General features: G+C 54.3%; 53 protein-coding genes (2 of these 53 only partly in view). 31 read left to right on the forward strand and 22 right to left on the reverse strand.

The features are described from left to right. Positions 1 to 635: the 3' portion of a DNA alkylation repair protein gene (locus J7I43_RS16045; protein WP_209146862.1), read on the forward strand. 67 nt of this gene lie to the left of the window's left edge; only the last 635 of its 702 coding nucleotides appear in the window; the start codon falls outside the window, past its left edge; the stop codon is at positions 633 to 635. A 133-nt stretch (positions 636 to 768) separates the two neighbouring features. Here the strand turns inward: J7I43_RS16045 and J7I43_RS16050 are convergent, their stop codons facing one another. The 4 genes from J7I43_RS16050 to map form a co-directional block, all read right to left on the reverse strand. Beyond that, a complete protein-coding gene (locus J7I43_RS16050; protein ID WP_209146863.1) occupies positions 769 to 1,230 on the reverse strand; it encodes a hypothetical protein in 462 nt (153 codons plus the stop codon). Between the two features lie 241 nt (positions 1,231 to 1,471). Continuing rightward, the gene (locus J7I43_RS16055) at positions 1,472 to 2,341 is read right to left on the reverse strand and encodes an aldose 1-epimerase family protein (protein ID WP_209146864.1); all 870 of its coding nucleotides are present in this window, start codon (positions 2,339 to 2,341) and stop codon (positions 1,472 to 1,474) included. A gap of 9 nt (positions 2,342 to 2,350) precedes the next feature. Further along, positions 2,351 to 3,529: a DUF5009 domain-containing protein gene (locus J7I43_RS16060; protein ID WP_209146865.1), complete on the reverse strand. Its 1,179-nt coding sequence runs from the start codon at positions 3,527 to 3,529 to the stop codon at positions 2,351 to 2,353. Between the two features lie 139 nt (positions 3,530 to 3,668). Further along, positions 3,669 to 4,433, reverse strand: coding sequence for a type I methionyl aminopeptidase (map, locus tag J7I43_RS16065; RefSeq protein ID WP_209146866.1), 765 nt, complete (start codon positions 4,431 to 4,433; stop codon positions 3,669 to 3,671). An 87-nt stretch (positions 4,434 to 4,520) separates the two neighbouring features. On the opposite strand from map, the gene J7I43_RS16070 reads away from it, so the two are divergent. From J7I43_RS16070 to J7I43_RS16090, 5 genes are all read left to right on the forward strand, one after another. Further along, positions 4,521 to 5,276 (forward strand): LytR/AlgR family response regulator transcription factor, encoded by a 756-nt coding sequence (locus J7I43_RS16070; RefSeq protein ID WP_209146867.1) that lies wholly within the window; start codon positions 4,521 to 4,523, stop codon positions 5,274 to 5,276. Positions 5,277 to 5,284: 8 nt separating this feature from the next. After that, the gene (locus J7I43_RS16075) at positions 5,285 to 7,147 is read left to right on the forward strand and encodes a tetratricopeptide repeat-containing sensor histidine kinase (protein WP_209146868.1); all 1,863 of its coding nucleotides are present in this window, start codon (positions 5,285 to 5,287) and stop codon (positions 7,145 to 7,147) included. A 159-nt stretch (positions 7,148 to 7,306) separates the two neighbouring features. Further along, positions 7,307 to 8,158, forward strand: a complete 852-nt coding sequence (locus J7I43_RS16080; RefSeq protein WP_209146869.1) for a hypothetical protein — start codon at positions 7,307 to 7,309, stop codon at positions 8,156 to 8,158. A gap of 131 nt (positions 8,159 to 8,289) precedes the next feature. Next, positions 8,290 to 8,997: a dipeptidase PepE gene (gene pepE / locus J7I43_RS16085; RefSeq protein ID WP_209146870.1), complete on the forward strand. Its 708-nt coding sequence runs from the start codon at positions 8,290 to 8,292 to the stop codon at positions 8,995 to 8,997. A 238-nt stretch (positions 8,998 to 9,235) separates the two neighbouring features. Continuing rightward, positions 9,236 to 10,696 (forward strand): Gfo/Idh/MocA family protein, encoded by a 1,461-nt coding sequence (locus J7I43_RS16090; protein WP_209146871.1) that lies wholly within the window; start codon positions 9,236 to 9,238, stop codon positions 10,694 to 10,696. A 45-nt stretch (positions 10,697 to 10,741) separates the two neighbouring features. Here J7I43_RS16090 and J7I43_RS16095 read toward each other — a convergent pair whose 3' ends face one another. Continuing rightward, the gene (locus J7I43_RS16095; protein WP_209146872.1) at positions 10,742 to 11,335 is read right to left on the reverse strand and encodes an FISUMP domain-containing protein; all 594 of its coding nucleotides are present in this window, start codon (positions 11,333 to 11,335) and stop codon (positions 10,742 to 10,744) included. A gap of 12 nt (positions 11,336 to 11,347) precedes the next feature. Continuing rightward, positions 11,348 to 12,205, reverse strand: coding sequence for a helix-turn-helix domain-containing protein (locus tag J7I43_RS16100; protein WP_209146873.1), 858 nt, complete (start codon positions 12,203 to 12,205; stop codon positions 11,348 to 11,350). A gap of 129 nt (positions 12,206 to 12,334) precedes the next feature. Between J7I43_RS16100 and J7I43_RS16105 the strand changes: the two genes are divergently transcribed. The 5 genes from J7I43_RS16105 to J7I43_RS16125 are packed head-to-tail and all read left to right on the forward strand — an operon-like array spanning position 12,335 to position 18,752. Continuing rightward, positions 12,335 to 13,273, forward strand: a complete 939-nt coding sequence (locus tag J7I43_RS16105; RefSeq protein ID WP_209146874.1) for a dihydrodipicolinate synthase family protein — start codon at positions 12,335 to 12,337, stop codon at positions 13,271 to 13,273. Between the two features lie 7 nt (positions 13,274 to 13,280). After that, positions 13,281 to 14,711: an aldehyde dehydrogenase (NADP(+)) gene (locus J7I43_RS16110; RefSeq protein ID WP_209146875.1), complete on the forward strand. Its 1,431-nt coding sequence runs from the start codon at positions 13,281 to 13,283 to the stop codon at positions 14,709 to 14,711. 28 nt (positions 14,712 to 14,739) lie between these two features. Continuing rightward, positions 14,740 to 15,753: a 4-hydroxyproline epimerase gene (locus J7I43_RS16115; RefSeq protein ID WP_209146876.1), complete on the forward strand. Its 1,014-nt coding sequence runs from the start codon at positions 14,740 to 14,742 to the stop codon at positions 15,751 to 15,753. A gap of 23 nt (positions 15,754 to 15,776) precedes the next feature. After that, positions 15,777 to 17,024: an NAD(P)/FAD-dependent oxidoreductase gene (locus tag J7I43_RS16120; RefSeq protein ID WP_209146877.1), complete on the forward strand. Its 1,248-nt coding sequence runs from the start codon at positions 15,777 to 15,779 to the stop codon at positions 17,022 to 17,024. A 9-nt stretch (positions 17,025 to 17,033) separates the two neighbouring features. Next, complete coding sequence (locus J7I43_RS16125) at positions 17,034 to 18,752, forward strand: DUF885 family protein (RefSeq protein ID WP_209146878.1); 1,719 nt, start codon at positions 17,034 to 17,036, stop codon at positions 18,750 to 18,752. A gap of 38 nt (positions 18,753 to 18,790) precedes the next feature. On the opposite strand, the gene J7I43_RS16130 is transcribed toward J7I43_RS16125, so the two are convergent. After that, complete coding sequence (locus tag J7I43_RS16130; RefSeq protein ID WP_209146879.1) at positions 18,791 to 19,501, reverse strand: NUDIX hydrolase; 711 nt, start codon at positions 19,499 to 19,501, stop codon at positions 18,791 to 18,793. A 146-nt stretch (positions 19,502 to 19,647) separates the two neighbouring features. Between J7I43_RS16130 and J7I43_RS16135 the strand changes: the two genes are divergently transcribed. From J7I43_RS16135 to J7I43_RS16160, 6 genes are all read left to right on the forward strand, one after another. Next, positions 19,648 to 20,778: an aldose epimerase family protein gene (locus J7I43_RS16135; RefSeq protein ID WP_209146880.1), complete on the forward strand. Its 1,131-nt coding sequence runs from the start codon at positions 19,648 to 19,650 to the stop codon at positions 20,776 to 20,778. A gap of 206 nt (positions 20,779 to 20,984) precedes the next feature. Then, the gene (locus tag J7I43_RS16140) at positions 20,985 to 21,566 is read left to right on the forward strand and encodes an RNA polymerase sigma factor (protein ID WP_209146881.1); all 582 of its coding nucleotides are present in this window, start codon (positions 20,985 to 20,987) and stop codon (positions 21,564 to 21,566) included. 78 nt (positions 21,567 to 21,644) lie between these two features. Then, complete coding sequence (locus J7I43_RS16145) at positions 21,645 to 22,718, forward strand: FecR family protein (protein WP_209146882.1); 1,074 nt, start codon at positions 21,645 to 21,647, stop codon at positions 22,716 to 22,718. Positions 22,719 to 22,753: 35 nt separating this feature from the next. Further along, positions 22,754 to 26,473 (forward strand): SusC/RagA family TonB-linked outer membrane protein, encoded by a 3,720-nt coding sequence (locus tag J7I43_RS16150; protein ID WP_209146883.1) that lies wholly within the window; start codon positions 22,754 to 22,756, stop codon positions 26,471 to 26,473. 23 nt (positions 26,474 to 26,496) lie between these two features. After that, the gene (locus tag J7I43_RS16155; RefSeq protein WP_209146884.1) at positions 26,497 to 28,179 is read left to right on the forward strand and encodes a SusD/RagB family nutrient-binding outer membrane lipoprotein; all 1,683 of its coding nucleotides are present in this window, start codon (positions 26,497 to 26,499) and stop codon (positions 28,177 to 28,179) included. A gap of 114 nt (positions 28,180 to 28,293) precedes the next feature. Further along, positions 28,294 to 29,256: a YihY/virulence factor BrkB family protein gene (locus J7I43_RS16160; protein ID WP_209146885.1), complete on the forward strand. Its 963-nt coding sequence runs from the start codon at positions 28,294 to 28,296 to the stop codon at positions 29,254 to 29,256. Here J7I43_RS16160 and J7I43_RS16165 read toward each other — a convergent pair. After that, positions 29,251 to 29,997, reverse strand: coding sequence for a DeoR/GlpR family DNA-binding transcription regulator (locus J7I43_RS16165; protein ID WP_209146886.1), 747 nt, complete (start codon positions 29,995 to 29,997; stop codon positions 29,251 to 29,253). The genes J7I43_RS16160 and J7I43_RS16165 overlap by 6 nt on opposite strands. 95 nt (positions 29,998 to 30,092) lie before the next feature. Here J7I43_RS16165 and J7I43_RS16170 point away from each other — a divergent pair, with 95 nt between their 5' ends. The 4 genes from J7I43_RS16170 (at position 30,093) to J7I43_RS16185 (ending at position 34,748) form a co-directional block, all read left to right on the forward strand. After that, positions 30,093 to 30,641, forward strand: a complete 549-nt coding sequence (locus J7I43_RS16170) for a 5' nucleotidase, NT5C type (RefSeq protein ID WP_209146887.1) — start codon at positions 30,093 to 30,095, stop codon at positions 30,639 to 30,641. Between the two features lie 330 nt (positions 30,642 to 30,971). Next, entirely contained in the window at positions 30,972 to 32,132 is a 1,161-nt protein-coding gene (locus J7I43_RS16175) for a RidA family protein (RefSeq protein ID WP_209146888.1), read from the forward strand. Between the two features lie 45 nt (positions 32,133 to 32,177). After that, on the forward strand, positions 32,178 to 33,662 hold the full coding sequence (locus J7I43_RS16180) for a sodium:solute symporter family transporter (protein ID WP_209146889.1): 1,485 nt from the start codon (positions 32,178 to 32,180) through the stop codon (positions 33,660 to 33,662). Positions 33,663 to 33,692: 30 nt separating this feature from the next. Then, entirely contained in the window at positions 33,693 to 34,748 is a 1,056-nt protein-coding gene (locus tag J7I43_RS16185; protein WP_209146890.1) for a Gfo/Idh/MocA family protein, read from the forward strand. A gap of 64 nt (positions 34,749 to 34,812) precedes the next feature. Here the strand turns inward: J7I43_RS16185 and J7I43_RS16190 are convergent, their stop codons facing one another. The 5 genes from J7I43_RS16190 to J7I43_RS16210 form a co-directional block, all read right to left on the reverse strand. Then, on the reverse strand, positions 34,813 to 35,913 hold the full coding sequence (locus J7I43_RS16190) for an epoxide hydrolase family protein (RefSeq protein WP_209146891.1): 1,101 nt from the start codon (positions 35,911 to 35,913) through the stop codon (positions 34,813 to 34,815). Between the two features lie 32 nt (positions 35,914 to 35,945). Beyond that, positions 35,946 to 36,743, reverse strand: a complete 798-nt coding sequence (locus J7I43_RS16195) for a 3-keto-disaccharide hydrolase (protein ID WP_209146892.1) — start codon at positions 36,741 to 36,743, stop codon at positions 35,946 to 35,948. A gap of 33 nt (positions 36,744 to 36,776) precedes the next feature. Continuing rightward, a complete protein-coding gene (locus J7I43_RS16200) occupies positions 36,777 to 38,018 on the reverse strand; it encodes a DEAD/DEAH box helicase (protein ID WP_209146893.1) in 1,242 nt (413 codons plus the stop codon). Between the two features lie 75 nt (positions 38,019 to 38,093). Continuing rightward, positions 38,094 to 38,636 carry a class I SAM-dependent methyltransferase gene (locus tag J7I43_RS16205; RefSeq protein ID WP_209146894.1) on the reverse strand — a complete coding sequence of 181 codons (543 nt, stop codon included), beginning with the start codon at positions 38,634 to 38,636 and terminating at the stop codon, positions 38,094 to 38,096. Positions 38,637 to 38,814: 178 nt separating this feature from the next. Further along, complete coding sequence (locus J7I43_RS16210; protein ID WP_209146895.1) at positions 38,815 to 40,401, reverse strand: FMN-binding glutamate synthase family protein; 1,587 nt, start codon at positions 40,399 to 40,401, stop codon at positions 38,815 to 38,817. Between the two features lie 534 nt (positions 40,402 to 40,935). On the opposite strand from J7I43_RS16210, the gene J7I43_RS16215 reads away from it, so the two are divergent. Further along, a complete protein-coding gene (locus J7I43_RS16215; protein WP_209146896.1) occupies positions 40,936 to 41,517 on the forward strand; it encodes a hypothetical protein in 582 nt (193 codons plus the stop codon). Positions 41,518 to 41,619: 102 nt separating this feature from the next. Next, positions 41,620 to 42,783: an AGE family epimerase/isomerase gene (locus tag J7I43_RS16220; RefSeq protein WP_209146897.1), complete on the forward strand. Its 1,164-nt coding sequence runs from the start codon at positions 41,620 to 41,622 to the stop codon at positions 42,781 to 42,783. On the opposite strand, the gene J7I43_RS16225 is transcribed toward J7I43_RS16220, so the two are convergent. Beyond that, a complete protein-coding gene (locus J7I43_RS16225) occupies positions 42,778 to 43,413 on the reverse strand; it encodes a response regulator (RefSeq protein ID WP_209146898.1) in 636 nt (211 codons plus the stop codon). The two genes, J7I43_RS16220 and J7I43_RS16225, sit on opposite strands and share 6 nt — an antisense overlap. Positions 43,414 to 43,417: 4 nt before the next feature. After that, positions 43,418 to 45,235 carry a sensor histidine kinase gene (locus tag J7I43_RS16230; RefSeq protein ID WP_209146899.1) on the reverse strand — a complete coding sequence of 606 codons (1,818 nt, stop codon included), beginning with the start codon at positions 45,233 to 45,235 and terminating at the stop codon, positions 43,418 to 43,420. A 117-nt stretch (positions 45,236 to 45,352) separates the two neighbouring features. Between J7I43_RS16230 and J7I43_RS16235 the strand changes: the two genes are divergently transcribed. Continuing rightward, entirely contained in the window at positions 45,353 to 45,535 is a 183-nt protein-coding gene (locus J7I43_RS16235; protein ID WP_209146900.1) for a hypothetical protein, read from the forward strand. Beyond that, on the forward strand, positions 45,532 to 46,323 hold the full coding sequence (locus J7I43_RS16240) for a prohibitin family protein (protein WP_209146901.1): 792 nt from the start codon (positions 45,532 to 45,534) through the stop codon (positions 46,321 to 46,323). Before J7I43_RS16235 ends, J7I43_RS16240 begins: the two co-directional genes overlap by 4 nt. Positions 46,324 to 46,399: 76 nt before the next feature. Here J7I43_RS16240 and J7I43_RS16245 read toward each other — a convergent pair whose 3' ends face one another. After that, positions 46,400 to 47,215: a universal stress protein gene (locus tag J7I43_RS16245; RefSeq protein ID WP_209146902.1), complete on the reverse strand. Its 816-nt coding sequence runs from the start codon at positions 47,213 to 47,215 to the stop codon at positions 46,400 to 46,402. 132 nt (positions 47,216 to 47,347) lie between these two features. Here J7I43_RS16245 and J7I43_RS16250 point away from each other — a divergent pair, with 132 nt between their 5' ends. Then, the gene (locus J7I43_RS16250) at positions 47,348 to 48,469 is read left to right on the forward strand and encodes a glycosyltransferase (protein ID WP_209146903.1); all 1,122 of its coding nucleotides are present in this window, start codon (positions 47,348 to 47,350) and stop codon (positions 48,467 to 48,469) included. Here J7I43_RS16250 and J7I43_RS16255 read toward each other — a convergent pair. Both J7I43_RS16255 and J7I43_RS16260 read right to left on the reverse strand, forming a co-directional pair. Next, positions 48,454 to 49,254 (reverse strand): glycosyltransferase family 2 protein, encoded by an 801-nt coding sequence (locus tag J7I43_RS16255; RefSeq protein ID WP_209146904.1) that lies wholly within the window; start codon positions 49,252 to 49,254, stop codon positions 48,454 to 48,456. The genes J7I43_RS16250 and J7I43_RS16255 overlap by 16 nt on opposite strands. A 187-nt stretch (positions 49,255 to 49,441) precedes the next feature. Next, complete coding sequence (locus J7I43_RS16260; protein ID WP_209146905.1) at positions 49,442 to 51,277, reverse strand: ABC transporter ATP-binding protein; 1,836 nt, start codon at positions 51,275 to 51,277, stop codon at positions 49,442 to 49,444. Between the two features lie 179 nt (positions 51,278 to 51,456). On the opposite strand from J7I43_RS16260, the gene J7I43_RS16265 reads away from it, so the two are divergent. Then, positions 51,457 to 51,909 (forward strand): PA2169 family four-helix-bundle protein, encoded by a 453-nt coding sequence (locus J7I43_RS16265; RefSeq protein WP_209146906.1) that lies wholly within the window; start codon positions 51,457 to 51,459, stop codon positions 51,907 to 51,909. Between the two features lie 121 nt (positions 51,910 to 52,030). On the opposite strand, the gene J7I43_RS16270 is transcribed toward J7I43_RS16265, so the two are convergent. From J7I43_RS16270 to J7I43_RS16285, 4 genes are all read right to left on the reverse strand, one after another. Continuing rightward, the gene (locus J7I43_RS16270; protein ID WP_209146907.1) at positions 52,031 to 52,408 is read right to left on the reverse strand and encodes a DUF3037 domain-containing protein; all 378 of its coding nucleotides are present in this window, start codon (positions 52,406 to 52,408) and stop codon (positions 52,031 to 52,033) included. Further along, positions 52,386 to 53,174, reverse strand: coding sequence for a HipA family kinase (locus J7I43_RS16275; protein ID WP_209146908.1), 789 nt, complete (start codon positions 53,172 to 53,174; stop codon positions 52,386 to 52,388). The genes J7I43_RS16270 and J7I43_RS16275 overlap by 23 nt, the downstream gene beginning before the upstream one ends. 128 nt (positions 53,175 to 53,302) lie before the next feature. Further along, complete coding sequence (locus J7I43_RS16280; RefSeq protein WP_209146909.1) at positions 53,303 to 53,941, reverse strand: Type 1 glutamine amidotransferase-like domain-containing protein; 639 nt, start codon at positions 53,939 to 53,941, stop codon at positions 53,303 to 53,305. Positions 53,942 to 54,085: 144 nt separating this feature from the next. Then, positions 54,086 to 55,078 carry a GlxA family transcriptional regulator gene (locus J7I43_RS16285; protein WP_209146910.1) on the reverse strand — a complete coding sequence of 331 codons (993 nt, stop codon included), beginning with the start codon at positions 55,076 to 55,078 and terminating at the stop codon, positions 54,086 to 54,088. A gap of 123 nt (positions 55,079 to 55,201) precedes the next feature. Here J7I43_RS16285 and J7I43_RS16290 point away from each other — a divergent pair, with 123 nt between their 5' ends. The 4 genes from J7I43_RS16290 to J7I43_RS16305 all read left to right on the forward strand — a co-directional run. Continuing rightward, positions 55,202 to 56,002 (forward strand): helix-turn-helix domain-containing protein, encoded by an 801-nt coding sequence (locus tag J7I43_RS16290; RefSeq protein ID WP_209146911.1) that lies wholly within the window; start codon positions 55,202 to 55,204, stop codon positions 56,000 to 56,002. A gap of 90 nt (positions 56,003 to 56,092) precedes the next feature. Next, positions 56,093 to 56,593, forward strand: coding sequence for an anthrone oxygenase family protein (locus J7I43_RS16295; RefSeq protein WP_209146912.1), 501 nt, complete (start codon positions 56,093 to 56,095; stop codon positions 56,591 to 56,593). Between the two features lie 102 nt (positions 56,594 to 56,695). Further along, positions 56,696 to 57,106 carry a DoxX family protein gene (locus tag J7I43_RS16300; RefSeq protein ID WP_209146913.1) on the forward strand — a complete coding sequence of 137 codons (411 nt, stop codon included), beginning with the start codon at positions 56,696 to 56,698 and terminating at the stop codon, positions 57,104 to 57,106. Further along, positions 57,103 to 57,340 carry the beginning of an SRPBCC family protein gene (locus J7I43_RS16305; protein ID WP_209146914.1) on the forward strand. Its footprint extends 302 nt past the window's final position, so the window shows 238 of its 540 coding nt (coding positions 1–238); it begins with the start codon at positions 57,103 to 57,105; the stop codon falls past the right edge of the window. Before J7I43_RS16300 ends, J7I43_RS16305 begins: the two co-directional genes overlap by 4 nt.

The following is a 57,340-nucleotide window of genomic DNA, read 5'->3' on the forward strand; positions in this document are numbered from 1 at the left end:
TGAACCATGGCGCAAAAGAGCCCGTTTACGGCGCGAAAGTGGCCGACCTGAAGGTGATCCTCAAAAAGATAAAAAACGACCAGCAACTGGCGATACAGCTTTATGAAACGGGCGGCTACGACGCGCAATACCTGGCCGGCCTGCTGGCCAACGGCGCGCTGATGACGCCGGCGCAGCTGGACAAATGGGCGAAAACCGCCAATTCCCACGGCATCAGCGAAAGCACCGTGGTATGGGTGGCCGCCGAACACCCTGACGCCTGGAAGCTGGGCCTGCAATGGATCGACGATAAAGACGAACAGGTGGCCAGCACTGGCTGGAATACCATCAGCGGCCTCACTTCGCTGAAACCCGACGCGGAGCTGGACATCCCGCAGCTGCGGAAACTGCTCAAAAAAGTGGAAAAAGAAATACACAAAGCGCCGAACCGCGTGCGGTACACGATGAACAATTTCGTGATACATCTCGGCACTTATGTAGACGCGCTGCGCGACGAAGCCGTGGAAGCCGCGCGGAAGATCGGGACGGTGAGCGTTTTTATGGGCGATACGGCCTGTAAAGTGCCGGCGGCGGAAGAATACATCAACAGTTCACGCAAACGCGGGGTCAAAAAGAAAAAGACGCTGAAATGCTGATGCATGCCTGTTTGTAGCTATGGCGACTTCTGTTAATACTATATTTTACTGGGCCAGAGATATGGCGCAAGTCAGCTAACGTGCATAATCCAACCAGCAAGACTTGCGTCAACGGGAGCCAGCGGGATAGTCCCTATTTCTTTCTAAATAGATTTTTCCACCTTAAAAAAAGATTACCCGTGTTTTTCTTTTTCTCATATAATTTTTGCGGAACACCAAACTCTTCTCTTACCGCCAGCCTTCTTATATATTCATAACTTTCTCCTGTAAAAGCCAACTCCCAAAGTTGTATAAAAAAAAGACGAACGTTATCAGAATAAATTACCGGCGCCATTATGGAATCCAGCACTCTCTCAAAGTTAATCTTATTTGAACAGAGATAATATGCCAGGCTATCTTTTGCATATCGTTTAATCTCTTCAGGTCGTGACCTAAAAGCAGGTAACAGAAATTTATGAATGAGTTCAGTTCTATCTTCCCTTTTATCTAAATTCAATTTGGACATTTGCATTACCTCTTCGTCATCTTCCCTGTCCTCACCTCCAACCATTGGGATTAGAAATTCCTCAATAAATGCAGCATTTACTACTATCATTAATTTAATCTTAATTTAAGAAATACTGTTATGAGTTCCTCCAGCTGGCGCAAGCCTTGTGCGCAGGCCCCTGTGTCTATCCGTAGCTATGGCGACTTCTGTTAATGCTATGTTTTACTGAGCCTGGCATATGGCACAAGTCAGCTAACGCGCATCATCCAACCCGCAAGGCTTGCGCCAGCCATGGAAAGCAGCGCTCGCCGAGGGATAACCGCTTTTTATTTTGTCGGGGAAAATTTAATCAGAAAAAGATCGCCGACCACTCTCTTTTGAAAATACCTTCCGGGGCCAGCTGGTGAATGCCTTCTTTTTCGTTCAGCTCCCCGCTCGCGTTCACATGGTCTGCAATGCCGCACCACGGTTCTATACACACAAAATCCGCATTTTTCGCGCTCCAGATGCCCATGTACGGGAAACCCGGGAAGCTCACTTCCAGGCCATGCGGCGTTTTGTCGCTGCGGATGGAAATAGTTTCGGAAGCGAGGTGTTTGAATACGAGCGCGTCTTTGTAAAACATCGGTTTTTCCAGCGGCAGGGCGGTGGTGTCTTCGAGATAGGGAACGGGCGTTGTTTGGATCAGTCCTTCGTCGGACAAAGGCCATACCGGCGCCTGCTCCGCCTCGCTGAAATGCAGGGAATAATCGTCGAAGGAGGTGCCTTCCGTCAGCGGCACTTTAAACGCGGGATGCGCGCCGATAGAGAAATACATCGGTTCATCGCCGGTGTTCTGCACGGAATAACCGACTTTCAGCGTCGCGTTCTGGATGGCGTAACGTACGGTGAGGGTAAAGGGGAAAGGGTATTTGTCCAGCGTCTGTTCGTTGTCTGAGAGGCTGAACGTAATGCTTGTGGGCGTGTGTTCGTTCACGTTAAACGCCATGTCTCTCGCGAAACCATGACGGCCCAGCTGGTACGTCTTCCCCTTGTACTGGTAGGCGTTGTTTTTCAGTCCGCCCACGATGGGGAACAGGACCGGGCTTTTTTTGCCCCAGAAGGCCGGGTCGCCGCTCCAGAGGTATTCCAGCTGGTTGTCTTTCCTTACGATGCTTTGCAGTTCAGCCCCCTGGGCACTTACCTGCACACGGATATATTCGTTGGCAATTTCCATCATGCGGCAAAGTTACAGTTTCAGGCGGATACCTGCTTTATTGAGCAAACCTGCGATCTGGATCATCAGTATGGAAAAAAGAAGGGACTTGAGGATGCCGACCCAGCCGGCCAGCGCTTCCATGGCGAACACGCCCGTCATGGTCAAAATGGTGTAAGCGAAATAAGGAATAAGGTAACAAAGCAGCGTATCGGTGCCGGCTGGTTTAATGACCCTGAACCAGCGGGCCTTTTGCTGAAGGTCCCCCAGCCAGTAAGTGATCAGGAACAGCCCGATGGTGAGCGCGCTGCAGATCATCACCCAGCTGGGCGTGGCGCGGATCTTCGATATTTCCCAGATGGGTCGGGTGAGCAGGCCCGCCGTGGCCAGTACAACGGCAATGCCCAGCAATAAAGGGATCACCTGTTTCCATTTGCCGGCGGAAGTATAACTTCTGAAGATCATCGCCACCAAAGTTCCACCCATTACCAGCGAAGGCATGGCCCCGTTATCCAGCGGGCTGAGCAGCGTGCTTAAGAAATTACCGCGCGGCAGAAGATGCGCATGCGTGGCTATGCTCAGCCCGCTGAACACCAGCCAGCCGCCCAGCACTGCGGCGAATTTTCCCTTGCCCAGCGCATAGATCAGCGCACTGGCGAAATAGGCCCAGCCGATCAGCCCCAGGATGCCCCACCAGTACGTGGAAAAACGCTGCGCTTCGTCGCCCCCGCGGCAGATCCAGGCCAGTGCCAGCAGTATCGCGATGCCCAGGCCTTTGAAAATGTTTTGCCTGGTTTTGGGCCATGTTGCGGGATATTGGTTCCATATCAAAATAAAACCGGTGCAGCAAAGCATGTTCCACACGCCGCGGCTGATGCCGGTGGCTTCCGCGTTGAGATTTTCGCCGTTGACGAGGAAAAGCCCCATCACCAGCAGGCCGATGGAACGTTCCACCACATGGCGGACCAGCTGAAAAATGCTGTCGCCTTTTTTGATGCGGTTGCTGATGGCGTAAGGAAGGCTCATGCCGACGATGAACAGGAACGCGGGAAACACCGCGTCCGCAACGCCCATGCCGTCTTCCTGTGCGGCGGTATGCTCCAGCCATCCGGGAATGTCTTTCAGGCTCCAGAGGTCGTTCACAAAAATCATCAGTAACATAGTAAGCGCCCGTGTAATGTCGATCGAAGCGACGCGTTGCGTGGAATTCATATATAGCCGGGGATTTAACGGTATATCAAGATATAAATTTTTTCAATGATTGTATGGGCCAAAGCCCGGCTTCACGGCAAAATAAAAAACGCTCCGCCGGGAGATCCCGCGGAGCGTTTCATTATCATCAAAAAGAAGATTAATTCCAGATACCGTTCTCCCCGGTCAGGATCACCGGCAGCCCGTCCGTTACCACGATCGTATGTTCATGCTGCGCCACGTAACTGCCGTCGCGGGCCGCAAGCGTCCAGCCGTCGCCGTTCTCATAAGCCCAGGTCGCTTTTGTGGAGATAAACGTTTCCACCGCCACCACCGAATTTTTCCTGAATTTGGTGCGGTTGAATTTGTCGTAATAGTTAGCGATGGAATGCGGCTCTTCGTGAAGACTGCGGCCGATGCCGTGCCCCGTCAGGTTTTTGATCACCCGGTAGCCGCGTTTGCGGGCTTCCGCTTCGATAATGCCGCCTACCTGCGCGATCTTCACCCCGTCGCGGATGTTGGCGATGGCTATACGAAGAATATCGCGCGATGCGTTCACCAGCTGCTGGTGTTGATGAATATCTTCTCCCAATACAAAAGACCCGCCATTGTCCGCCCAAAAGCCTTCCAGCTCCGCGCTTACGTCCACGTTCACCAAATCGCCTTCCTGCAGGATGGTTTTTTGCGTGGGGATGCCGTGCGCGATCTCGTGGTTCACGCTGATGCAGGTCCAGCCGGGAAAACCATATGTCAGCTTCGGCGCGGAACGCGCACCGAACGCCGCCAGCACCGACCGGCCGAACTCGTCCAGCTCCGCCGTGCTCATACCCGGTTTTGCGTATTCCCGCATTCTTCTGAGCGCCTGTGCTACCGCTTCGCTGGCCTTTTGCATGCCCAGCATTTCCGCCTGTGATGATATCGACATGTCTGATGTATTAGTGTAACCCCCAAGGTACGGATTTTCAGGCGTTTTTCAGTAGGCGTTCTTGCCTAAATACGATACTTTAGCGGTATGAAAAACGGACCATCCCCCCTCACGAGGGTGGTGATCATTGACGATGAACCCGCCATCCGGAAAGACCTGCAGGCGCTGATGCAGCAACAGCCCGGCTTTGTTGTGACAGGCATTTGCGGCAGCGTGCAGGAAGCAAAAACCATCATCCCCGCCACACAACCCGACCTTCTGCTGCTGGACATCTCGCTGGGCGACGGCACCGGCTTCGACATCCTCCGGGAACCTTCCGCCGCGGGCTGCAAGGTGATCTTCATTACCGCTCACCAGGACTATGCGATCAAAGCCATCAAGTTCGGCGCGCTCGATTACCTGCTCAAACCGGTAGACGAAGAAGAGCTGCAACAGGCGCTGGCACGGGTACACGCCGCAGGGCCCGCGGCGCCGGAACAACTGAGCCTGGCACAGCAGCAATTCAGGCAGGGCGGCCTGCAAAACCGCATCGTGCTGCGCTCGCAGCAATACCTGCAGGTGGTGGCTTTTGAAGAAATCCTGTATTGCCAGAGCGATGCGGGATATACCACGTTTTTTCTGACGGACGGGCGCAAGATCGTAGTATCGCGCTCCATCAAGGAATATGAAGAGCTGCTGCCGGAAACCTGGTTTATCAGGCCGCACCAGTCGTATCTTGTAAATCACCGGTTTATCGACCGTTATCATAAAGACGGATACCTTGTGCTCCGCAACAATGTGGAGATCCCGGTGTCTACCCGTCGGAAAGATTACGTAGTGGAATACCTTACCGGAAACAGATAACACCCGTTATGCGCTTCATCACATTCCTGCCGATCATTGTTGCGATAGCCGGCTGCACGCGCCCGCAGGCCGTTCGCAGTCCCGCGAAAGCCGATTCTGTGCTCGCTTTTATGAAGTCGGATATCAACCCGTATTTCCACGACCGGCAACCGGCAGAAGCGGGCCGCAAGCTGGACAGCCTGTACCCGGCTGTGCAGAAGCTCAACGACGTAGGGCTTACCTGTTCTTATTTCCGCTTCAAAGGCGTGCAGTTCATCATGGAAGAGAAGTACGACAGCGCGCGTATTTTCCTCAACGAATCGCTGCGGCTGGCAACGGAAAAAGACAGCACGGGCAAACACGTTATCGCCGCAAAAATACAATTGGCGGACCTTTGGAACGAAGAAGCGCATCCCGACAGCGCGCTGCACTATGCCCGCGAAGCGTATTATCTCGCGCATAAATCGGACACGAACGGCCTGCCGCTCATTTGCCTCCGGCTTTCGGAGATCTACAGCGAAATAGGGGATGAGCCCGCGCTTCGCAAATATCTTTTCGAAGGCTTTGAAAGAACGACGCAGCCCAAGCTGAAAACCGTTTTTGCCAACAACATCGCCAAATATTACACGGAACAAAAACAGCTGGATTCCGCCGTGCTGTTTTTTAAAGCGATGGAAAACGACACGCTGTTCTCCAATCCCTATTTCGACGCGGTGCGGTACGAAAATCTCGGCATCCTGCTGGACAAACAAGGGAAATATACGGAAGGCCTGCCCTACCAATTAAAGGCACTGGCGCTGAACCGCGAGCTGGGCGTGCTGGACGGGGAATCCGTTTTCGGCGTGGCCGACACTTATTTTTTGATGGGGCGTTTCACAGAATCGCAAACTTACCTCGATACGGCGTATGCGCTGGCGACCGAAGCCGGCGACCAGTCCGTGATCACCAAAATATGGGAAAAAAGAGCGAAGAACCATGCCGAGCGCGGGCAGTACCGGGAAGCGTACGCATCGATGGATTCCGCGATGGATGCGTATGAAACGGAAGTGGATTCGTCTATCGCCGTGCAGGCGCGCGAGCTGGAAACGCAGTATGCCGTAAAAGCGAAAGACGACGAGATCCAGCAGCTTTCTTTTGAAAATAAAGTGAACCGGCAGATCAGGCAGCAGCAGCAGCTGATCATTGCCGCGATGATCGTAGGCGTTGCGCTGGTGGCGGCCATCGGGTTTTTGTTGTACCGGAGGAGAAAGCTGGAGCAGCAGCTGCGGGAAACTTCGCTCCGGCAGCGATTGCTGCGCAGCCAGATGGAGCCGCATTTTATCTTCAACACGCTGAGCGTGCTGCAAAGTTTTATCCGCAACGACGACCGGGAGAAATCCATCCGTTACCTGAACAAATTCGCCAGGCTGGTGCGCATTAGTCTTGAAAACGCGCGCGAAAGTTTTGTGCCGCTGAAAGACGAGGTGACCGCCCTCGAAAGTTATCTCGCCCTGCAGCTGATGCGCTTCGAAGGCGCTTTTGATTACACGCTGGAAGTATACGAACAATACGAGGAAGACGGCCTGCTGATACCGCCCATGCTGCTACAGCCTTTCGTGGAAAACGCCATCCAGCACGGCCTGCGCCAGCTGGACAGGAAAGGCCTCATCAGCATCCATATCGGGCGCGGCCCGCATGTGCTGCATTGCGTGATAGAAGACAATGGCCGGGGCCTTCAGCCGGAAGCGGAAAAACAGGAAAAAACTTCACTTTCCACCGTCATCACGCAGGAAAGGCTGAACATGCTGGGTAAACAGACCAAACGGCCCGCCAGTCTTCGCATTATCGACAAACGTTCGGAAAACGGGCAGGGCATCCGCGTGGAGCTCGATGTGCCTTTCCGGCGTTCATAACCGCATTTTCTCCATAAAACGGATATCGGCCAGGAGCGCCCGGATTTAAGAAAGGTCCGGGCGCTTTTGTATTCCCTTCTTTTGGGCGGGGCGATTACCGGTATGTTTGCTCCGCGTTCAACATACGCTCCTGGCTACATCAACCTGAAAACCGGAAACATGGAAAAACTTTGTTTTGCGGCGCTCGCGGCCCTGGCATCGTGCCGGTTTTTCGGCGGCGGCCGCTCGCACGACAATGCCAAAGACATGCGGGGCCGGGATTTTATGTTCACGCTCGAACAGGTGCGGGACCTGCAAAAGATCCCGGGCCTGGTGAGATCTTCCATCGAAAAGGTGGAGAAAGAAAAGAAGTTCACGGACATGGTATGCAACACCGTATCGGTAGCCATGCCAAGCCGTATCGACAGCCCTGAAGACGATTTGAAGATCGCCGTATACGTATCCCCGAAAAACGGGGGCACGGCTTTACGCTGCTCTATCATCAAAAAGGGGAATTTCAGAAAATGTTGTACTGATCCAATTCAACCGGCAGGCATGCGCTTATCCCGCTTATTCCGGAAACCCGACCCAATCCGGCCTTTCATCGAACACACGTCCCTGATCAACCGGCAGGCGGAGGAGTTCATTGCCTTTTACGAAGAAAGATTCGGCCGCGGGTTGAATGGTGAACAGAACAGCCTGTTCATTTTGGATCTGGTACTGTCCGAGACGCGCAACAGCGCATTGCTGCGGCACAGGCGGCAATGGCTGGCCGTTCATGCGGGGGCTTATCTTTTTAAAGTGGCCTCGCAACGGTTCCGCGAATGGCCTTTGCAATACCGCTGGTATCACCCGTTGGGGCAGGCGGTGCTGGTGGTGGGCTTGCCCGCATTCCGGGTTTCGCTGCTGGCCGAGCAGGCCATTCAGCTGCGGCTGGACAATATGTCCGAAATCCCTGTACCTCTTCTTTTTAACCGTTTCGAAAAAGCGGTGCTGGCGGCGGAAAAAGGGAACGACGAACTGTTCATATAAAACGATTAGTGTTGCTACCTCAATAAATAGAACCCCGGAACCATGTTTATCAACATCACCGTCATTCTAAACGGATGTAACATGAGGATCAGAAACTCTCCCGTTCGGGGGAGTTTCTTTATTTTTGACAAATGCAAAAGAAGATCGTGCTTGCCAGTACGTCCACCCTGTACGGCGAAGAATACCTCGAATACCTGGCGCCTGTGATGGCTGACCTTTTCGCCAATATCAGCGAAATCGTGTTCATTCCTTTCGCCCGCCCGGGTGGTATCAGTCATGATGATTACACCCGGCGCGCGGCCGGCGTGTTCGAACAGAAAGGTATCCGCGTGAAAGGATTGCACACCTTCAGCGACCCGCTGCGGGCTATCCGCGACGCGCAGGCTTTTTTCACCGGCGGCGGCAATACGTTCCTGCTGGTGAAACAGCTGCACGACCTTGGCCTGATGGACGCGCTGGCCGAAGCGGTGAATGCCGGCAAACCTTATCTCGGCTGCAGCGCGGGCAGCAATATCGGCGGAGTGAACATGCAGACCACCAACGATATGCCGATCGTTTACCCGCCCGGTTTCAAAACCATGGGACTGGTGCCGTTCAACCTCAACCCGCATTATCTCGACCCGGTGCCCGGTCTTGAGCATATGGGCGAAACCAGGGAAACGCGCATCAGGGAATTTCATACGCAAAACAACATCCCGGTGGTGGGGCTGCGCGAGGGCAACTGGATCGCGGTGAACGGGGAAACTATCACGCTGGAAGGCAAACACAGCGCGCGGATCTTTTTACCCGGCCGGACGCCGTACGAACTGGCCACGGGAGCGCTGCTGAAATTTTCCTGACGCGATGTTAATTTCGTATCGCCGACGGTAAGAAAAGAACCAGCTGCGGGGATCGTGAAACTTGCGCAACCGTTTGCGCAGACGCCCGTCCCGCTTGTTTTAGCAGCCGTTGGGCGGTTTTCGTCGTGTTCCCTGTTAATTCTGTACCTGAATCCGTACGTTCATCAAAAAATGATGAATAAAGGTCAAAACTTTACTATTTTAACCACTTCATAGTCCACAACTCAACTGATAAATTATGAGTGCTACTCGACGTAATTTCCTCCGCCAGCTGGCGGTAGGCTCCGGCGCCCTTGCAATGGGGCTCCCTTCCTTTGCCGCTCCCGAAGCCCCGAGCGACCGGGAATTAAAAGCAGCGCTGGAACAATCCTCCAAACAGCAGCGTTTCAACATGAGCGGTTATGCCGCGCCGAAGATCGACAAGGTGCGTATCTGCTTCATCGGCCAGGGTATGCGCGGGCCGGGCGCGGTACAGCGAATGTCCTTCATCGACGGCGTGGAGATCGTCGGCATCTGCGACCTTCTTCCCGAACGCGCGGCCAAATCCAACGGCATCGTTACCAAATCCGGCCGTCCCGCGGCTAAGGAGTATTCCGGCGAAAACGGCTGGAAAGAAATGATCGACAAGGAAAAGCCGGACCTGGTGTACATCACCACGCCCTGGCACCTGCACACGCCCATGGCCCTTTACGCCATGGAAGCCGGTTGCCACGCCGCTTCCGAAGTGCCCATCGCACTGTCGCTGGAAGATTGCTGGAAGCTGGTAGATACCTCCGAGCGCACCAAAAAGCATTGTATGATGCTGGAGAACTGCTGCTACGATTTCTTTGAACTGCTTACACTCAATATGGCCCGCCAGGGCATGTTCGGCGAACTGGTACATGCCGAAGGCGCATACATCCACGATCTGCGCGACCTTAATTTTTCCAAAAAAGGTTACCAGAACATGTGGAGGCTCCGCCAGAACATCGCGCACAACGCGAACCTGTACCCGACGCACGGCCTTGGCCCCATCGCGCAGTGCATGAACATCAACCGCGGCGATAAAATGGACTACCTCGTGTCTATGGCCAGCAACGATTTTATGATGGCGGACATGGCGAAGGAAAAAGCGGCCACCGATCCGTTCTATAATGAATTCGTCGGCAAAAAATACCGTGGTAACATGAACACCACCACCATCCGCACCGCGAAAGGCAAAACCCTCATGCTGCAGCACGACGTAACCACGCCGCGCCCGTATTCACGCATCCACCTCATCAGCGGCACGAAAGGCATGGCCTCCAAATATCCCAGCCCCGAGCGTATCGCGTTCGGCCACGGATGGATCAAGGAAGATGAAATGAAAAAACTGCAGGAGGAATATACGCCCGAGATCATCCGCAAGATCGGCGAGCTGGCCAAAAAGGTAGGCGGCCACGGCGGTATGGACTTTATGATGGACTGGCGCCTGATCGACTGCCTGCGCAACGGCCTTCCGCTGGACCAGAACGTGTACGACGCCGCCGCATGGAGCTGCATCGTGCCGCTGAGCGAAAAGTCCCTTTCCAAACGCTCCGGCAGCGTGGATATCCCGGACTTCACCCGCGGCGCCTGGAAAACCAACGCCCCCGTGGAACTGACGCTGAAAGGCGGCGGCACCACCGGCGTGATCGGCGTGGAAAGAAAAACCGAATCCAAACAGCTGAACGTACATTAGGATTTGATATGCAATACGAAGGGCGCCCCGCAAAGGCGCCCTTTTTTAGTTTGCAACATTTTTGACGCACCGCGCGGAAAAACCCTCTTGTTTGTCCGCATCGCTGTGGCGGTTCACGATGCGGCCGCCTTTTCCGAAATTGTACAGCCAGGCGGTGCCGTCGCCGGTGGAGGTGGAAGTCCAGTAAAAACCGTGGCGGTTCATGCGCGCGTAACTTTTCCCGTCTGCTTCGCGGTTGCCGCCCAGTATGATGTCAAACCCCGATTTCCCGCCCGGCATGAGCGCCACGAAAGCTGCTTTGCCGCCATCCTGCGAATCGTCGCGCACGCCGCCGAAATGTTTCACCATGCGCTGCCATTCTTCATTCGATGGCAGGCGCCAGCCTTCGCCCAGCATGGCGCAGGCTTCCTGCGCCGCCTGCCAGGTGTACAGGCGGCCGTATTGCATGCAATAGGAAATGCTGTCGTTGAAACACCAGGAATCTTTTGTTTGAGTGGCGAGGTTGCGGGTCATCCACAACAGGTTGTCCGGCATTACTTTCAGCTGGTACACCGTGCCGTCGCGGTCTTTCAGCACGATCGGCTGCTGTGCGGACGCGATGTTTTGTGCGATGAGGAACATTAGAATAAAGTAGCGCATATCCCAGAGATTTTATTCTTCCATTTCCTTCACAAATTCCCTCGGTGCAAGCCCCGTAACGGTTTTGAACACCCTGTTAAACGAAGCGATGCTGTTGAACCCGCAGCGGTAAGCGATGGTGGCGATGTTTTCACCGGAATCGCCGGTGAGCAGCTTGCAGGCTTCGTGTACGCGCACCTCATGCAGGAACTCCACAAAGGTAAGCCTTGTATGTTTCTTGAAATACCTGCAAAAGGCGGGCGGCGTCATGTTCGCGTGGCGGGCGATATTTTCCAGCGGGATGTCCGCCTCGAAATGTTTCATGATATAATCGTAGATCGCGCTGATGCGCAGGCCTTCCTGTTCGTTCACCGCGGCGGGTTTTGCGCCGGTTACAAGCGGTTCCAGGCCGGTGATGCCGCGCACATGGCTCAGCAGGCGGATAAATTCGGCGAACTGCGCCGCGCCCCTCGACCGGCTGAGCTGCTGCATCAGCGCCGCCACGGCGGAAGCGGCCTGCTCCGGCACTTTGAAGCCGCGCGGGTATTTTTCGATGAAGGCCCGTATGGGTTTCATTTCCGCCAGCGAAAACACCGGGGCCAGTTTGCCCGCCGGGTCGAAAAAAAGGGTAAGGGCCTGCGCGCCGCCCGCGGGCCGCGTATCGTCGCTGCGGAACACGTGGGGCTGGTTGCCCGCGAGCCAGTATACATCCCCGGGGCGGAAGGCGTGCATGCTGTTGTCTGCCACCAGCGTGCCCGAGCCCTGCTGTATCCAGGTAAGCTGCACTTCGCCGTGGCGGTGAAGATGCGGGTAAAAGTAAGGCAGGCGCTCGTTTTGAAGGATGATGTTTTTATCCGGCGCTACGGGAATGGTGAACTGCAGAACTTTCATGTCCTAAATTATGCAAAATTTAACCAGAATGCGGATTATCGATTATCTGTTGGTTAAAAAATGAGCAATATTGATTAATAAGCGTAATGCCGCCCGCGGCGCTTTCTTTTATTTTTGAAAAAAAATCCCATGGCCGTACAATGGAAAGGAGTGTACCCCGCGCTCACCACCAAATTCACCGAAGAAGAAACGCTGGACCTCGACCTGTTCGGCAGGAACCTCGACGCGCAATTGTCTGCCGGTGTGGCCGGCGTGATCATCGGCGGTTCGCTGGGTGAGGCCAGCACGCTGGTTCTGGAAGAAAAAGCGGAACTGGTGCGGTTCGCGGTGGAAAGGCTGAAAGGCAGAATCCCCGTGATCCTTAACATCGCCGAAGGCGCTACGCGCGACGCGGTGAAACAGACCGCACTGGCGGCGCAATGGGGGGCGGAAGGGCTCATGCTGCTGCCGCCCATGCGGTACAAATCGGACGAACGCGAAACGGTGCAGTATTTCCGCAGCGTGGCGGAATCCACTGCGTTGCCCATCATGCTGTACAACAACCCCGTGGATTATAAAATTGAGATCACGCCCGCGATGTTCGAAGAACTGGCCGCCTGCGATAATATCAAAGCGGTGAAAGAATCCACGCGCGACGTGACGAACGTGATCCGCATGCGCAACCGTTTCGGCAACCGCTTCAGCATTCTTTGCGGGGTAGACACGCTTACGCTGGAAGAGCTGGTAACCGGCGCCGATGGCCTCGTAGCGGGACTGGTATGCGCTTTCCCCGAAGAAACGGTGGTGCTGTACAACCTCGTAAAAGCCGGACAGATCAAAGAAGCGCTGGAACTGTACCGTTGGTTCATGCCGCTGCTCGAGCTGGACATTCATCCCAAGCTGGTGCAATACATTAAGCTCGCTGAAACGTATACCGGTCTTGGTTCCGAGCATGTTCGCGCGCCGCGGCTCAAGCTGCAGGGAGAAGAAAGAAAACGCATCCGGCAAACGATCGAACAGGCGCTGGCCACGCGCCCCGATCTTGCAAAATTTGCGGCGCCAGGTATGAGCCGGGTGCTGGAAAAATAAAAGATAAATGACGATCCTATCACAAATAATGCAGCAGTCCGCAACAGCGTTTGCGGAATACCGTAAAACCGGCCCCGCGCAGCGCGCGTTGTTCCTGGAAACGGTCGCTGCCGCATTGGAAGCCCGGCGAGAAGCGCTTACAACAATTACACACCAGGAAACCCACCTGCCGCTGGCGCGGTTGAACGGGGAATTGTCCCGCACGACCGGCCAGCTGAAATTGTTTGCCAACCTGGTCAGGGAAGGCAGCTGGATCATGGCGGCCATCGACACGGCCGATGCGCAGCGTACGCCGCCAAAGCCGGATACCCGTAAAATGTCCGTGCCATTGGGGCCGGTAGTGGTGTTCGGCGCGTCCAACTTCCCTTATGCATTTTCCACCGCCGGCGGCGATACGGCCAGCGTGCTGGCCGCGGGCTGCACGGCGGTGGTGCGCGCGCATTTCGCGCATCCGCAAACGTCTGCGCTCGTGTTTGAAGCCATGCAGGAAGCGATTCGATCCTGCAACCTTCCGGAACATACCGTTCAGCATGTAACCGAACCAGGCAACGAAACGGGCAAAACGCTCGTGATGCACCCGCTTACCGCCGCGGTGGCCTTTACCGGCTCGCAGAAAGGCGGCATGGCGTTGTTAGGTTATGCGCGGGAAAGGCCCGATCCCATTCCCGTGTTCGCTGAAATGGGCAGCGTGAATCCCGTGTTGCTGCTGCCGGGAAAACTGGCGGAAGACGCGGCCGCGCTGGCGAAAAAAATGGCCGCTTCCATCACGCTCGGCATGGGGCAATTCTGTACCAATCCAGGTTTGATGATCGGCGTAGCAGGGGAACAACTGGATGAATTTCAGCGGCATCTCGCGGAAGAGATCGGCCGGTTCAGCCCGCATAGAATGTTGCATGAAGAAATAACGGCTCGTTACGATGAATCTGTCTCTGTAATAACGTCGAAACCGGAAGTACGCATTGTCGCGAATAACACGGCGGCATTCGCCACGATAACGGCCGCCGGCTTCCTGCGCGACGTTTCGCTGCGGGAAGAAATTTTCGGTCCGTATTCCTTACTGGTACAATGCCGCGGCGAAGCGGAAATGCTGCGGGTGATAGACAGCCTGGGCGGGCAACTCACCACTACGCTGATGGCGACGGATGAAGACCTGCGACAAAATGCCGCTTTGATCGAACGCTGCACCCGGATAGCGGGAAGGGTGATCATCAACGAAGTGCCTACCGGCGTGGAAGTATGCGCCAGCATGGTGCACGGCGGCCCGTTCCCGGCTACTACCGACCCGCGCTTCACGTCAGTGGGCGCTTCCGCGGTCCAGCGGTGGGTGAGGCCGGTGTGTTTTCAGAACTTCCCGGGCCACCTACTGCCGGAAGCCCTGCAAAACGCCAATCCGCTGGGTATCTGGCGCACGGTGAACAATGAATGGACGAATCGCTGATTCCTGTTAATTTTCTTATTTTGTATTGATGAAACAGGCCACCAAAAAGACTTTCTTCTGCATAGACGCGCACACCTGCGGCAATCCCGTGCGGCTGGTGGCGGGTGGAGGCCCTTCCCTGAAAGGGAACAACATGAGCGAAAAACGGGCGCACTTCCTCGGGGAATTCGACTGGATACGCAAAGGCCTGATGTTTGAACCGCGCGGTCACGATATGATGAGCGGCAGCATTTTGTACCCGCCAAACAACCCGGAAAACGACGTAGCCGTGCTGTTCATCGAAACCAGCGGCTGCCTGCCCATGTGCGGGCACGGCACTATCGGCACTATCACCATCGCCATCGAAGAAGGACTGCTGCTGCCCAAAACGCACGGCACTGTGAAAATGGAAGCGCCGGCCGGGCTGGTGGATATCAAATACACGACCATCGGCAATAAAGTGAAAACGGTGAAGCTCACCAACGTGCCGTCGTGGCTGGAGGCGAGCGGTCTTACCGCGGAATGCCCGGAACTGGGAGAGCTAACGTTCGACGTGGCTTACGGCGGCAACTTCTACGCCATCATCGACGTGCAGGACCATTTTGCGGGGCTGGAACATTACCCGGCGGACAAACTTATCTCCTGGGCGCGGGAATTACGGAACCGGATAAACGAAAAATACGAATTTGTGCACCCGGAAGACGCCACCATCAAAGGATGTTCGCATATCATGTGGACGGGCGCCGTGCTCGACCCCACGTCTACCGCGCGCAACGCCGTTTTTTACGGGGACAAGGCCATCGACCGTTCGCCCTGCGGCACCGGCACTTCCGCGCGAATGGCGCAATGGTATGCAAAAGGAAAATTGAAAAAAGGCGATACTTTCCTCCATGAAAGCATTATCGGCTCGCGGTTTACGGGTACGATAGAGGAGGAGGTGACCGTGGCCGGGAAACCCGCCATCAGGCCGGGTATTGAAGGCTGGGCGAGAGTGTACGGATACAACACGATCAGCATAGACCCGGAAGACGATCCCTACGCATACGGCTTCCAGGTATTATAGTCAACCAAAAAGCTACATACAGGATGAAATGTGTAATCATCGGCGGCGGCATTATCGGCCTCAGCAGCGCACTTTACCTGCGGCAAAGCGGCTGGGACGTTGCGGTGCTCGACAAAGGGGATTTTTCCGACAACTGTTCCTACGGTAACGCCGGGTATGTTTGTCCCAGTCATTTCGTGCCGCTGGCCACGCCCGGTATCGTAAAACAGGGTTTCAGATGGATGCTCGACCCCGAAAGCCCGTTTTATGTAAAACCCAGGCTGAGCCGCGAGCTGATAGACTGGGGCCTGAAATTCATCCGCAGCGCCAACGCCGCCCATGTGGAACGCAGCGCCATCCCTCTGCGCGACATTGCGATGCTCAGCAAACGTATGTACGAGGAATGGCTGCAACAGCCGGGTTTCGATTTCGCGTACGAACAAAAAGGATTGCTCGACCTGTTCCAGACGCAAAAGAATGCGGACCATGCACGCCATACCGTTGAAAAAGCGCACGCGCTGGGCCTTTCCGATACGGAATATCTCACTGCCGAAGAAGTACAGGCCATGGAACCGCAAACGCGGCTCAACATCCTTGGCGCCGTATATTTCAAATGCGACGCGCACCTGTATCCCAACAAACTGATGCACAACCTCCGTCAATATCTTCCGGCGCAGGGCGTGCAGCTGAAGCCGAACGAAGAAGTGACCGGCATAGAAAAAACAAACGGGAAAGTCACGAAAGTGATCACACGTACGGGAGCGTACGAAGCAGACCTGGTGGTGGTAGCCACCGGCTCCTGGAGCCGGGCGATGGCCGCCCGCCTGAACGTTAACCTGCCTATGGTGGCGGGCCGTGGCTATTCCGTTACCTACGAGAATACGCCGTATAAAATGAACCATCCCGCTATTCTTACCGAAGGAAGGGTGGCCGTAACGCCGATGGACGGCAACAAGATCCGCTTCGGCGGCACGATGGAGATCACTTCCCTCACCGCGCCGCCCAATATGAACCGCGTGAAAGGCATCCTGCGCACGGTGAAAAACTTTCTCCCGGAATACGACATTCCCATGCCCGCGAAAGAACAGGTATGGTTTGGATACCGGCCCTGCTCGGCAGACGGTCTTCCCTACATCGGCAGGATAAAACACCTGGAAAACTGTATACTTGCAACCGGGCATTCCATGCTGGGGCTCAGTCTTGGCGCGGGCACCGGCAAGCTGGTGAGCGAGCTGGCGAACGAACAGCCGGCGAGTATGGACATACAGCCTTTTGCGCCCGAACGTTTTTAAAACTTACTTATGAGAAAAATCCTGGGCAGCATCGCGCTACTCACGCTGCAGGCCGCCGCCTATGCACAATCCGCCGATACCGACCTTTACCGGCAGTCCAGCGAGGTGAACAATATCATGGTGCAATACAATGCAGACCGTGGCACGCTGGGCCGCTTCTATGCCATTCCCAACACGCCGGACCGCCGTGAAAGAATGGCGGTGCTGCAGGAAACGTATCTCAAACGCCTGGAGCAGCTCGATTTCGATAAACTCCCGGTAGGCTCGCGCGTGGAATACATTCTTTTCCGCCGCAACCTCAACGACGAACTGTTCCGGCTGCACGAAGAAAAAAAGGAATACGCCGCGGTGGAAAAATGGTTTCCTTTCGCAGAGCGTATTTACGCGATAGAACGCAACCGCCGCCGGGGAACCGCGCCCGATGCGGAAAAGCTGGCGGGCGAACTGAACACCATTGTTAAGGAACTGCTGGTAAAAAAGACGCAATTGCAGAAAGACAGCGCCATGCCACTGGAGCTGAGCCGCCGCGCGGCAGGCGTGGCGAGAGGTTTGCAGGCGTCCGTTAAAAGCGCCTACGATTTTTATAACGGCTACGACCCGCTGTTCAGCTGGTGGGTGCCCATGCCTTACAAATACCTGGACAGCCTGTTGAGCGCCTACGCCGGCGCATTCCAGGCGAAAGGGAAAAATGCCGGTTCGCAACAAGACGACGGCAGCGGCATCATCGGCAATCCCATCGGCACACAGGAGCTGATCCGCCAGCTGAAGGAGGAAATGATCCCTTACACGCCAGACGAGCTGATCGCGATCGCCAACAAGGAGTTTGCCTGGTGCGATGCGGAAATGCTGAAAGCCAGCCGCGAAATGGGCTTTGGCGACAACTGGAAAGCAGCCATGGAAAAGGTGAAAAACACCTATGTGCCCGCCGGCAAACAGCCCGAAGCGATGATGAAGCTCTACAACGAATCCCTTGATTTCATCAAAAAAAATAATCTGGTCACCATTCCCGAACTGGCCGAAGAAACGTGGCGGATGAGCATGATGAGCCCCGAAAGACAGCTGGTGGCGCCGTTTTTCCTGGGCGGCGAAGAATTTATCATTTCGTACCCGACCAATACCATGGCGCATGAAGATAAAATGATGAGCATGCGCGGCAACAACCCGCATTTTTCCCGCGCCACCGTCCATCACGAGCTTTTGGCAGGGCATGCCATGCAACAGTTCATGAACAGCCGCTACCGCACGTACCGCCGCTTCGGCACGCCCTTCTGGACGGAAGGCTGGTCCCTGTACTGGGAGCGCCTGCTGTGGGACAAAAAATTCCCGCAAAGCCCCGAAGACCGCATCGGCATGCTGTTTTGGAGAATGCATCGCTGCGCGCGCATCATATTTTCGCTCAGCTATCACACCCACAAATGGACGCCGCAACAATGTATCGGTTTCCTGGTAGACCGTGTGAACTTCGAGCGCGCGAACGCGGAAGGCGAGGTGCGCCGTTCGTTCACGGGCGGTTACGGCCCCTTGTACCAGGTGGCATACATGATCGGCGGCCTGCAATTCGAAGCGCTGCGGTTCGAACTGGTGGAAAGCGGCAAAATGAGCTACCGCGAGTTTCACGACGCCATTATCACCGAAAACGCGATGCCGGTGGAAATGGTGCGCGCAATATTGCTGAAACAACCGTTGAAAAAGGATTTCAAGACCAGTTGGCGGTTCTATAAATTATAAAAAAAAACAAGGCTGTTTCGAAAGAAGCGGCCTTCTTTTTAAGCGGGATTGGAGGGATTGGGAATGAAGTTGAGGAAGGCGTTGAACTTGGTCTGGTACTTCCTTTTGTCCAGCTTGTAATAAAACGCGCCGCGTTTGGAGCTGAGGCGTTCTTTGTCTTTTTGTTTAATGAGCAGTCCTGTTGAAAGCACTTTGCGGGAAAAATTCCTTTTATCCATCAGCGTGTCGAAAATGCCTTCGTAGAGGTTCTGCAGCTGCGGCAGCGTGAATTTTTCGGGCAGCATTTCGAAAACGATGGGGTGGAAGGCGGCTTTGTAACGAAGTTTCTGTTTGGCCAGCTCCACCATATCGCGGTGGTCGAAAATGAGGGAAGGGAGCTTTTTAAGGGGGAACCATTCGGAATGATAATCCTGGTTGATCTGTTTTTTGAACTTGTTGATATCGATCAGGCTGAAATATACGACAGACAGCGTTCTTTCCACAGGGTCGCGTTCCACTTCGCCGAAAGTGTGTAATTGTTCCATATACACGTTCTCCAGGCCGGTAAGCTGTTTGAGCACGCGGCTGGCGGCATGGTCGAGCGTTTCGTGGGTTTGAATGATGCCGCCCATCAGGCTCCAGCGGCCCTTTTCCGGCTCAAAGCCCCGTTTGATCAGCAGGATCTTCATTTCGGTGCCGTCAAATCCAAAGATGATGCAGTCTACGGCCACCAGCACCCTGTTTTTTCCGGAGTATTGGGAGATTTTCAAAGTCGTATCAGTTTAACGCGGGATCAAGTATAATAAATGTCGTCCAGACAATTTATAGAACATTCATGAAAAATAGCTGGAATTTTCGGGATTTAATCCGGATATTTAAAAGTCTATCTACCCATTTTAAAAAAAAGCTTCACGTCATGTTGAATAAGCTATCCACATTTATGGCCTGTTCCTTTGCCGGCCTGCTGGCGTTTTCGGCCTGCAACAACGCGGCGGAGGAAAAGAAAACCGCTACTATGCTAACATCGCAGCCTTACGGCAACCTGGCCGGCACGGAAATCACGCAGTACACGCTTACGAATGCTGACGGCATGATCGTAAAGATCCTGAATTACGGCGGCGTGATCACGGACATCATCACCAAAGACAAAGACGGTACGCCCGGCAACGTGGTATTGTCTTACGACACGCTGGCAGGTTACCTGCAGCCCGGCAACCCGTATTTCGGCACGCTGGTGGGCCGTTACGCCAACCGCATCGCCAAAGCCACTTTTAAGATCGATACCGCCACCTATCACCTCGCGGTGAACAACAACGGCAACGCGCTGCACGGCGGGCTGAAAGGTTTCGATAAAGTGGTGTGGAGCGTTACGCCGCTTCCGGGAGACAGCAGCCTGCTGCTGGAATACCAGAGCAAAGACGGCGAAGAAGGTTACCCCGGCAACCTGAGCGTCCAGGTGATCTACACCCTCACCGCCGACAATTCCCTGAAGATCGAATACGTGGCCACTACCGACAAACCGACGCCGGTAAACCTCACCCAGCATACTTATTTTAATCTTTCCGCCGGTAAAAGCGCGGACATTCTCAACCACGAGCTGCAGCTGGACGCGCCGGGCTACACGCCGGTAGACGATCAGCTGATCCCGCTCGGCCGCATCGATTCCGTGGCTGGCACGCCGATGGACTTCACCACGCCGCACCGCATAGGCGCACGTATCGATTCGGTAAAAGGCGGTTACGACCACAACTGGGTGTTCTCCAAAGAAAGCGGCCTCGCGAAAGTGGGCAGTCTTTACGATCCCGCCTCCGGCAGGGTGATGACGGTTTCCACCTCGGAGCCAGGCATCCAGTTCTACACCGGCAACTTCCTGGACGGATCGCTGAAATTTACGCGCAACGGGGCAACATACGGCAAAAATGCGGGCCTGTGCCTGGAAGCGCAGCATTTCCCCGATTCGCCAAACCAGCCTTCTTTCCCGAACACGATCCTGAAACCGGGCGGAAAGTATACGCAAACGACGATCTACCACTTTGGGGTGAAATAAGGGAATATGAAAATATTGTTTATGTCGAAGGGGCCAGGTGCCCCTTCTTCTTTGCTAAAAAAGCAACATGACACACAGGAATGTGCTGCATTGTGGTTATTCCTGGCGGCAAACCGGTTTTTGCCTGATCGGTGAGGCGTGCGCTGAACGCAACAAAAACTCTCCGGAATATTCCCTACCTTACCGGGGAAAGCAGCCGAACCAGCATGCCGCAACACGACAATAAACCTTCCGCCGTACAGCCGGACTGGGAGGATTTCAGAAAAGGGGACCGGGATGCGTTTGAAAGATTGTACCACCAGCATATTCAACAGCTGATCGCCTATGGAATGCGGATAACGGGAGAGCAGCAGGTGGTGAAAGACGTTATCCAGGACCTTTTTGTGGAGCTATGGCGCTCCAGAGCACATCTGCAGTCCGTTCACTCGGTCAGGGGCTACCTCCTGAAGGCGCTTCGTTATAAACTCCTGCGAAATACAAAGATCAGAACCCGTTATTACGCCGAACTGCCGGACCAGCCCGACCCGGACAATGCCGAGCAGCACATCCTCGAAACCGAGACCGAACAGCAGCGCAAAGAACGCATCCGCCTGGCGCTGGAGCGGCTCCCCGGCCGCCAGCAGGAAGTGATCAACCTCCGTTTTTACCATGGCTGCTCCACCGAAGAAGCCGCCGAAATTATGGCCGTCAACTACCAGTCCGCCGTGAACCTTTTACACCGCGCCATTGTTCAGTTAAGGGAGATGTTAGGCCCCGGGCTGATCTGTACGCTGTTTTTCTTATCCTGAAAAAAAATATCCCTGCAAGTGAGTATCGGAACCAACCCCGGTACACTTCTTATTAACCGCGCATAATTTTTTAACCGTATGTCGTATTCGCAACAGGAACTGGAAGCATTATTGCAGAACGATGAGTTTGTACGCTGGGTATTGCAGCCCGACGCCGAAGGCCATGCCTACTGGGAAAGCTGGATGAACGAACATCCGGACCGGCGGGCGCTGGTAATGCGTTCCCGGGACATGATCAGGCTGATACACGAATCGGAGCGCGAAACGTTCAGCAGCCAGGAACTGGCGGGCCAGATCTGGGAAGACATGCAGGATGAGCTGCATCCGCGCGCGCGCTGGTACCGGCGTTATGCCGCCGCGGCCGCCGTGCTCGTGCTGCTGGGCCTTGCGGGCGGAGGCTGGTATCTGCTCGCCCGAGCCAAAACCAGCACCATCGTGAACGAAAACGGCATCCTGATGGCGCGCACCGGCCATGCCGAAATATCCGTGCAAAACACCGGTGACGCGCTCAGAACGGTATACCTGGTAGACGGTTCGCGCATCACCCTGAGCCCCGGTGCGAAACTCAAATATCATAGCCTGCTGGGCAAACGCCGGCGGGACGTAACGCTGGAAGGGGAAGCCTTTTTCGAGATAGCCCCCGATGCCGCCAAACCGTTTTCCGTGCGCAGCCGCGGCATCGTTACCAGGGTGCTGGGCACCAGCTTCCGCATTGCCGCGCAGCAGGACGTAGTGGTGTCGGTGCGTTCCGGGAAAGTAGCCGTGATGCGGCAGGAAGAAGAAAATACGAAAAATAAAAGCTGCATCCTGGTGATGAACGAACAGGCCGTGTACAACGCAAGCCGCAACAAGCTCGAAAAAACCGCGGCGCCGCCCGCCCTGCTGGCCAACCCGGCGCCGGCGTGGGAAACGATGTATTACGACGAAGCGAGCATGGACAAGATCATCAACGTGCTCACGCGCACCTACGGCGTGGAATTCGAATACGACCGGGAAAAATTCTCCAAATGTAAGATCACGATCGCCCTGGACGAGGGATCGATGTACGATAAATTAGACATATTGACCAAAGTGTTGAGCGCAACATATGAAGTAGACGAGGATGTTGTGCGGATCAGCGGCCCTGGATGTGGTAACGCAGCCGTCCTTTAGTTCGGGAATTTACTGTCAACCAAAATAGTATGCGTATGAATACCTTCTTTCCAAAGATGCGGGTAGCGCTGTTGATGTCCTTTTTATGTCTTGCTGCAAATGTGTTTGCGAATGCGGACAGGCACGCTGCCGCCGGTGTGCTGGACAAAAAGATATCGCTGTCCATGTCTAACAAAGGCCTGAAAAACGTACTGGCGAAAATTGAGCAGGCCGCCGCAGTCAAGTTTGCGTACGCCACCCAAACCATCCCTTTAAACAACAAGGTAAGCATCGATGTAAAAAACCAGCGCCTCGGCGACGTGCTGGAAGTGTTGCTTTCCCCTTACAACGTCAATTACGAAGCCATCGGCAACCAGATCATCATCCAGAAAGACGGGATGAAAGTAGTGATCGATACCCGCGCGGTGCAGACGGGCGCATTTAAAAAAGTGACCGGCGCCGTTAAAACGGCGGACGGGGCCAGCATTCCCGGCGTAACCGTTACCGTAAAAGGTACGGCGAAGGGCACGGTAACCAATGCGGACGGGCGTTTTGAGCTGGATGCGGAAGAAGGCGCCACGCTCGTGTTCACCGCCATCGGCTTCGCCACGCAGGAAGTGGTGGTAGGCAGCGGCGTAGTGTACGACGTTACCCTGCTGGAATCGCAGAAAGAATTGTCTGAAGTGGTGGTAACGGCGCTGGGCGTACGAAAAGAAAAACGCGCGCTCGGTTTTTCCGTTACGGAAGTAAAAGGCGCCGAGCTGGCGCAAACCAACGAAGTGAACCCCATCAACGCTTTGCAGGGCAAGGCGCCGGGCATTAATATCGACCAGGGATCGGGCGGCCTTTTCGGCAACTCCCGCATTCTTATCCGCGGCAACTCTACGCTGGGGATCAACAACCAGCCCATTTTCGTGATAGACGGGGTGATCATGGACAACGACGCGTTCGATGGCAAAGGCCGCGATTTCGGCAACGACCTGAAGAACCTGAACATGGAAGAGTTCGAAAGCGTGTCCATCCTCAAAGGCTCCGCCGCCGCGGCGCTGTATGGCGCGCGCGCGATCAACGGCGTGGTGCTGATCACCACCAAAAAAGGCCGCAACCGCAAAGGCTGGGGCGTATCCGTTTCACAATCCATCAATATCCAGGACCCCTACGCCGGCCCCGATTTTCAGAATGAATTCGGCGGCGGCACCGTAGGCGCCTTTTTCACCGATACCCGCGACCCCGGCTATCGCCCGCAGGACGCGTGGAACACCAAGGTATTCCCCACCAACTCCAACGGCGAGCCGTACATCGACCCGCAGAAAAACCGCGAGCTGGAAAACTGGGGCCCGCGTTTCTCGAACCAGCGCGTGCTCAACTACGACGGCACCTGGACGGAATACAAAGCCGCGCCTAACAACTATCTCGACGCATTCCAGACCGGCGTGGGGTATCTCACCAGCGTAGCGGTAGACGGCGCGACGGACAAATCCAGCTTCCGCCTTTCTTATTCGCGCAACGACGCCGAAGGCATCAACCTGCGCAACAAAATGATGAAAAACGCCTTTTCACTGCGCGCCACCCACAACCTCACCAGCTTCATCTCGCTGGATGCAGGGGCGGACTACACCACGCTGCAGGGCGAAAATCCGCCGCAACTCGGCCTCAATAATTTTATCTGGATCTTCCCCCGCAACTATGACACGAAATACTGGATGCAACGCAGCAAATACACCAGTCAGCTGGGCGGCGTTCCCAAAGTATACGATGCGAACGAAACGAACTTCGTGCCCGGCGCGGATTACTGGTTCCGCATCTTCGAAAATAATTATACACAGGACGAACAGATGTTCCGCGGCCGCCTTACCATCAACGCCACGCTTACCAAATGGCTGAGAATGCAGCTGGAAGGCAACTTCAGCAACATCGCCATCAAAAACGAATCGAAAGAGCTGGGGCAGGGGTACAACTTTACAGGGTCAGACAATACCTCCGGCGGTTTTTATTCCCTCAGCCATTCCCTCAAAAAGGCCTACTTCCTGAAATGGATGGGGCTGGTGACTAAACAGCTTACCAAAGACCTTTCGCTGAACGGTTATGTGGGCGGCGAAACGCAGCGGTACACGCAAACGTATAACCAGTCGCAGACAGACGGCGGGCTGGTATTCCCGGGCAACTATTTCCTCGGGAACTCGCAAAAACCGCAGATCTCCAACGGCGGCTTCCGCCCGCGCAAAACGATCAATTCCATTTATGCGAGCGCAGACCTTGCCTATAAAGACATGTTATTTATGCAGGCCACCTGGCGCGGAGACTGGTCTTCGGCGCTCACTTATACAGACGGCACGGGCAACAACTTCTACAACTATCCCGCGGTGAGCCTTTCCTGGATCTTCACGGAAACCTTCAAGCTCCCGTCCTTCATTTCTTTCGGTAAACTACGCGGTAACATCGCTTACCTCGGCGGCGACCTCGATCCTTTCCAGCTGAACCCCGGCTTCAAACTGAGAGGGTTCACCCAGGTGCTGAACGGCAACATCCCGATGCTCACCTTCGTGGACAACAACGGGGCTTCGTTCATGGTAGACAAAGACATCAAGCCGCTGCGCAAACGCGCCATCGAAGGGGGGCTGGACATACGGTTCCTCAACGACCGCCTCGGGCTGGACGCGACCATTTACCGCGACAACACCCGCAACCAGGCGATCAACATCCAGGCGGCGGCCGAATCCGGCGTGAATAATTTGCTGATCAACGCGGGCGATATCCAGAACTCCGGCGTAGAGCTGGCGCTTACCGCCACGCCTGTAAAAACGAAGAGCTTCGACTGGAACACCACGCTTACCTTCACCCGCAACCGCAACAAGATCGTGGAGCTGTACCAGGACCGTGAATATTTCCCGCTCGACGCAGAATCCGGCGGCGCCAACGACCTGATACCCTACGCCAAGGTAGGCGGCACATACGGCGTGATCCGCACGCGCATCGCTTCCAAAAGATACCAGGCGGTAGACGGCAGCGGCAAACCCGTAGATCACCCGAACAACGGCATGGTGGTGCTCGACTGGCGCTCAGACGCCCGCGCGGCGTTCCCGAAACGCAGCAACGAATGGATGGACGTGGGCGACATCAACCCGGACTTCCGCGCCAGCTGGGACAATACCTTCCGTTATAAAAACATTTCCCTCAACGTGCTGTTCGACGCCAAGATCGGCGGCGATATGGTGATGCACACCCTCCGTTACGGCATGCACACCGGCATCTTCAAATCTTCGCTGCAGGGCCGCGATAAAGACCATGGCGGCATTGAATGGACGAGCGGTTATGATAACCGGACCTACGACGACGGCATATTGCCCGAAGGCGTGTTCGACAACGGGCAGACCATCACGCAGCCGAACGGCACGAGCGTAGACGTAAGCGGCATGACCTTCCGCGAAGCATATGAAAAAGGATATGTAGAGCCTACGCACCTGCCGCAGTTCATGTACCGTTACGGTTCGTTCTCCACCGCGGTGGGCGATTACTGGGTGGTGAAAAACTCCTGGATCAGCCTGCGACAGCTTGCGCTGAACTACACGCTGCCCACGGCGGTAGCGTCTAAGCTGCACCTGAACAATCTCGGCGTAAGCCTTATTGGCCGCGACCTTTTCTACCTCTACAATTCGCTGCCCAACAACATCAACCCGGCATCGAACAACTCGAACCGCACGAGCCTGAACAAAGAGGAAGGATTTGTGCCGCCGATGACGCGCTCGTTCGTATTTACGATCCGCGCAGGATTTTAACGGTCATTCAAAAAAGAAGCAACATGAAAAAGTTAACGATATATACGATCTTCATCTACACAACGGTCATTGCCGCGATTTCCTGCAAAAAGGATTTCGGGGAGCTGAACACGGACCCGAGCGTGGTGACCGTGCCGGATATCAATTCCCTGTTCGCCTTCTCTGCGGATAACATCGAAACCTACCAGGGATCGGAATGGGTTTGGGAAAACCTGGAACAGCTGCTGCGTTTTTCACAGCACCTCACCACGGACCCTTACGAGCTAAGCACCAATATCAACGGGCGTTACACCGTGCTGTACAACAACGTGCTGCCCAACCTCACGGAGATCCGCAACCAGGTGGAAATGCGCGCCGAAAGGCCGCGTTACCGCAACATCCGCGCGGTGACCTATATTCTCGGCATCGTGCAGGCGCTCAAAACTACCGATATGAACGGTTCGATGCCCTACACACAAGCCATGAAAGGCAGAACGGAAGCCAATTTCCGCCCGCAGTACGACGATCAGAAGCTGCTCTTCGATACCTGGCTGGCAGAACTGAGCAGCGCGGTGGATTCGCTTTCCGAGCCGGCCGAAGGTCAGCTGAACCTGGGCAGCGCGGACTTTTATTACAAAAACGACTGGGCCAACTGGATCAAGCTGGCGAATACGCTCAAGCTGCGCATCGCGGTGCGGTACGAGAAAGCCGATGTGGAAGTGGCGAAACGGGTATTCAGGGAAGTGATGGAAGACCCGACCGGCCCCATCGACAGCGATATTGCCCAATTTGTGTACGACCGGCCACAATGGAACCCGATCGGTAACGATATCGATTACCGCAGCCCGCGTTTCGGCACATCGTCTATCATCAATTTCCTCAAATCCACCAACGACCCGCGCCTGCCGATTTATTTCACGCCGAACGACCTCGTAGGCGGTTTCCGCGACACGCTGACCAAATACAACAAAACCCTGCCCGCATGGATCAATCCGAACGATCCGCTGGTAAGGTTCCAGGGCGGCCCCGCCGACTGGACCACCGACCCGGCCCGCGCGGCGTGGTACAAAACTACTTTCGACGTAAGCGACTGGAGCAAATGGCGGCTGATCGGCTTTATCAACAAAAAATTCTTCGCGCCGCGTTACGGCAACAACCAGACCGGCCGCATGCTGGATTATATGGTCACCGAAGCAGAAACCGCTTTTTATATCGCCGAGTTCATCCAGAAAGGATATGGCGCCGGTTTCGACACGAAAGGCACCGCCGAGGAATGGTACAACCGGGGCATCGTCAGCTCCATCCGCACGATGAATAAGATCGCGCTGGCGGCGGAATCTACCCCGGGGCTGACGGGCGACGGCGAAGCGCAGATACAGGCTTATCTCGCGCATCCGAATGTGAAGTTCAACGGGGTGAACAACCTGGAGCGCATTTACATCCAGCAGTACCTCAACTTCTACCGCCTGGCCACCGAAGCGTTCACCTTTGTGCGCAGAACGGGCTACCCGAAAAACAATTCTGCCTATTACCCGCGCAATGTTTGGAACGAGCCGATCCCGCGCAGGTACCCGCTGGATGAGCCGCCCCTGGGCACCAACAACGCCAACTGGGAAAGCGCGCAGCAACAGCAGGGCTTCACCCCGGGAGACAGGGGAGTGCCGGCGTTAAGCACGCAACGTTTATGGTTTGATAAAAACAGCCCGGCATTCGGCCAGGGAAATTAAATTTTCCATTTTGGTAAATCCTGATTTGAAATTACAGTGAATTAAGAACCGTCCTCTTTTGGGGACGGTTGTTTTTTATGGTACAGGTGGCCTCGTTTTTGTGTTAGGCCTGATATGAAAAAGCCGTTTTCCCCGAAAGGATGGTGGGAGTTGTTCAAATGCTCCGCGTCTGACTTCATGGACGACAAGGTGCTGAAACTGAGCGCGTCGCTGGCTTATTCCACCGTATTCTCCATTGCGCCCATGCTCATTATCGTGCTGTATTTCAGTGATATTTTCCTGAAAAAAGATGCGCTGGAAGGTAATCTGTACGGCGAGCTCAACGGCCTGCTGGGGCCGGCCACGGCCACGCAGGTGCAGGAGATCGTGCGCAATTCCGCCCTGTCGCCGGACCTGGGATGGTCTACCGTCATCGGTTTCATTACGCTGATCATCGGCGCCACGGGCGTGTTCACCGAAATACAGGATTCCATCAATCTTATCTGGCGGCTGAAGGCGAAGCCGCGCAAGGGAAAGGGGCTGATCAAAATATTGCTCACGCGCCTGCTGTCTTTTTCAATGGTAGTGAGCCTGGGTTTCGTACTGGTGGTAAGCCTTGTGATACACGGCATCATAGAAGTGCTGCTGGGCAGGCTGAAGGAAATATTCCCCGAAATAACGGTGGTAGTGGTGTATATCGTGAACCTGGTCATTACGTTCGCCACCATCGCGGGTTTGTTTGCAGTTATTTTCAAAGTATTGCCCGATGCGAAAGTGAAGTGGAAACACGTGTGGGTGGGCGCTATCACCACGGCCGTGCTGTTTATGCTGGGGAAATTCGTGATCGGGTTCTACCTGGGCAACAGCAGCATCGGCACTACATATGGCGCGGCGGGCTCTATCGTGATCTTGCTGATCTGGGTGTATTATTCCGCGGCCATTTTGTATTTCGGGGCGGAATTCACGCGGCAGTACGTGCAGAAAAAAGGCGAGCGCATCTACCCGAACGATTACGCGGTGTGGGTGGAGCAGGTGGAAATGGAATCGAAAGGCATTATCCCCGAAAAACAAACGCCCGTTACAGAGAAAAAATCATAATACCTGCAGGCCCAGCTCCCGGTAAGGCGCCAGGGACGCGTGTTCCGGGTCGTCCGTTACGATCACGTCTATATCCGTAATGCCGCAAACCTTGTAAGGCTCGGCCGTTCCCATCTTATCGCCCGTTGCCAGCGCCACGATCCTGCTCGACGCCTCCACGATGGTGGATTTCACTTCCGCTTCTTCCAGGTCCATACCCGTTACGCCCAATACGGGATGCAGGCTGCATACGCCGATGAATCCAATGTCCGCCCGTACTCTCCTGAACATCTGTATCGTATCCAGTCCGCCAGACACCTGTGATTCTTTGTAAATACGGCCGCCGGTGAAGATCACTTCCACACCCGGGTGCTCGATCAGCTGCATCACGACGGGCACGCTGTTGGTGACGACCGTGAGCTTTAACTGCGGCGGGAAAAGTTTGACCAGTGAAAGGGTGGAAGTGCCGCCGTCGAGAATGATGGTTTGCCCGTCCTGCAGCAGCGACAATGCTTTGCGGGCCATGTTCATTTTATCGTCGTGGTGAAGATGGATGCGTTCCTTGAAGTTGAGCGGGTTGGGAGAATGCGGAATGGCGCCGCCGCGTACTTTGATGAGCAGGCCGCTTTGGGCGAGCGATTCGAGGTCGCGGCGAACGGTATCTTCAGACACCTGGAGGTCTGTGCTCAGTTCGGCATGCAGCACTTTCTGGTCTGTTTTCAGCTTTTTGAGAATGTAGTCCAGGCGTTCTTCCTTCAGCATAATCTTGCGGTTTAAAGCAAATTTATGCAAAATAACGCAAATTTAATCCCTGTAATTCGAAAAATATTGCATAATTTTGCATCAAATAGCAGATTATGGCAAAAAAGAGAATAGCAATTGATATGGACGGGGTGATGGCAGACCTGAACCAGCATTATTGCGACTGGTATTTTGAGCGCACGGGCGAGCGGGTAACGAAGGAGCAGCTGATGGGGCTGCCGGAAACGACGGGTTTTCCGCAGGAGGGCATCGTGCATCATTTTTTACACACGCCGGGATTTTTCAGAACGGCGCCGGTGATGCCGGGCAGCCAGGAAGTGATCCTGTCGCTGATGGAAGATTATGAAGTGTTCATTGTATCGGCGGCGGTGGAGTTCCCGCAGTCACTTTCCGAAAAGATCGACTGGCTGAAGGAACATTTTCCTTTTATCAGCTGGAAGAATATTGTGTTTTGCGGATTGAAGACCATCGTGAAAGCGGATTATATGATAGACGACTACGACAAGAACCTGCGGTATTTCGAAGGCGAGCGTTTGCTGTTCACCGCACCGCATAATGTGAATTACGAAGACTACAACCGGTACGACACCTGGGAAGACGTTGCGAAATTTTTCGCCACGCAGCAGGTGGAAGTGGTGGAATAAGAAATAAAGATGGATTAGCTAAACAAGCGCTCCGGCATTACGCCGGGGCGCTTTTAGTTTGGTATAATGGTATTTTGCTTTCGGCATGCAAGCCTTCCGCGAGGGGTAAAATCCTATCAGCAGCAGCCGGGGTCAGAAGATGGATCTTACATGCGAACGGGCATTCCCATCTTAAAGTTCTTTTCTTTTTCATAAAAAATATTATCTTACGGGTACGTACCCGGAACCCGTTAACCAGGTATTGTGAAAGCTGCGACTGCCAGGGCATTTGCCGGCAATGGTTATTGCCTGCCCTTAAGCGTAGCACAGGCGTTCATCAATACACGAAAAATGAAAAACAAGGTTCTGCTTCTATCGGCCCTTTGGCTGGTCACCCACACGGTATGTTCGGCCCAGGCCATTTCTGATCCTTTATTGCGTTATGTTCCCGACGGCTACGGCAATACCGGCGCCGTGATCGTGGAGGAAGCGCCGCTGGCGCATACAGCGCTCATCCTGCCGCTGAACGAAACGGGACAACTGGCCGGGAAAGACGATCCGCGCCGGCAGATCGCACAGGTTTTTGCCAATCTTTCCCGTGCGCTGGAAAGCGCGGGCGCTACAGAAAAAGATATCATCAAACTGAACGTGTGCACGGCTTCAGCTCAAGTAGCGGAGGAAGTGCGGGAAGAGATCGCGCGGCGTTTCCCAAAATTAAAAACGCCCGCCACCAGTTTTATTATCCATCCATTGCCGCGTGCCGGCGCTTTGCTGGGGATAGACGCGGTGGCCATTTCCTCCCATCGCGGGGAGAAGGTGCGCCGCTGGCCGCAAGCAGCCGTATTACCCAAAGGCGGGGTGGTGTATATTTCAGGCATGGCGGCAGACGGGCGCGTGCGGGAGGCGGCGGGAAATACATTGCAGCAGCTGCATGCCACGCTCCGGTTCCTCGGGCTGAACAAAGAACATGTCGTGCAGATCAGGGCGTTTATGGACCCTGTGGACAGTGCGGGCCTGGTGGAAGCGGAAATAAAAAAATTCTTTTCAGGCGGTACGATGCCGCCGGTGATATATGCCGGGTGGAAGAGCGCTAAACCGCTGGTCGAGATCGAACTGATCGCCGCTTCGCCGGTAAAAAACAAGGCGCTCATCGAATACATCACGCCCGCCGGCGCCACGGCTTCGCCGGTATATTCCAAAGTCTGCCGTGTCAATCACGGTAAAAAGATCTACCTGTCGGGATTGTATGGAATGGGCAACGACCAGCTGGTGCAGCTGCAAACGGTTTTTGACCGGTTGAGAGATATGATGGAAAAGTGCGGCAGCGACCTGCAGCATCTTGCCAAAGCCCTTTATTATGTGTCCGATGCAGACATAAGCAAAGGGCTGACGGACATCCGCAAAAAATATTACAACCCGGAGCGCCCGCCCGCGGCCACCAAGGCTGTAATCAGGCAGCCCGGCCCCGATGGCAGCCGGATCATGATCGATATGATCGGCGTACAGCCGTAATTGTTATTCAGGCTCAAAAACATCAATCACAATCAGAGAACGTACATGGAAAAGGTCGATTATTTCGTACTGTCAGGATATTTTTTAGTCCTCATTATGATGGGGATCTGGGGTTATACAAAGATCAAATCTTCCGCCGATTTTTATACCGCAGGCGGCAAGCTGCCATGGTGGCTTTCCGGCATTTCGCATCACGTATCCGGCTATAGCGGCGCGGTGTTCGTGGCTTATGCGGCCATCGCCTACAACTACGGCTTTACCCTTTACATATGGTGGGCGCTCAGCATCGCCATTGCCATGATAGGCACCACTTTCCTGATCGCTCCGCGATGGGCGCGGCTCAGGGCCAAAACAAACATCCAGTCCCCGACCGAATACCTTGCCAAAAGATACAACCTGCCCACGCAGCAGGTAATGGCATGGAGCGGCGTGATCATCAAGCTGTTCGACGTAGGCGCCAAATGGGCGTCTATCGGCATTTTGCTGAACGCTTTCACCGGGCTTCCCATCAGCACGGGCATTGCGGTGACAGGATTGATCAGCATCTTCTACATTACGCTGGGCGGCCTTTGGGCCGATGTGGTGAACGATTTCGCGTCTTTTATCATCCAGTTCGTCGCGGGCATTTTTATGATGGTAATGGTGCTCACGCAGCTCGGCGAAGGCGCTTCGGGCATCTTCACGATGTGGGACCGCCTGCCCGCATCGCACAGCCAGCCGTTCAACGGTCCTTACACGCCGCTGTTTGCCATCTCGTTTATGGTGATCTGCTTTTTCAGCTACAGCGGCGGCACCTGGCATTTCGCCACGCGTTTTATTTCATCGCCTTCCGGTTCGGATGCGCGCAAGGCGGCGGGACTGTCTACGCTACTGTTCCTCCTTTGGCCGCTCGTCCTGTTTTTCCCCATGTTCGCCGCGCCGGTCTTCATCAAAGACATCGCGCATCCTACACAATCTTACGCAATGATGGCCCTGAAATTCCTCCCGCACGGCCTTCTCGGCCTGCTGCTGGCGTCCATGTTCGGCAATACGCTGGCGATGACGGCCGCCGACGCCAATACCATCTCCGCTGTGATCACGCGGGACATCCTGCCGGTGCTCTACAAAAAAGCCGGCGCCTTTCATCCGAAAAAAATGCTGATCGTGGCCCGGCTCACCACGTTCCTGTTCGTGCTTTCCACGCTCATCATCGCTTTTGAATCCGGTTCTTTCGGCGGCGTGCTGGGATTGATCATCAGCTGGTTCTCTTCAATGATCGGCCCCACGGCGGTGCCCATGATCCTCGGCCTGCTGCCCATGTTCAGGCGCAGCGGGAGCACGGCGGCGTTGCTCTCTATCGCCGGCGGCCTGCTCACGTTTATCGCCACCAAACTGTTTATTCCGGACGATATGGCGATCGGGCTGGCGGCGCCTATTTCCGTATCGCTGGTGATCTATATCACGGCCGCCATCTTCGGCCGTGGCGCAGTGAAGCCCCAGGCATCGGAGCTGCTGGATTCGCTCGGGCAGGACGAACAGGCCGCCGCTTGATTTTTCCGCACAAAACTTACAATTTTACGCATGCATAAAACAGAATTTGGTTTCGGCATTGTCGGCGCGGGCGCTATCTCGGGCATTCACGCCCAGGCTATCGCCGCGGCCGGTGGCGCAACGCTGGCCGGGATCTACAACATCAACCGGCCGAAAGCGGCGGCATTCGCCGAAAAATACCCCTGCCGTGTGTTCGGCACGCTGGAAGAAATGGTCAACGACGCGGCCATAGACATCGTTTGCATCTGCACGCCCTCCGGTCTGCACATGGAACCCGCGCTGAAAGCTATTGAAGCGGGCAAACACTGCCTGATAGAAAAACCGCTGGAAATAACGCTGGAGCGCTGCGACAGGATCATCGAAGCGGCGGAAAAAGCGGGCGTGACAGTGGGGGTCGTGTTCCCCTCGCGGTTCCATGAAGCCAGCAGGCTGATCAGGGAAGCGGTAGACGCGGGCAGGTGCGGGCCGCTGGTGTTCGGCGATGTGGACGTAAAATGGAGCAGGACCGAAGCGTATTACCAGTCCGCGCAATGGCGGGGCACCTGGCAATTCGATGGCGGCGGCGCATTGATGAACCAGGGCATTCATTCGGTAGACCTGCTGCAATGGTATATGGGCCCCGTGGAAGCGGTGCAGGCAATGACGGCCAACCGGCGGCATAAAAACATTGAAGTGGAAGATACCGTAACGGCCACCGTGCGGTTCGCCAGCGGGGCGTTGGGTACCATCGAATGCACCACGGCGGCTTATCCGGGTGCGTTAAAACGGCTGGAGATCGTTGGCACGGCGGGCACGCTCGTGATGGAAGAAAGCAGCCTGCTGAAGTGGGAACTGGCGGAAGAAACGGAGAAAGACCAGCGCATTAAAAATACCATCAACGGCAAACATGCTTCCGGCGGCGGCGCGGCCGACCCGATGTCTATCGGCTACGCCGGTCACCAGTACCAGGTGGAAGACCTGGTCCGCGCTATCAGGAACGGCGAAAAGCCGCTGGTGGATGCGCATGAAGGACGCAAATCGGTGGAGATCGTAACGGCGATATACAAAAGCGCGCAAACGGGCCAGCTGGTGAAGCTGCCGTTATAGCGCCCGGTTATAAACGAAAAAGGAAGGCAATATCTGCCTTCCTTTTTTTGTTTCGTGTATGCGTTTATTGGATGCTTTTGAAAAACGTATCCACTTCTTTCGCCCACGCTTCCGGTGTTTCCAGCGCGGCAAAATGGCCGCCCTTTTCCATGACGGTGAAACGTTTCAGGTTCACCCGCCTTTCCGCCCATTCTTTCGGCGTAGGCGCATCGCCGGGGAATACGGCCACACCGGTGGGCGTGCTCACCTTTTTGGCGGAAGCCTGGTTCTGCGCATCGTCTACGGCATAGGTGCGCATGGAAGAATTGATCGTCTGGCTTACCCAGTAGATCATGATGTTGGTGAGCAGTTCGTCTTTCGTAAAATGATCTTCGATCGTGCCGTCCTGCGTGCGCCAGGCGTTGAACTTTTCAGTGATCCAGGAAGCGAGGCCGGCGGGGGAATCGTTCAGGCCATAAGCCTGCGTTTGCGGTTTGGTGGAGTGAAGCATGGCGTATGCGCCTTCCGTGTACCACCAGCCCTGGATAAACTGCCCGAATTCCTGTTCCGCTTTGGACATGGTGCTCCAGTCCTCAGAACCATTGGGATAACCTACGTCCGACAAATGAATGGCCGCCACGTTTTCAGGATAAAGATTGGCGAGCGATTTGGTAATGCCCTGGCCAATGTCGCCACCGGCCACCAGGAACGTTTTGTAGCCGAGCGCCTCTTTCATCAGCGTGGCGAAGATGTTGGCGGAGCCGTCGTCTGTTTTGGCTACACGGCTTGAGAAACCGAAACCGGGAATGGAAGGGATCACCAGGTCGTAATCGTTCGTGAGCAAAGGAATTACTTTAACATACCGGTAAAAACCGTCGGGCCATCCGTGCAAAAGCAATAGGGGCCTGGCGTTGGAACTTTTGCTTTTGATGTGGAGGAAGTGAACGGAGAGGCCGTCTATCTCCGCGGTGAACTGCGGGATGCTGTTGAGGGCGGCTTCCTGCTTGCGCCAGTCGTAGCCGTTTTGCCAGTAGGCCACGAGGCTTTTGAGGAACAAGGGGTCTGTGCCGTATTTCCATCCGGTATCTTCCGGAGATTCCGGCCAGCGGGTCTGGCGGAGGCGTTGCTGAAGGTCATCCAATACGGATGGTTGCACATCGATCTTGAAGGGCTGTACATGGAACATATGGTCAGGTTTTTTGGGTTGCGCATTTGCGGTTATTTTTTGTTCACGGTTCCTTCAAGGTTCATGATGCGGATGTTCCTGAAATCGATCGGCTGGCCTTCGCTTTGCAGGGCGATGAAGCCGGAGGAAAGCACTTTGCCGTCGGTTTTTTGCGCAGGGTCGAAGCGGTTCACCACCGGCCCGCCGATCTGCGGTTTGGAATATTGCAATACCGTATCGCCGTTGATGATGTGGGTGATCAGCGAATCCCCGAGCACGATCAGTTCCGCTTTCACCCATTGTTCGCCTTCATAGGTTTTGGAATCGGAATCGATGCAATGCCGCGTGTCCAGTTTGCCTTTGTACACGATGTGCGTGCCCGGAGAGCACATGTTGCCTGTAGGCCGCGGTTTTCCGTCTCCCAAACCTGCCAGGAACTGCATTTCGATGGAAATGGGCCAGTCCTGCTCCACGGGCATGGTGCGCGGGTCCTGCGAATGGAACATTACGCCGCTGTTGAGAATGGTGTAGGAGGGCGCGCTTTTGTACCATTCGCCTACAAAACGGTATTCGAGCTGCAAATGGTAGTAGGAGAACGGCGTTTTGAAATAAAGGTGGCCGAACTGGTCGTTGAAATCGCCGTACTGGTCGTAACGCACCTGTATCATGCTGTCTTTTACGCGGAAAGTGTTGCCATAGTTGTCGCCCACGGGGTGATGATGGATCTTGACGAACCAGTCGTTGATGTCTTTACCGTTGAACAGGGGCGTCCATACGCCTTTTTCCTGTGCGCTGGCATGTGTGCAGAATGTTGCGGCGGCCATCAGGCAGCACCATAATTTTTTGATCATAAAAGGAGAGTAGCTTCCGATAAAAATAAGGAATTACTTCTTTTTCTTTTTCCTTTTTGCGTCTTTCATTGTTTTTTCGTGCTGGTCGATCAGCAGCTGCCAGTTTTCGTTGGGCACTTCTTCGGAAAAACTGATGGTTTCTTTATAATCGGCTTTGTTGATCTTCATCACCTGGATCTCTTTGCCGGTATATTTCTGGATGGCGTCCAGCATTTCTTTTTCTTCGGGGGCGCAGAACGAAACCGCACGGCCCTTCTGAACACCGCGCCCGGTGCGGCCTACACGGTGTACATAATTTTCGGGCTCTTCGGGCAGGTCGTAATTCACCACGTAGTCCACATTCGGAATATCGATGCCGCGGGCGTTCACGTCTGTAGTGACCAATATCCGCACGTCTCCTTTCCTGAACTCGTTCATCACGCTCAGCCTGTCTGTCTGTTCTTTACCGCCGTGCATCACGAGGCTTTTGATATTCACGCGTTCCATGGCGGCGGCCACTCTTTCCGCCCGTACTTTGGTGCGTACGAATACGAGTATTTTATTGTCCGGGAATTCGCGTACGAGCCTTTCCAGGAAAAACCGTTTGTCGTCCATATCCACGAAGGCTACGGAATGCGTCACGTTTTTAGACACGGGGTCTTCCGGCGAGATCTGGATGCGGATGGGATTGCGCACGATGGAATACGCCAGGTCTTTGATCTCGGTATCGATGGTGGCGGAAAAGAAAAGGGTCTGGTGGTTGCGGGGAAGGTGTTTGATCACGTCGCGGATATCGCGGATGAAACCGAGATCGAGCATATGGTCGGCTTCGTCAAGAATGAGGGTTTGCACATGGCTGAGGTCGAGATGGCCCTGGCTGATAAGGTCGAACATGCGGCCGGGCGTCGCAATCAGGATATCCACGCCTTTATCCAGTTTTTTGATCTGCGCTTCCTGTTCCACGCCGCCGTAAAGGCCCATGATGTCTACCCGGGTGTATTTCCCCAGGTGTTTGAACACATCGGAGATCTGGATGGCCAGCTCGCGGGTGGGCACCATTACCAGGCATTTCACTTCGCCTTTGGTGCGCGAGCGGCTTTGCTGCTGTAAAAGCTGGATAACGGGAATGGCGAAAGCGGCGGTTTTGCCGGTGCCGGTCTGTGCGATCGCCAGCACGTCGTCTCCTTTGAGGATGGAAGGAATGGCTTTGTATTGAATGTCGGTGGGCCTTTTAAAACCCAGTTCCTCCAGGCTTCTCTTTAATTCCTCCGATATGCGGTATTGTTCAAATTTCATGCGGGCTGCTTGTACTAAAAGGTACAAAGGTAGGCAAATTCTGCCGGGGCGGGGCAAAGCTGTTCCCTTACGCCGTTAAGCGACGGCAGATGCATGTTTCCGGAGGGCGGCGGGCTGCGAAATAACACAAACGCAGGGGCTGGGGGATATACGTTTGTACAGCACGTCGCGGATAAGAAAGCCGCCTTTTTGCAGTTCCGTGGATATTTTGTCTGCAAAAGATTTCGCCACCTCAATATCGTCTGTAGGAGGCGGCTGGTGAAATATGTACAGCGCGCCCAGCGGCGCCAGGTATTCCCGGATCAGGTCCAGCTCTTTTTCCGCGTCTTTATGAAACACGTTCACGTTAAAAGCGAAGATTTTGTCGAACTGCCGGTCCGTGATCGGGGCTTCGGTCAGCGAACCGTTGATGAAGGAGGCCTTTATTCCCTCGTTTTTTCTGATGGCTTTGTCGATCATAGCCGGGGAACTGTCAATGGCGGTAATAAAACCTTTTTTTAACCGCGGCGCAATGAGGGATACTGCAATGCCATGCCCGCACCCGATCTCCAGTATCCTGTCGTCCGGGTCCACATGCAGCATTTCCACCGCCCAGTTGAATCGCTCGTTCACTTTCATATGCGTATCAAACGTTAGTAATATAAATATATTAATTTAATTTGATATTCTTACCGCAGTGGGCCGCTGTAATTTCGCAGTGAAAAAGGGGTTGATAGTCAGTGATTTCTAAAGAGCGGATCAACAAAAAAGCGGCCGCTCCCTTGTGGAACGGCCGCTTTTAGAGAACGTATTTTTATCAATACCACCGGTCGGGATGCGCCATTTCAAAATCCTGTTTGTATTTCTCCGGGATCTTGTTGTTGATCATGCAGCTGGGCTCCAGCGAAGGGAAAATATCTTCGAAGGTGCGCACTTCGTTCATAAATACGCGGCGGTAAATATGCGAACGGGTGAGTTTTTTGTAATCGTCGATGCCGGCGGCGCCCATCAGTTCCACGAAGTTTTTTACCGTTTCTCCCTGGTAATTGGCGACGCGCTGTTTTTTATCGCTCACGACGAGGCCTACCGCCAGGGCGGGGTCTTGCGTGGCCACGCCGGTCGGGCATTTGTTGGAGTTGCATTGCAGGGCCTGGATGCAGCCGATGGCCATCATCATGGCCCTTGCGCTGTTGCAGGCGTCCGCGCCCAGGGCGATGGCGCGCAGCAGGTGGAAACCGGAAAGTATTTTGCCGGAAGCGATGATCTTGATATGCTGGCGGATGTTGAAACCGACGAGCATGTTGTGCACGAAGGCAAGACCGTCGAGCAAAGGCGCGCCCACGTGATTGGAGAATTCCTGCGGAGCGGCGCCGGTGCCGCCTTCGCCGCCGTCTACGGTGATGAAGTCCGGGTAAATGTCCAGCTCGATCATGGCCTTGCAGATGCCGATGAATTCGCTTTTCCGGCCGATGCAAAGTTTAAACCCGGTGGGTTTGCCGCCGGAAAGCTCGCGCATTTTCTGGATGAACAATACGAGCTCTTTCGGGGTGCCGAACGCGCTGTGATAGGGTGGTGAATAAATGGTGGTGCCGGGTTTTACGTGGCGGATGGCCGCGATCTCGGGCGTGTTTTTTTTAGCGGGCAAAATGCCGCCGTGGCCGGGCTTTGCGCCCTGCGAGAGTTTCAGTTCCACCATTTTGATCTGCGGGGCGGCTACGTTTTGCGCGAACAGCTCGCCGGAGAAATTGCCGTCGTCGTCGCGACAGCCGAAATAACCGGTGCCGATCTGCCAGATGATGTCGCCGTTGTGTTTCAGGTGATACGGGCTGAGACCGCCTTCACCGGTGTTGTGGGCAAAGTTGCCGATCTTGGCGCCCGCGTTCAGCGCCTCGATAGCGTTGCTGCTCAGCGAGCCGAAGCTCATGGCGGACACGTTGAAGATGCTGGCGGAATAAGGTTGTTTGCAGTCTTTATTGCCGATCGTTACACGGGGTTTATGGTCGAGTTTGTGGAAATCTTTGGGTGAAATGGAATGGCTCATCCATTCATAACCTTCTTCGTACACGTCCAGCTGGGTGCCGAAAGGCATGGTGTCCATCTCGCGTTTGGCGCGCTGGTAAATGGTAGAGCGGTCGATGCGGTTAACGGGCCGCCCGTCTATGTCTGATTCCACGAAATACTGGTACATTTTGGGGCGGAGGGCTTCCATCCAGTAACGCATCCGCCCGAAAACGGGGTAAGTGCGCATGATGGAATGCGCGGTTTGCCGCATGTCGTTGATCCCCATAATAAAAAGCGCAATAATTACCGCCAGCAGTACATACCACCAGGCACTGGCGTAATACCCGAGCAGGAACGCGCCGATGATCCCGATAACCGAACTGATAATAAATCCTTTCCGCATTGTTGGTCGTTTTTTAATCAACTGCAAATTTAGGGATTATTCATATTGGCGGCTGTTTTACGAAATTCAAACGCAAACGCGCCAAATTCAGGAAAGCCATTCAGTCAACGCTGCAAATCATGAAGATTTGTAAAAAAATCAGCGTTGACTTTAGAATCCGTTATATGAAGAAAATTTCCGCGCTCTTTGGTTTTCTTTGTTTCGCCTGTGGCAGACGCCGCGCGCATACCCGTTTCCCGCGACCGGAGAGAGCGTGTGCGGCAGGCGCTGGTGTAAAGGAAGGCCACGTGTTGCCCTTTTTCCACGATACCGGCCACCCCTAAAAACATCACTCCTGACAGAGGCCCGGTCGCCGCCTCATCCTAAAACACGGCAAACTTCTTGCTATTAATTGGTGAAAACCGACAGGCGGCAACCATAGCCCGGCAAAACGGAAAAGTCACCTCAAAAAAAGATCGAACGCCCGCCCCCGGCTTCAGTTGTATCAGCTGCGATCCTTCCATCGGCCGAAAAAGCGGCCCTAAACCATAATTTATGAGAAATCTGTTAGCAATCTGTTTGTCAGGAGCCTTGTTAACCGGCACACCTCTCTTTGCGCAAGACGAAACCACTGCACAAAACGGAACCACTGCAAAAAACGAAGCTGCTCCCCGGAACGAAATCAGCGCACAAGCCGGCAGCGACATCGTGTTCCGGCTTTTCGGGAAAACCCGTGAAGACCTTTTCGCCAATTACCTCCGTATCACGCGTAGCGAACAAACGGAATTCGACGCGGCGCTGATGCAGTACGAAACCGAAAAAGCGCCTTTCACCGAAGAACGTAATTACCTGCTGCGGCTTTATAACGAAAAATTCCAGACGGTAGACGAACAGATGATGACCGAACTGACAAAAAACATCATCAAAAACGACAAAGAATTTGTTTCGCTGCAAACCCGCTACTATCGCCGGATGATCAAGCTGCTGGGCAGCAACCGCGCGGCGATGTTCTTCCAGCTGGACAATTACCTCGAGCTCGCCAGCAAACTCTACATCCAGGGCGGGCTTCCGTTTATCAAAGAGCTGGAAACCGACCGCAAACTGGCGGTGGCGCGGCTGGAACGGGAGGTCAATTAAAAAAAACGGAGCAACGACGATCTGCGTATTGAAGGCCTGAGAACGGTCGCGGCGGTTTATTGCCGCGGGAACAAATTGCGGCTGTTTTTTGTTCTAATTCATATGCACACTGATTTAAAACCGGCTTTACAGCAAGAGTTAGCCAACGTTCTGGATTTCTGGATGAAACATACGGTAGACGAGCGGTCCGGCGGCTTTTACGGCCGGCTGGCGAACGATAATACGCCCGACCGTTTTGCGTTGAAAGGCTCCGTGCTCAATGCCCGCATCCTTTGGACGTTCGCGGCCGCATTTAACGCCACCCGCAAACCAGAATACCTCGAAACCGCCCGCCGGGCCTACGATTACATCAATGCCTACCTCGTCGATAAAGAATTCGGCGGCGTGCTCTGGTGCGTGGATTATTCCGGTCAACCCGTAGAAACGCAGAAGCAGGTGTATGCCATCGCTTTTACCGTGTATGCGTTCGCGGAGTATTTCAGGGCCACCGGCCTCGAAGAAGCCAAAGAAAAAGCCATCGGGCTGTACAGCCTCATCCAGTTGTATGGCTATGATTGTATTTACGGAGGATATGAAGAAGCGTTTAGCCGTGACTGGAAGCTGCCGCTCAAACCGGGAAAGGAAACAGAGATAAAAAAATCGATGAACACGCACCTGCACATTCTCGAAGCATACGCCACGCTGTATTCCGTTTGGCCGGACGCCGGGCTGAAAGGCCACCTGCGCGACCTGCTGCTGGTTTTTCACGACAAGATCGTGAACCGCGATACAGGGCACCTGTACCTTTTTTTTGATGAACAATGGAACCCGAAAGATACGACGGTCAGTTATGGCCACGATATCGAAGCCAGCTGGCTGTTGCAGCAGGCGGCGGAAATGCTGGGAGACGAAACATTGACGAAAAAATTTAAAATATTGTCGCTGCGAATGGCGGACGCAGCGGCGGAAGGCCTCGATGCAGACGGCGGCCTCTGGCAGCAGACGGACGTTACCGGGCAAAAGGCTTCGGAAAAACAATGGTGGCCGCAGGCAGAAGCCATCGTGGGATTTGTGAACGCGTACCGGAACACAGACGATGAAAAATATCTCCGGCTGGCGGAAAACTCATGGAATTTCGTGCAGTCGCACATTCTCGATAAAGAACATGGCGAATGGTGCTGGGGGATCGATGCGGACAAACAAAAACTGGAGGAAGACAAGGTTGGCCTCTGGAAATGCCCGTACCACAACAGCCGCGCCTGTCTTGAAGTGATCCGCAGGTTATAGGATGCCATGATGTTTCGCGAAGTTGAGCAAACCCGCCGTGTTCTTCAGTTCCAGCTTGCGCAGGATATTTTTCCGGTGCGTGTTCACCGTAAATTCGCTGATAGACAGCTGTGTGCCGATCTCGCGGCTGGTCAGTTCGCTGCCCACCATCCTGATGATCTCCACTTCGCGTTTGGTCAGCTGGTATTTTTTCATGAACTCGTCCAGGAAATAGGAAGGAAGCTGTGTTTCCTGCGCCCGCAGCTCCTCGAAATACGTTCCGCCTTCCACGATCACGCCGATGGCGGTTTTGAGCACGGAAGCGGGGGAATTTTTCAACAGGTAACCATTCGCGCCCAGTTTGCGCACTTCCGCCAGCAGTTGCGGCTGGTTGTAATTCGTGAGCACCAGCACTTTCAACGAAGGATATTGCCCGCGGATGATCTCCAGCGCGCGGATGCCGTCCAGCTGCGGCATGTTCAGGTCCAGCAGCACGAGATCTGCCTGCGCGGTGGCAAGCCTTTCCAGCAATTCGCGGCCGTTGTTCGCCGGTTCCAGTATTTCCCAGCCGGGGTGCTCGGCCAGCACGGCGGAGATGCCGTCTGTCAGCAATTGATGATCGTCTGCAATAAGAATGCGTAATGTTTTCATAAGCTCATTTTTTTGCGGGCAACGGCAGGTCGATGTTCACCATCGTGCCCCGGCCCGGCGCGCTCTCGATTTGTACGGCCCCTTCCAGGTAAGCGACCTTTGAATGAATACTGCGGAGGAGCCCCGGCGCGGTGGTGCCCGCGTCTATTCCTTTCCCGTTATCTTCCACCATCACCGAACAGGTATCTTCATGTTCTATCAGCTGGATCAGCGCATGGCTGGCGCCCGCGTGCCGCAATACGTTCTGCAGCAGTTCCTGCACGATGCGGTAAACGGTGTGCTGGAAATTGCGCGGGTAAGCCTGCGCGTCCGTAAAACCGAGCAGCACCAGTTCTATTTGGATTTTTCCCGAAGCGTTGGCCAGCTGCACCATGTCTTCCACGGCGCGCAGCAACCCGTATTTTTCAATGGCGACGGGCGTAAGCTGGTGGCTGATCGTACGCACGGTATGACTGATGTCTTTCAGCAGCGCGCCCGCATTTTGCAATTGTTTTTCGCTGCCCATCGGGTTTTCCTGCACGGCGCCGAGCTGCAGCGAAGCCAGCGACAGCATGGAGCCGATCTCGTCGTGCAGGCGGTCTGCCAGTGTTTTGCGTTCATTTTCTTCCACCGTTACGATCGTGTCCGTCAGTGTTTTTTGCTGCAGGTTCATTGCCAGCAGCGCGGCTTCTTTTTCTTTCCGGTACATATTAAAACGCGCGGCCAGCCCGAAAGTGATGATGATCATTTCCAGCACCACGCCGGTGAACATGCCGAAGTGCGCCCAGAATTCCGGGAGCGTTATTTTGCCAAGATGATAAAGATTTTCGAGCAGCACGCAAAGAAAAAGCGCGCCGGAACCGGCAAGGTAAACGCTTGCGGCTGTGTTACCTTTAATGGCCTGGGTAACGAGGCCCGCCGTCACAAAAATGACAGCGGCCAGCGAAAACAGCGGCAGCGAGGTTTGCAGGTACAGGCTGATGACGCCGAACCCTGTGTAATCCACCGGCCAGAGCATGACCGCGAGCAATGCCAGCCAGGTGATCTGGAAAACAGTGAAAGGCCTGCGCATCCAGCTGCCTTTCCGGATGTTCATAAAACCCCGCAGGAATTGCAGCGCGAGCACGAGATTGGTGAGCACGAACACCGGCCGGGCGCGGCTCGGGAAAAAATATGAATCCGGCCAGAGATAACGGAACCCCAACCCTTTGTTCGCCCAGATCCACAGCAGCATGCTCGTGACATATAACGCGTACCAGCCGTAAACCGCGTCTTTCGTGGTGATAAAAAGGAACAGCCCGAAAAGGATAATGAGCAGCACGATGCCCGTCAGTACGCCGTTTACCAGCATTTCGCCGCCCTGGCTGTTTTGCAGTTCCGCCTTGCCGCGGATGGTCAGCGGCGCCTGCAGTGATTCGTTGTGTTTGTCTACCTTCAGCAGGTACAGTTGCGCGCCGCGGTCCAGGGGAAAAGCGAAAGCGTTGTGCACGAGCGGCCGCTGGCGGAAAGGGTGGAAGTCGCCGGTAACGGCCAGCAACTGCAGGCTGTCTTTCAGCCCGTACCATTCCAAATGATTGATATGGGGATTGTCTGCCAGCAGTACGAGCTCTTTCGCGGCAACGGTATCCCGCACCGGCAGCGCGATCCAGAAAACAGAAGTGGTGAAACCCGGGTTGAGATAGGCGGGCTCCAGTTGCCGGAAGCCGCCATGGCGGTATATTTCCAGCGCTTTTGAAGCGGTAAGCGTGCGCGGCGTGTCTTCCAGCACATAAAAGCCGGACTGCGCCCGCAGCAAAGGGATAAAATTCAAAAGGAAACACGCCAGCAGCCATGTTCTCCGCATACACCAGGGATTGATCGGAGCCAAGATACTGCAAATCAATAGAAAAGAAATTACACGCTCGTGCCAAAATGATTAATACGCTATATTTGGTAAAAATTATCCGAACTATACCGAAACATGAAATATCTGCTTTTTTTGATCCCGGTGCTTGTGTTGGTTGACCTGTACCTCTGGACGCGCATCACCGCTATGCTGACGGCTTCCAGCGATACGTCCGTTGCGCTGGGCGTAATGCTTATCTGCGTTACGCTGGCGGCGCATTATTTCCTCTTTAAACTCGTAAAATCAAAGCTCAGATGATGAAATACAAAGGACTGATTCTCGCCGTCATCGCGGGATTCGTGCTTACCCTGGCCTGCTGCTCTTCCTGCACCCGCATAGACGCCGGGCACGAAGGCATCCGCGTAAAACAATACGGTACCGGCAAAGGCGTGCAGGACGTGTCGCTGGTAACCGGCCGCGTTTGGTTCAATCCCTTTACCGAAGAGATCCATCAATTCCCCGTATTCGTGCAAACGGCGGACTACGAGCCCTTTTCCGTGAATGCGAAAGACGGTTCCGTATTCACCGTAGACCCCACCATCACCTTCAAGGTGATCGCGGGCCGTTCGCCGGAGATCTTCAAAAAATACCGGAAAGACATTACAGAGATCACCCGCACCACGCTGTTCAATTATGTGCGCGACGCGTTCCGTATCCAGTTCAACAAATATTCCACAGACAGCATGATCAGCAACCGAGAAGGCTTTGAAAATGCGGTGCAGATACAGCTTTCAACGGAGCTGAGCAAAGAAGGGTTCGACCTCGAACAAATGACTTCCGGCATCACCTATCCCGAAAGCATTACGCAGGCCATCGACGCAAAGAACCGCGCGGTGCAGCAGGCGATGCAGGTGGAAAACGAATTGCGCGTGGCGGAAGCGAATGCAAGGAAACTGATCGTACAGGCTGAAGCGGAAGCCAAAGCCAACCTGCTGCGGCAACAATCCCTCACGCCGCTGCTCATCCAGCAGCAGTTCATCGAAAAGTGGGACGGAAAAACGCCGCTATACGGCAGCTCGCCGGTGATGTTCAAGAGCGTACAATAAAACAAAAAGCCAGGCAGTGCCTGGCTTTTTTAATGCGATCATCCCGTTGAACGGGCGCATTTTCCCATAAAAAAACTTACCGCACGATCACAACGGGCACGGCTGAATGAAAAGCAAGCCGTTTGGTGATGCTTTTGTGGAACAGCTCCGCAAAGAAGCCATATTCGCCGGGAATGGCCAGCAGCATGTCCGCATTATTGTCCGCCGCAAAATCCTGTATGCCTGCCACCAGATCCGTATGCTGCACTTCGTGGTACGCGGCGGACGGCAGACCGAGCGCCTGCAACAGCGCTGACGGCGCTTCGCCGTCGCTTTCGGTGACAGACACATGCACCACTTCCAGCGTGGCCTGCAATGCGCTTGTGAAGTTGCGGATACTGTCGGCCTGATGCGGCTGCAGGGATATTTTTTTGCTGTATGCGAATAATATGCGGTGTACTTTTTCGTATTGTACCGTATGCGGCACGATCACGAGCGGAAGGGTGGACATATTCGCCGCGTCGAGCGCGTTGCTGCCGATGAAACGCTGGCTCATGGCGCTTTTGCCGGTGATGCCCATGATCACTGCGGAAACTTTCACATCCTGCAGCGCTTCATGCATGGCTTCGATAAAAACGAGCGGGCTGGTTCTGGTTTCGATATTGATGTATTCCACCAGTTCGTTTTGCAGTTCTTGTTTCAGCTGCGCCATTTGCTGGTCGAGCATCTGGCGGAATTCGGGCGTGTCTGCGTCCGTCATGGCCACTACGGAGGTGGTAGCTTCCACAGGAAGGCCGTAGGCGTGGAAAAGCACGATGTCCGTAGCTTTGGCCTGGCGCGCGAACGAAACGGCGTAGCGGGCGGCGTTGAACGCCGTGTCTGAAAAATCGACGGGAACGAGTATTTTTTGCATGGCTGATGGAATGTGTTCAGAGTTATAACAAATCGTGCGCCAGGGGGTTGAAATATCATAGAAAAACCACAATAAATAGTAGTTTTGCGCGCGGCATTCCCGCTTTTTTTCTGATCAAATTTTAATATCCGCATGTCCGTTCAAATAGATGTAGTGATACCGTCATTCAGGCTGGAAGAGCATTATCTTTTGCCGATCCTTTCCCTGAAAACGCCTGCGGATACTCAGATCAGGTTTTTCCTCGTGGCGGATAACCCCGCGGTGGTGCTTTCCCCCGTCATCCGCCAGCTGGTAGACGATCAGCGGGTGTTTCTTTCCATCAACCCGCAGAACATGGGCGCGGCGCGCACGCGCAACAAAGCGATGGAAATGGGCAGCGGGGAATGGATCCTTTTCCTGGACGATGATATCACTGTGCCGGTGAATTTGCTGGAGATCTACGCGGAAGCGATCCGCCGGTTCCCGGACGAGATCGGGTTTATCGGGCTGGTGAACATGCCGCCGCCGGTGAAATCGTTTTCCCACGCCATCGTCGCCAGCGGCAGTATGGATATTTTCAAGATCGCGAAAGACCGTAAAGCATTTGCATGGGGCGCCACCGCGAACATGATGATCAGCCGCAGGGCGATGGGCGACGTGCGTTTTTCGGAGATCTTCCCGAAAGCGGGCGGGGGAGAGGATGTGGATTTTTTTATGAATATGCGCGAAAGGAACGGTTATAAAGACTTCAAATCCTTACCGGAAGCGGCCGTAGAGCATCCCTGGTGGAACAATGAGGCGTCGAATTTCAAAAGGCCTTTCCGCTACGGCATTGGCAACAGCTTGCTGCCGCAACGCAATCCCAGATACGCCTACCACGATTTTCCCAATACCATCGAAACCGTTTTCCTGGCATTGCTGGCTGGCATAGTGGCCGCGTTCGTAAAACCTTCGCTGCTGCCTGCCATCGGGCTGTTTATCGCCGGGGCGGCGGTGATAGAAGTAATAGCCGGCGCTGTGCAGTCTGCCAAAAGAAAGGCCAAACCGAGCGCTGAAGTATATTTTTACCTGCTGCTGCTCCGCCTGATACAGGAAGCCGGGATGTTCTGGGGGAATGTCTCCAGGTTTCGTTTCCAGGGGATCACGGAACGGTTTAATTACAACGGCAGTTTCAGGAAGACCCATTTCTACCGGACCAACACTTACAAACTCGTGAAATGGGTGCTTTATCCCTTACTGGTGATCTGGATCTGGCGTTGTTACACCTCCGCGTAACCGTTCAGGCAGGAAATGATCTTGTAACGGATCGTTTCCATGTAACGGTATTCGTTCGCCACCACTTCTGATTTCGAATTGCATTTGTGATGCAGGTGGTAACACACCGCCGCCATTTTGAGGCGTTTTTTGAGGATGCCGGCGTTGATGAGGCGTGCCGCAAACTCATTGTCTTCCGAGCCCCAGCCGTTGAAGGTATTGTTATACCCGTTGATGGCGATGAAGTCTTCTTTCCAGAAAGCAAGGTTGCAGCCTTTGGTGTTGGTGGATTTCTGTTTGGTCATCTTGAAGATGAAAGACAGGAAGGGCAAACGCAGGGAATTGATCCTGCTGCCGATGCCGGCGCTGAAAAAATGCAGTGGGCCGTCGTAACCGTAAGAAAGGATCTCGCCGGTTTTCGATTCGCTGATCATGGTGCGGGCGCCCTGGATAAACTGGCCCTGGCGCGCATGACCGATATGATCTTCCACGAAGCGGGGGTGAAGCAGGATATCCCCGTCTATTTCAATGATATAATCTACTTCGGATAATTTAACGGCTTTGTTCAGGATAATGCTTTTCCGGAACCCGTCGTCTTCATGCCAGGCATGTTTGAACGGGATCTGGAGAATACGCTCCCACCTGCGGATCACGTCCGCAGTGGCGGGCCCGGAACCATCATCGGCAATGATGATCTCGTCCGGCATAACAGTCTGCCTTTGGATGCTGACAAAGATAGTTTCAAGCGCCTTTGGCCAGTTGTAGGTTGAAATCAGCAATCCTACTTTGAACGTTCGTTTTTCCATTCAAGGATTATTATCAGGTTTTGCAAAAGATTGGCCGTTCGCAGACCTTTCTTTGGTCGATAGTTGATAGTCAGGTTTTCGGCTCCCCTCCTGCATTTATAACGAGGATGGTCCCGAAATGTTACAGCACACGCTTAAAAATATGAAAATATAAGTTATGAAAAAAGAGTATATATATTTTTTTTTCTCAGTTACCGCTAAAAGTCTGCATTTCTATCAACTTTTTATAAAGACCATTTCTCCCCAATAACTCAATATGAGTGCCAGTTTCCACGATTTTTCCCTGTTCCACGACAATAATCAGGTCGGCCGTCTGGATAGTGCTTAAACGGTGGGCGATGATCACCGAGGTCCGGTTTTTCATCAGGTTGTTCAGCGCGTCCTGCACCATTTTCTCGGATTCCGTGTCCAGCGCGGATGTCGCCTCGTCCAGCAGCATGATCGGCGGGTTGCGGAGCACGGCGCGGGCGATGCAGATACGCTGGCGCTGGCCGCCGGAAAGTTTCACCCCGCGGTCGCCAATGCGGGTCTGGTAGCCTTTTTCAGTGCCGAGAATGAACTCATGGGCGTTGGCGATGCGGGCCGCGGCTTCCACTTCTTCCTGGGTGGCCGCCTGGTTGCCGAAAGCGATATTGTTAAAGATCGTGTCGTTGAATAAAATGGTATCCTGGTTGACTATTCCCATGAGATCGCGGACGGATTCCATGGTGTATTCGTTGATATTACGCCCGTCTATCCGTATTTCGCCGCTCCAGGGCTCGATAAACCGGGGGATAAGGTCCATCAGCGTGCTTTTGCCGCCGCCGGAAGGGCCTACCAGTGCTACGCTTTTGCCTTTGGGGATGCTGAAGTCCACATGGTCGAGAATGGTGCGCTCGCCATAACCGAACGTTACGCCGCGGAACTCGATGCGGTCTTTGAAATCGGAAATGGGCCTGGCATCAGGGCTGTTTACGATGGAAGGTTTGGTATCTATCAGGTTCAGCACCCTTTCGCCGGCGGCAATGCCGGAGTGGATGTTGGAAAATGACTGTGAGATGGCTTTTGCCGGGCGCATGATCTGCGAGAAGATGGCGATGTAGGCGATAAATTCGGCGGGATTCAGCTCTTTACTGCCTTCGGCGATAAGGGTGCCGCCGTAATACACGATGCCGGCCACCATCAGCACGCCCATGAACTCGCTCACGGGAGAGGCCAGCTGTATCCTTTTGGCCATGGCGCGGATAATGCGGCTGTAGGTCTTGTTTTCGTTGTCGAACCGGTCTTTTATATAATTGGAGGCGTTGAAGGCTTTGATAATACGGATGCCGGAAAGCGCCTCGTCGAGATAACTGATCATATTGCCGTAGGTTTCGTGGCTTTCGGCCGCCTGTTGTTTCAGGCGTTTCACGATCCGGGAGATCAGCCAGCCCGCCACCGGGATCACCAGCATGGAAAAAAGCGTCAGTTTATAAGAGATCATGAACAACATTACCAGGTAGGTAATTAATGTTAAAGGTTCCTTAAAAATTACCTGGAGGGTGCCGGTCACGGAAAATTGTACGGTTTGCACGTCCGAAGAGACCTTTGAAATGATGTCGCCTTTCCTTTCATTGTTAAAATAGGAGAGGTCGAGGTTCATGACATTGTTAAAAACGGACTTCCGGAGGTTGAGCAAAGTATGGATGCGCAGGTTTTCCATGGTTTTCTCGGAGAGATAACGGAAAATATTGCTGATAAGCACGGAAGTGATGATTACGGCGCAGACCCAAAGCAAGGTTTGTTGCAGGCCGATCGTGCGGTTGAACTCGGCGGCGTAATAGTTCATGGTCTTGAAAACGTCGAAAAAGCTGTCTGGCTTAACGGGAGGCGGGGCGGGGCAGTTCGGGTCCTGGTTGATGCCAAACAAAGTAGTGAGCAGCGGCGCTACCAGTGCAAGGTTCAACGTACCGAACACTACCGATATCAGCGTGAAAAGAATATAGGGGATCGCATATTTTTCAATCGGTTTTGCAAACGATAAAAGCCTGAAATACGTCTTCATGTACTTGATTAACTAGATAAAACGTGCAAAGCTAGTTATTATTTGGCAGATTGCCCCCGAAATGCGTATGGCCCGCCATGGACGGATATCTACATTCTGTGAAAAACAGGCTGGAAACAGGCGGTTTAACGTTGTGGCATGTTTATGGCCCTGTCTATAACAAGCAAAAACCTATTTTTATGAAAGAGCAAACAGCAACAACAGGTGTTCTCAACGACCTGATCGCCATCCATAATGACCGTATTGCAGGCTACCAGAAGGCCCTGAAAGAGCTCAAAGCGGAAGATTCTGATCTCGAAAGGCTGTTCACCGGCATGATCAGTGAAAGCCAGGACATCAGGGAAACGCTTGCCGCCGAAGTACGCGCCGCGGGCGGAGACGTTGAATCAGGCACCACCGCATCCGGTAAGATCTACCGTGCCTGGATGGACGTAAAAGCCGCGTTTTCCGGCAACGACCGGAAAGCAGTGCTTTCGAATTGCGAAGCCGGTGAAGACGCCGCGCAGAATGCTTACAAATCCGCATTGAAGGAAGACGGCCTGCCCTCTTACCTGAGAGAAGTGCTTACTTCCCAGATGCAATCCCTGCGGGCTTCCCACGACGAAGTGAAAGCCCTGCGCGACGCGGCGTAACAACGCAGCGTCCATTTATTAACTAATGGTATTCAAAGAGACGAACTGAATGTTTGGGAACCAGGTGGAGTAAAGAAAGAACGGGAAGCCGCGCAAGCTTCCCGTTCTGTGTTTTATAGCGTTACAGCACCAGTTCGGCGTGTAATCTTTCGATCGTTTCCCCCGGCTCCCCGCCGCAAAGGCCCGGATGCACGCGGGAGGTCTGCAGAATGGAGCTGCGCATGGCCGTCAGCCAGCGGAAACGGCTGGCCAGGTCCAGCCGGCCGATGGGGCCTTCGCCGCGCGTTACCTTTTCGAACGCGGCTACGTAACCGCGCAGGGCTTCAATGTCCAGCCCCGGACTGATCGCCCGCAGTTTGTCTTCGTTCAGCGTGATGATCGTTTGCAGGAATTTTTTGTGCTTGCAGAAGAGGATCACGCCCACGTTGAGGAACTCTTCCCGCTCCACGCGCGGCACAACACGGATCACCGCATATTCATATAAGTGATTGTCTGGCATGTTGCGCTTCGTTTAAAAAGATCCCGGAATGTTGTAAACGGTGGGTCAGGAAGTTGTAATACACCTCCCTGGAGGCTTCTGGCTCTTCGCCGTGCGTGATCAGCCACTCGTCTGGTATGAGCGAAACCACATTGCGTATATGCGACGGCGTTAGCAATGCTTTAAATTCAGCGTCCACGGCGGCCAGTTCGCCGGCCCACGGCAGCAGCACGTGTTCTTTCACCTGCACGAAGGGTTTTTTGGACTGTTCTTCCCAATTCGTCCAGGAATGATGGAAATAGAGGGAAGCGCCGTGGTCGATCAGCCACAGTTCCCGGTTCCACAGCAGCATATTGGTATTGCGGGCGGTGCGGTCCACGTTGGTGAGCAGGCAATCCAGCCACACGATGCGCGAAGCCAGCAGCGGGTCTATGGCGGTGGTGGTCGGGTCGAACGTGATGGCGCCCGAAAGGTAATGCAGGCCGAGGTTCAGGCCGGTGCTGGCTTTCAGGAGGTCCTGTATTTCCTCGTCCGGCTCGGTGCGGCCAAAAGCTTCGTCGAGGCCGGCGAATACCAGCTCGGGCACTTTCAGGCCCAGTATGCGGGCTATTTCACCGCCTATCAGTTCCGCTATCAATGCCTTGATGCCCTGGCCCGCTCCGCGGAACTTCAGCACGTATAAAAATCCGTCGTCCGCTTCAGCGATGGCGGGCAGGCTGCCGCCTTCGCGCAGCGGCGTCACATACCGCGTTACGTTCACATGCCGGAGTTGAATGGTTTGCGTCATAGAATCCTTCCTGTTTGAATAAAGGGGAAAATTACCGTAAAAATCCCATATCGCGGCCGCGTAAAAACATGAATGCCATCCCGCCGCATTTCCATGCGGAGGATGGCATTGCCGGTTCCCGAAATGATTTATTCGATGATCCGCTGATCGTCGCCGGAGATCACCAGCACTTCTTCGTCTCCCAGCGGCAGCGTATGATAACCGGCGGCCTGCAGCGCCATGTTGGCCTGGTGGGCGCCCTGGATAAAATCGGCGTTGTCGATATGCGGGATCACGATGATATTGGTGAGGTTGAGGCCTTCGAGGATCACTTCCGGCGCATCGTCCGGATCGTCCATGGAATCGAAATATTCGATGGTGGGGCCCGCTACGATGGCGCCGGCGCTCCAGCCGGAGAATACCTTGCCCTGGCTAACGAGCGTGCGGATGATATCGTCCGCACCGCTGGCCCGCAATATCCAGCGCAGGTAAAAAGTATTGCCGCCGCCCAGCCAGATCACGTCTTTGCCGGAAAGTTTGTCGCGCAGCTGTTGCCGGCGGTTGCGGAACAGGCGGAGATCGATAGGCTCCACCTGGTAACCTTTCCGGCTGAAGGTTTGCCGCACGGCTTTCACCCAGCCTTCAGACTGCGGTATTACATCGGCGGCGTTCTCGATACAGGCAAGTTTGATGGCGGAGGGCTCTTTGCCCACCAGCCGGTTAAGCGCGTTCAGCTGCCGGTCGTTGATCCCGAGGGAATACAGGAGGAGTTTATATTGTCTTGACATTGCTCGTTTGGGTTTGATGACCGGCCATGCCAAGCCGGGAAACCCGCTGCGGCCGGTGGCTGATTACTCCTGTAAAGGTAGATGGGTTTGCTTTAAGGGGCAGGTTGCTTTCCCGACAAATTAAAGGGGTAAATACGACATATTTTAAGCCGATTGGGCCATTACCCCTTCCTTGTTGTATTTGTTGCGGTATTCGATGGGAGAGAGGCCGGTCACGCGTTTGAACACGGTGCGGAAAGCCTTGGTGTCGTTGTACCCTACGTCGTACATCAGCTCGTTCACGCTTTTGCGGCTGGTTTCCAGTCCTTTTTTCGCCACTTCGATCTTCACGCGCTGGATGTATTCCACCACGGTGTTCGATGTCGCTTTTTTGAAGCGCCTTTCGAGATTGCGGCGGCCCAGGGCAAACATGACGGCCAGCTGGTCTACGGTGATCTTTTCCTCGAAATTTTTTTCGATGTATTCCTGCGCTTTTTTGATGGGCTCGTCCTCGTGCGTTTTTTGTCCTTCGAACATGATGAAAGGGCTCTGGCTGGTGCGGTCGATGTCTATCATATACGCTTTGGACACGAGGATGGCTACGTCGCGGCCGGCGTGTTTTTCAATCAGGTAAACGGTCAGGTTCAGCCAGGAATACGCGCCGCCGCTGGTGTAAATGCCGTCTTCCCCGGTCATGATCTTATGGTCTACGAGGTTTACGTCGGGGTACATGTTGCGGAATTCGTTGGCGAACTTCCAGTGGGTAGCGCATTGTTTGCCTTTCATCAAACCGGTGCCCGCGAGGAAAAACGCGCCGATGCAAAAGGTGGCGATCTCGGCGCCGCGGTTGTACTGGTCTTTGATCCAGGGAATGAGGTCTTTGTTCAGCTCCAGCGCTTTTTGCTGGTCGCCATGTATCGCGGGAATGACGATCAGGTCGGTCTTTTTGATCTCACCGATCAGTTTTTCGGGGCGGATGGAAAACAGGCCGTCGCGCTGGCTGTTGTTTTTTTCGAGGCCTACCAGCTCGACTATAAAACGCGGTTCCCTGCCTAAAGCGGTCAGGAACCCGTTCACTTCGGAGAAGATCTGCAACGATCCTTCGATGTTCGTTACGCTGGTATGGCCCTGGGGCACGAGAATGGATATGTGTTTCATATTGCTAAATTACCAAGGGCGTTTGTCGCGATCAACCCCCTGGGATGTCTTTTTTACAACCCCTTTTTACCTTTTTTGCATCGGAAATGATCGGTATATTTGTTTTGACCTAACTTTTGGTGCATGAAATACCAGCAACTGGTTACTCCCCCGCAATTAAAAGACCATATCCGGCATTTCTGGGTACTGGAAAGCGAGCACCCGCAGACCGACAGTACGTTCAGAACGATCGCAGACGGTTCTCCCGGCCTCATCCTGCAGGATACGGACAAAGGCGTGATGTTCCAGAATGCCAAAGAACTTCCCGGCGCGTTTCTTTACGGGCAAAGCACTTCCCATGCGGAAGTAAAGGTGAACGGGATGTTCAGCACCATCGGCATTTATTTCAGCCCGGGCGCATTGCGTTCGGTGTTTGGTTTGAGGGCGGACGAGCTGACCAATGGCTGTCTCCCGCTGGCGGACATTGCGGCGCCCATCGCCCGGCAATTGGCAGAAGCCGGCAGCCTGGAAGCACGCGTAAAAATGCTGACCGATTTTGTGAGCTCGCTGGTAACCCGCCACGAGCCGGCCGCCGATAAAAGCATGGAACATGCGCTGTCGCGCATCTGGCAGTCGGAAGGGAACCTTTCGCTGAAAGCGCTGCGGGAAGAGCTGGGCCTTTCGGAAAGAAGTTTCGAGCGGCGTTTTAAACAGATCGTAGGCGTTCCACCCAAGATGTTTTCCCGCATTTCGCAGTTCCAGGCTTCGCTGACGCAGCTGCGCAACCTGAAATATGAAAAACTTTCGGATGTGGCGTTTGGCAACGAATATGCAGACCAGAGCCATTTTATCCGCGCGTTCCGGGAATTCGCCGGCGTATCGCCTCTCAAGTTCAGCACCCATACGCCGGAAGTGATGAAAAACTTTTCCGCCGTCAACAAATAACAGCCCCGCCTGGTCTTTTCCGCATCATGACGGTTTTGTTCTATTTTCCGGTCCTCCGGCGGTCTAGCTTTGCTGTAAACAATCCACACCATGATCGTCAATATCACGCTTTTCCTGGCCACTATGGCCACCGTGCTGGCAGCAGGACTTTTTTACTCCTACGCCGTGTCCGTTAATCCCGGTTTGGGCCGCCTGCCTGATGCGGCATATCTTTCAGCCATGCAGTCCATCAACCGCGCCATTCTCAACCCTTTGTTTTTCCTGAGTTTTATGGGCGCGGTATTGCTTTTGCCGGCCAGCGCCTGGATGCATTACAGCCGCAACCATATCCGTTTCTGGTGGCTGCTGGCCGCGGCGGTGGTGTATATTGCGGGCACCTTCGGCGTAACCGTTGCGGGCAATGTGCCGCTGAACAATACGCTGGACGCGATGAACCTGGAAGGCGCCACCCCGGAACAGCTGAGCGGCTGGCGCAAAACGTTCGAAAAACCCTGGAACACCTTAAATACGGTGCGCACGTGGGCGAACATTTTATCGGCCGCCATACTGGCCGCGATGTTTATCTTCACAAAAGATACGCAGGGGGAATAGGGGATGTCGGATTCAACCCTCTTTTTGTCTTAATCGCACATCACGCGGAAAAAGAAATCACGCTAAACTTGCAGTATGATTTCACCACAAAACTTTTGACTTATGAAACCGAAAACCATCAAAATCGTTTACTGGGCTTCCACGATCTTTTTCGCGCTTTTCGCCATATTCGACGGCATCGGCGGCGTAACGCGCCAGCAGGCCGGGGTAGATGCGATGCAGATGCTCGGGTACCCTGTTTATTTTCTGACCATTTCCGGCGTAGCGAAATTGCTGGGAGCCGCGGCCCTTCTGCAAACGAAATATAAAACCGTGAAGGAATGGGCTTACGCGGGGTTTGCTTTTCAGTGCCTCGGGGCTTCCGTATCCTGGTCGTTCGTAGGGGCGGAAGCGTTCTTTATTATTTTCCCGCTGATCATACTGGCTATCATGAGCTTGTCTTATTATTCCTGGAAAAAATACGAACAGCTGAAAGCAAATGCGTACTTTCATGAAAACAGTTACAGCAAATGAATATCCTGATCACCGTCCTGCTCGTTATCGCCGGTATTATCGCGCTGCTGCTGATCATCGGCCTTTTTTCCAGGAAAGATTACGCTATTTCCCGGGAAGTGCTCATCAATAAACCGGTTTCCGTTGTATTCGATTATGTCAAATACCTGAGGAACCAGGAGCATTATTTTAAATACGTGATGATGGACCCGGCTATGAAAAAGGAATTTGTTGGCACGGACGCCACGCCGGGAT

The organism is Chitinophaga chungangae (genome assembly GCF_017742215.1).
Lineage (GTDB): Bacteria > Bacteroidota > Bacteroidia > Chitinophagales > Chitinophagaceae > Chitinophaga > Chitinophaga chungangae.

Coding starts and splice junctions, on each gene's coding strand:
- J7I43_RS16050 (WP_209146863.1), bottom strand. CDS start 1,230: ATGATAGTAGTAAATGCTGCATTTATTGAGGAATTTCTAATCCCAATG.
- J7I43_RS16055 (WP_209146864.1), bottom strand. CDS start 2,341: ATGATGGAAATTGCCAACGAATATATCCGTGTGCAGGTAAGTGCCCAG.
- J7I43_RS16060 (WP_209146865.1), bottom strand. CDS start 3,529: ATGAATTCCACGCAACGCGTCGCTTCGATCGACATTACACGGGCGCTT.
- map (WP_209146866.1), bottom strand. CDS start 4,433: ATGTCGATATCATCACAGGCGGAAATGCTGGGCATGCAAAAGGCCAGC.
- J7I43_RS16070 (WP_209146867.1), top strand. CDS start 4,521: ATGAAAAACGGACCATCCCCCCTCACGAGGGTGGTGATCATTGACGAT.
- J7I43_RS16075 (WP_209146868.1), top strand. CDS start 5,285: ATGCGCTTCATCACATTCCTGCCGATCATTGTTGCGATAGCCGGCTGC.
- J7I43_RS16080 (WP_209146869.1), top strand. CDS start 7,307: ATGGAAAAACTTTGTTTTGCGGCGCTCGCGGCCCTGGCATCGTGCCGG.
- pepE (WP_209146870.1), top strand. CDS start 8,290: ATGCAAAAGAAGATCGTGCTTGCCAGTACGTCCACCCTGTACGGCGAA.
- J7I43_RS16090 (WP_209146871.1), top strand. CDS start 9,236: ATGAGTGCTACTCGACGTAATTTCCTCCGCCAGCTGGCGGTAGGCTCC.
- J7I43_RS16095 (WP_209146872.1), bottom strand. CDS start 11,335: ATGCGCTACTTTATTCTAATGTTCCTCATCGCACAAAACATCGCGTCC.
- J7I43_RS16100 (WP_209146873.1), bottom strand. CDS start 12,205: ATGAAAGTTCTGCAGTTCACCATTCCCGTAGCGCCGGATAAAAACATC.
- J7I43_RS16105 (WP_209146874.1), top strand. CDS start 12,335: ATGGCCGTACAATGGAAAGGAGTGTACCCCGCGCTCACCACCAAATTC.
- J7I43_RS16110 (WP_209146875.1), top strand. CDS start 13,281: ATGACGATCCTATCACAAATAATGCAGCAGTCCGCAACAGCGTTTGCG.
- J7I43_RS16115 (WP_209146876.1), top strand. CDS start 14,740: ATGAAACAGGCCACCAAAAAGACTTTCTTCTGCATAGACGCGCACACC.
- J7I43_RS16120 (WP_209146877.1), top strand. CDS start 15,777: ATGAAATGTGTAATCATCGGCGGCGGCATTATCGGCCTCAGCAGCGCA.
- J7I43_RS16125 (WP_209146878.1), top strand. CDS start 17,034: ATGAGAAAAATCCTGGGCAGCATCGCGCTACTCACGCTGCAGGCCGCC.
- J7I43_RS16135 (WP_209146880.1), top strand. CDS start 19,648: ATGTTGAATAAGCTATCCACATTTATGGCCTGTTCCTTTGCCGGCCTG.
- J7I43_RS16140 (WP_209146881.1), top strand. CDS start 20,985: ATGCCGCAACACGACAATAAACCTTCCGCCGTACAGCCGGACTGGGAG.
- J7I43_RS16145 (WP_209146882.1), top strand. CDS start 21,645: ATGTCGTATTCGCAACAGGAACTGGAAGCATTATTGCAGAACGATGAG.
- J7I43_RS16150 (WP_209146883.1), top strand. CDS start 22,754: ATGAATACCTTCTTTCCAAAGATGCGGGTAGCGCTGTTGATGTCCTTT.
- J7I43_RS16155 (WP_209146884.1), top strand. CDS start 26,497: ATGAAAAAGTTAACGATATATACGATCTTCATCTACACAACGGTCATT.
- J7I43_RS16160 (WP_209146885.1), top strand. CDS start 28,294: ATGAAAAAGCCGTTTTCCCCGAAAGGATGGTGGGAGTTGTTCAAATGC.
- J7I43_RS16165 (WP_209146886.1), bottom strand. CDS start 29,997: ATGCTGAAGGAAGAACGCCTGGACTACATTCTCAAAAAGCTGAAAACA.
- J7I43_RS16170 (WP_209146887.1), top strand. CDS start 30,093: ATGGCAAAAAAGAGAATAGCAATTGATATGGACGGGGTGATGGCAGAC.
- J7I43_RS16175 (WP_209146888.1), top strand. CDS start 30,972: ATGAAAAACAAGGTTCTGCTTCTATCGGCCCTTTGGCTGGTCACCCAC.
- J7I43_RS16180 (WP_209146889.1), top strand. CDS start 32,178: ATGGAAAAGGTCGATTATTTCGTACTGTCAGGATATTTTTTAGTCCTC.
- J7I43_RS16185 (WP_209146890.1), top strand. CDS start 33,693: ATGCATAAAACAGAATTTGGTTTCGGCATTGTCGGCGCGGGCGCTATC.
- J7I43_RS16190 (WP_209146891.1), bottom strand. CDS start 35,913: ATGTTCCATGTACAGCCCTTCAAGATCGATGTGCAACCATCCGTATTG.
- J7I43_RS16195 (WP_209146892.1), bottom strand. CDS start 36,743: ATGATCAAAAAATTATGGTGCTGCCTGATGGCCGCCGCAACATTCTGC.
- J7I43_RS16200 (WP_209146893.1), bottom strand. CDS start 38,018: ATGAAATTTGAACAATACCGCATATCGGAGGAATTAAAGAGAAGCCTG.
- J7I43_RS16205 (WP_209146894.1), bottom strand. CDS start 38,636: ATGAAAGTGAACGAGCGATTCAACTGGGCGGTGGAAATGCTGCATGTG.
- J7I43_RS16210 (WP_209146895.1), bottom strand. CDS start 40,401: ATGCGGAAAGGATTTATTATCAGTTCGGTTATCGGGATCATCGGCGCG.
- J7I43_RS16215 (WP_209146896.1), top strand. CDS start 40,936: ATGAGAAATCTGTTAGCAATCTGTTTGTCAGGAGCCTTGTTAACCGGC.
- J7I43_RS16220 (WP_209146897.1), top strand. CDS start 41,620: ATGCACACTGATTTAAAACCGGCTTTACAGCAAGAGTTAGCCAACGTT.
- J7I43_RS16225 (WP_209146898.1), bottom strand. CDS start 43,413: ATGAAAACATTACGCATTCTTATTGCAGACGATCATCAATTGCTGACA.
- J7I43_RS16230 (WP_209146899.1), bottom strand. CDS start 45,235: ATGCGGAGAACATGGCTGCTGGCGTGTTTCCTTTTGAATTTTATCCCT.
- J7I43_RS16235 (WP_209146900.1), top strand. CDS start 45,353: ATGAAATATCTGCTTTTTTTGATCCCGGTGCTTGTGTTGGTTGACCTG.
- J7I43_RS16240 (WP_209146901.1), top strand. CDS start 45,532: ATGATGAAATACAAAGGACTGATTCTCGCCGTCATCGCGGGATTCGTG.
- J7I43_RS16245 (WP_209146902.1), bottom strand. CDS start 47,215: ATGCAAAAAATACTCGTTCCCGTCGATTTTTCAGACACGGCGTTCAAC.
- J7I43_RS16250 (WP_209146903.1), top strand. CDS start 47,348: ATGTCCGTTCAAATAGATGTAGTGATACCGTCATTCAGGCTGGAAGAG.
- J7I43_RS16255 (WP_209146904.1), bottom strand. CDS start 49,254: ATGGAAAAACGAACGTTCAAAGTAGGATTGCTGATTTCAACCTACAAC.
- J7I43_RS16260 (WP_209146905.1), bottom strand. CDS start 51,277: ATGAAGACGTATTTCAGGCTTTTATCGTTTGCAAAACCGATTGAAAAA.
- J7I43_RS16265 (WP_209146906.1), top strand. CDS start 51,457: ATGAAAGAGCAAACAGCAACAACAGGTGTTCTCAACGACCTGATCGCC.
- J7I43_RS16270 (WP_209146907.1), bottom strand. CDS start 52,408: ATGCCAGACAATCACTTATATGAATATGCGGTGATCCGTGTTGTGCCG.
- J7I43_RS16275 (WP_209146908.1), bottom strand. CDS start 53,174: ATGACGCAAACCATTCAACTCCGGCATGTGAACGTAACGCGGTATGTG.
- J7I43_RS16280 (WP_209146909.1), bottom strand. CDS start 53,941: ATGTCAAGACAATATAAACTCCTCCTGTATTCCCTCGGGATCAACGAC.
- J7I43_RS16285 (WP_209146910.1), bottom strand. CDS start 55,078: ATGAAACACATATCCATTCTCGTGCCCCAGGGCCATACCAGCGTAACG.
- J7I43_RS16290 (WP_209146911.1), top strand. CDS start 55,202: ATGAAATACCAGCAACTGGTTACTCCCCCGCAATTAAAAGACCATATC.
- J7I43_RS16295 (WP_209146912.1), top strand. CDS start 56,093: ATGATCGTCAATATCACGCTTTTCCTGGCCACTATGGCCACCGTGCTG.
- J7I43_RS16300 (WP_209146913.1), top strand. CDS start 56,696: ATGAAACCGAAAACCATCAAAATCGTTTACTGGGCTTCCACGATCTTT.